General features: G+C 49.0%; 55 protein-coding genes and 2 pseudogenes (2 of these 57 only partly in view). 20 read left to right on the forward strand and 37 right to left on the reverse strand.

Features of this window, described 5'->3' with window-relative positions; translation table 11 throughout:
- The 3 genes from HLG76_RS04345 to HLG76_RS04355 all read right to left on the reverse strand — a co-directional run.
- A protein-coding gene (locus HLG76_RS04345; protein WP_175993134.1) for a proline/glycine betaine ABC transporter permease crosses the window boundary here: on the reverse strand, positions 1-295 show its 5' portion. Its footprint begins 602 nt before the window's first position; 295 of the gene's 897 nt are visible here — the first part of the coding sequence; the start codon lies at positions 293-295; the stop codon falls past the left edge of the window.
- Positions 296-359: 64 nt separating this feature from the next.
- Positions 360-1355, reverse strand: coding sequence for an ABC transporter substrate-binding protein (locus HLG76_RS04350; protein WP_175993135.1), 996 nt, complete (start codon positions 1353-1355; stop codon positions 360-362).
- A gap of 167 nt (positions 1356-1522) precedes the next feature.
- On the reverse strand, positions 1523-2062 hold the full coding sequence (locus HLG76_RS04355) for an isochorismatase family protein (RefSeq protein ID WP_025744899.1): 540 nt from the start codon (positions 2060-2062) through the stop codon (positions 1523-1525).
- A gap of 160 nt (positions 2063-2222) precedes the next feature.
- Here HLG76_RS04355 and HLG76_RS04360 point away from each other — a divergent pair, with 160 nt between their 5' ends.
- Entirely contained in the window at positions 2223-3092 is an 870-nt protein-coding gene (locus tag HLG76_RS04360; protein ID WP_025744900.1) for a DMT family transporter, read from the forward strand.
- Between the two features lie 32 nt (positions 3093-3124).
- Here HLG76_RS04360 and HLG76_RS04365 read toward each other — a convergent pair whose 3' ends face one another.
- Positions 3125-4108 (reverse strand): lipid A deacylase LpxR family protein, encoded by a 984-nt coding sequence (locus tag HLG76_RS04365; protein ID WP_077661410.1) that lies wholly within the window; start codon positions 4106-4108, stop codon positions 3125-3127.
- A 138-nt stretch (positions 4109-4246) separates the two neighbouring features.
- Here HLG76_RS04365 and HLG76_RS04370 point away from each other — a divergent pair, with 138 nt between their 5' ends.
- The 3 genes from HLG76_RS04370 to viaA all read left to right on the forward strand — a co-directional run bounded on the left by HLG76_RS04370 (position 4247) and on the right by viaA (position 8459).
- Positions 4247-5077 (forward strand): sulfurtransferase, encoded by an 831-nt coding sequence (locus tag HLG76_RS04370; protein WP_077461408.1) that lies wholly within the window; start codon positions 4247-4249, stop codon positions 5075-5077.
- Between the two features lie 258 nt (positions 5078-5335).
- The gene (locus HLG76_RS04375; RefSeq protein ID WP_175993136.1) at positions 5336-7003 is read left to right on the forward strand and encodes an ATPase RavA domain-containing protein; all 1668 of its coding nucleotides are present in this window, start codon (positions 5336-5338) and stop codon (positions 7001-7003) included.
- The gene (gene viaA, locus HLG76_RS04380) at positions 6990-8459 is read left to right on the forward strand and encodes an ATPase RavA stimulator ViaA (RefSeq protein WP_077576697.1); all 1470 of its coding nucleotides are present in this window, start codon (positions 6990-6992) and stop codon (positions 8457-8459) included. Before HLG76_RS04375 ends, viaA begins: the two co-directional genes overlap by 14 nt.
- Before the next feature lie 46 nt (positions 8460-8505).
- On the opposite strand, the gene HLG76_RS04385 is transcribed toward viaA, so the two are convergent.
- Genes HLG76_RS04385 through HLG76_RS04395 form a run of 3 tightly spaced genes read right to left on the reverse strand, consistent with a single transcriptional unit; the run spans position 8506 to position 11201 of the window.
- Complete coding sequence (locus tag HLG76_RS04385) at positions 8506-9300, reverse strand: ABC transporter ATP-binding protein (protein ID WP_077461405.1); 795 nt, start codon at positions 9298-9300, stop codon at positions 8506-8508.
- Complete coding sequence (locus HLG76_RS04390; RefSeq protein WP_025744904.1) at positions 9297-10208, reverse strand: ABC transporter permease; 912 nt, start codon at positions 10206-10208, stop codon at positions 9297-9299. The genes HLG76_RS04385 and HLG76_RS04390 overlap by 4 nt, the downstream gene beginning before the upstream one ends.
- A 24-nt stretch (positions 10209-10232) precedes the next feature.
- A complete protein-coding gene (locus HLG76_RS04395) occupies positions 10233-11201 on the reverse strand; it encodes an ABC transporter substrate binding protein (protein ID WP_175993137.1) in 969 nt (322 codons plus the stop codon).
- A 387-nt stretch (positions 11202-11588) separates the two neighbouring features.
- Between HLG76_RS04395 and nhaD the strand changes: the two genes are divergently transcribed.
- Positions 11589-13019 carry a sodium:proton antiporter NhaD gene (gene nhaD, locus HLG76_RS04400; protein WP_021024507.1) on the forward strand — a complete coding sequence of 477 codons (1431 nt, stop codon included), beginning with the start codon at positions 11589-11591 and terminating at the stop codon, positions 13017-13019.
- A gap of 159 nt (positions 13020-13178) precedes the next feature.
- Here nhaD and HLG76_RS04405 read toward each other — a convergent pair whose 3' ends face one another.
- The 4 genes from HLG76_RS04405 to dctP form a co-directional block, all read right to left on the reverse strand.
- Positions 13179-13619 carry a universal stress protein gene (locus HLG76_RS04405; RefSeq protein WP_077461402.1) on the reverse strand — a complete coding sequence of 147 codons (441 nt, stop codon included), beginning with the start codon at positions 13617-13619 and terminating at the stop codon, positions 13179-13181.
- Positions 13620-13639: 20 nt separating this feature from the next.
- A complete protein-coding gene (locus tag HLG76_RS04410; RefSeq protein ID WP_254877625.1) occupies positions 13640-14869 on the reverse strand; it encodes a TRAP transporter large permease in 1230 nt (409 codons plus the stop codon).
- A gap of 69 nt (positions 14870-14938) precedes the next feature.
- Positions 14939-15514, reverse strand: coding sequence for a TRAP transporter small permease (locus HLG76_RS04415; RefSeq protein WP_021024504.1), 576 nt, complete (start codon positions 15512-15514; stop codon positions 14939-14941).
- A gap of 56 nt (positions 15515-15570) precedes the next feature.
- A complete protein-coding gene (gene dctP, locus HLG76_RS04420; protein ID WP_198532339.1) occupies positions 15571-16596 on the reverse strand; it encodes a TRAP transporter substrate-binding protein DctP in 1026 nt (341 codons plus the stop codon).
- 587 nt (positions 16597-17183) lie between these two features.
- Between dctP and ppiC the strand changes: the two genes are divergently transcribed.
- From ppiC to HLG76_RS04440, 4 genes are all read left to right on the forward strand, one after another.
- The gene (gene ppiC / locus HLG76_RS04425) at positions 17184-17465 is read left to right on the forward strand and encodes a peptidylprolyl isomerase PpiC (protein WP_021024501.1); all 282 of its coding nucleotides are present in this window, start codon (positions 17184-17186) and stop codon (positions 17463-17465) included.
- Positions 17466-17622: 157 nt separating this feature from the next.
- The gene (locus HLG76_RS04430; protein WP_175993138.1) at positions 17623-18786 is read left to right on the forward strand and encodes a GGDEF domain-containing protein; all 1164 of its coding nucleotides are present in this window, start codon (positions 17623-17625) and stop codon (positions 18784-18786) included.
- 222 nt (positions 18787-19008) lie between these two features.
- The gene (locus HLG76_RS04435) at positions 19009-20358 is read left to right on the forward strand and encodes an alpha-amylase family protein (protein ID WP_077461398.1); all 1350 of its coding nucleotides are present in this window, start codon (positions 19009-19011) and stop codon (positions 20356-20358) included.
- A gap of 254 nt (positions 20359-20612) precedes the next feature.
- Positions 20613-22772 (forward strand): S9 family peptidase, encoded by a 2160-nt coding sequence (locus HLG76_RS04440; protein ID WP_175993139.1) that lies wholly within the window; start codon positions 20613-20615, stop codon positions 22770-22772.
- 108 nt (positions 22773-22880) lie between these two features.
- On the opposite strand, the gene HLG76_RS04445 is transcribed toward HLG76_RS04440, so the two are convergent.
- Complete coding sequence (locus tag HLG76_RS04445; RefSeq protein ID WP_175993140.1) at positions 22881-23648, reverse strand: siderophore-interacting protein; 768 nt, start codon at positions 23646-23648, stop codon at positions 22881-22883.
- Between the two features lie 166 nt (positions 23649-23814).
- Between HLG76_RS04445 and HLG76_RS04450 the strand changes: the two genes are divergently transcribed.
- The 3 genes from HLG76_RS04450 (at position 23815) to HLG76_RS04460 (ending at position 25782) form a co-directional block, all read left to right on the forward strand.
- Positions 23815-24198: a cytochrome b562 gene (locus HLG76_RS04450; protein WP_021024242.1), complete on the forward strand. Its 384-nt coding sequence runs from the start codon at positions 23815-23817 to the stop codon at positions 24196-24198.
- A gap of 37 nt (positions 24199-24235) precedes the next feature.
- Complete coding sequence (locus tag HLG76_RS04455) at positions 24236-24985, forward strand: lipoate--protein ligase (RefSeq protein ID WP_175993141.1); 750 nt, start codon at positions 24236-24238, stop codon at positions 24983-24985.
- A gap of 65 nt (positions 24986-25050) precedes the next feature.
- Positions 25051-25782 (forward strand): glutamine amidotransferase, encoded by a 732-nt coding sequence (locus HLG76_RS04460; RefSeq protein ID WP_175993142.1) that lies wholly within the window; start codon positions 25051-25053, stop codon positions 25780-25782.
- 92 nt (positions 25783-25874) lie between these two features.
- Here HLG76_RS04460 and pcp read toward each other — a convergent pair whose 3' ends face one another.
- The 4 genes from pcp to HLG76_RS04480 all read right to left on the reverse strand — a co-directional run bounded on the left by pcp (position 25875) and on the right by HLG76_RS04480 (position 29011).
- Positions 25875-26519, reverse strand: coding sequence for a pyroglutamyl-peptidase I (gene pcp / locus HLG76_RS04465; protein ID WP_077677150.1), 645 nt, complete (start codon positions 26517-26519; stop codon positions 25875-25877).
- Positions 26520-26593: 74 nt separating this feature from the next.
- Positions 26594-27733, reverse strand: a complete 1140-nt coding sequence (gene msrB, locus HLG76_RS04470) for a peptide-methionine (R)-S-oxide reductase MsrB (protein ID WP_175993143.1) — start codon at positions 27731-27733, stop codon at positions 26594-26596.
- A gap of 132 nt (positions 27734-27865) precedes the next feature.
- Positions 27866-28576 (reverse strand): LrgB family protein, encoded by a 711-nt coding sequence (locus tag HLG76_RS04475; RefSeq protein WP_028569767.1) that lies wholly within the window; start codon positions 28574-28576, stop codon positions 27866-27868.
- 6 nt (positions 28577-28582) lie between these two features.
- Positions 28583-29011 (reverse strand): CidA/LrgA family protein, encoded by a 429-nt coding sequence (locus tag HLG76_RS04480; RefSeq protein WP_077461392.1) that lies wholly within the window; start codon positions 29009-29011, stop codon positions 28583-28585.
- 129 nt (positions 29012-29140) lie between these two features.
- On the opposite strand from HLG76_RS04480, the gene HLG76_RS04485 reads away from it, so the two are divergent.
- Entirely contained in the window at positions 29141-30040 is a 900-nt protein-coding gene (locus tag HLG76_RS04485; RefSeq protein WP_175993144.1) for a LysR family transcriptional regulator, read from the forward strand.
- A gap of 140 nt (positions 30041-30180) precedes the next feature.
- Here the strand turns inward: HLG76_RS04485 and HLG76_RS04490 are convergent.
- Positions 30181-30443: pseudogene (locus tag HLG76_RS04490) on the reverse strand (type II toxin-antitoxin system RelE/ParE family toxin).
- A complete protein-coding gene (locus HLG76_RS04495; RefSeq protein WP_021024253.1) occupies positions 30440-30721 on the reverse strand; it encodes a type II toxin-antitoxin system Phd/YefM family antitoxin in 282 nt (93 codons plus the stop codon). Before HLG76_RS04495 ends, HLG76_RS04490 begins: the two are co-directional and overlap by 4 nt.
- Positions 30722-31292: 571 nt before the next feature.
- Here HLG76_RS04495 and HLG76_RS04500 point away from each other — a divergent pair.
- Positions 31293-31526 (forward strand): annotated as a pseudogene (locus HLG76_RS04500) (type II toxin-antitoxin system HipA family toxin); the annotation flags it as partial.
- Between the two features lie 124 nt (positions 31527-31650).
- Here the strand turns inward: HLG76_RS04500 and HLG76_RS04505 are convergent.
- From HLG76_RS04505 to folM, 9 genes are all read right to left on the reverse strand, one after another.
- Positions 31651-32532 carry a metal ABC transporter permease gene (locus HLG76_RS04505; protein WP_077461388.1) on the reverse strand — a complete coding sequence of 294 codons (882 nt, stop codon included), beginning with the start codon at positions 32530-32532 and terminating at the stop codon, positions 31651-31653.
- Positions 32529-33374 (reverse strand): metal ABC transporter permease, encoded by an 846-nt coding sequence (locus HLG76_RS04510; RefSeq protein WP_175993145.1) that lies wholly within the window; start codon positions 33372-33374, stop codon positions 32529-32531. The genes HLG76_RS04505 and HLG76_RS04510 overlap by 4 nt, the downstream gene beginning before the upstream one ends.
- Positions 33371-34252, reverse strand: coding sequence for an ATP-binding cassette domain-containing protein (locus tag HLG76_RS04515; protein WP_077669854.1), 882 nt, complete (start codon positions 34250-34252; stop codon positions 33371-33373). Before HLG76_RS04515 ends, HLG76_RS04510 begins: the two co-directional genes overlap by 4 nt.
- Positions 34239-35141 (reverse strand): metal ABC transporter substrate-binding protein, encoded by a 903-nt coding sequence (locus HLG76_RS04520; RefSeq protein ID WP_175993146.1) that lies wholly within the window; start codon positions 35139-35141, stop codon positions 34239-34241. The genes HLG76_RS04515 and HLG76_RS04520 overlap by 14 nt, the downstream gene beginning before the upstream one ends.
- A 154-nt stretch (positions 35142-35295) precedes the next feature.
- Positions 35296-35979, reverse strand: coding sequence for an HAD family phosphatase (locus HLG76_RS04525; RefSeq protein WP_077461384.1), 684 nt, complete (start codon positions 35977-35979; stop codon positions 35296-35298).
- A 131-nt stretch (positions 35980-36110) separates the two neighbouring features.
- Positions 36111-36680 carry a YceI family protein gene (locus HLG76_RS04530; RefSeq protein WP_077576931.1) on the reverse strand — a complete coding sequence of 190 codons (570 nt, stop codon included), beginning with the start codon at positions 36678-36680 and terminating at the stop codon, positions 36111-36113.
- Positions 36677-37216, reverse strand: coding sequence for a cytochrome b (locus tag HLG76_RS04535; protein ID WP_175993147.1), 540 nt, complete (start codon positions 37214-37216; stop codon positions 36677-36679). The genes HLG76_RS04530 and HLG76_RS04535 overlap by 4 nt, the downstream gene beginning before the upstream one ends.
- A 112-nt stretch (positions 37217-37328) precedes the next feature.
- Positions 37329-37694, reverse strand: a complete 366-nt coding sequence (gene folX / locus HLG76_RS04540) for a dihydroneopterin triphosphate 2'-epimerase (protein WP_175993148.1) — start codon at positions 37692-37694, stop codon at positions 37329-37331.
- Between the two features lie 22 nt (positions 37695-37716).
- Entirely contained in the window at positions 37717-38415 is a 699-nt protein-coding gene (gene folM, locus HLG76_RS04545) for a dihydromonapterin reductase (RefSeq protein ID WP_368656343.1), read from the reverse strand.
- A gap of 196 nt (positions 38416-38611) precedes the next feature.
- Between folM and HLG76_RS04550 the strand changes: the two genes are divergently transcribed.
- A complete protein-coding gene (locus HLG76_RS04550; RefSeq protein ID WP_175993150.1) occupies positions 38612-39208 on the forward strand; it encodes a DNA-3-methyladenine glycosylase I in 597 nt (198 codons plus the stop codon).
- Here HLG76_RS04550 and HLG76_RS04555 read toward each other — a convergent pair.
- The 3 genes from HLG76_RS04555 to HLG76_RS04565 form a co-directional block, all read right to left on the reverse strand.
- Entirely contained in the window at positions 39199-39681 is a 483-nt protein-coding gene (locus HLG76_RS04555; protein ID WP_175993151.1) for a C40 family peptidase, read from the reverse strand. The two genes, HLG76_RS04550 and HLG76_RS04555, sit on opposite strands and share 10 nt — an antisense overlap.
- Positions 39678-40907, reverse strand: a complete 1230-nt coding sequence (locus HLG76_RS04560; RefSeq protein WP_175993152.1) for a GGDEF domain-containing protein — start codon at positions 40905-40907, stop codon at positions 39678-39680. The genes HLG76_RS04555 and HLG76_RS04560 overlap by 4 nt, the downstream gene beginning before the upstream one ends.
- A 188-nt stretch (positions 40908-41095) precedes the next feature.
- Positions 41096-43075, reverse strand: coding sequence for an exoribonuclease II (locus HLG76_RS04565; RefSeq protein ID WP_175993153.1), 1980 nt, complete (start codon positions 43073-43075; stop codon positions 41096-41098).
- A 360-nt stretch (positions 43076-43435) separates the two neighbouring features.
- Between HLG76_RS04565 and HLG76_RS04570 the strand changes: the two genes are divergently transcribed.
- Together HLG76_RS04570 and HLG76_RS04575 are read left to right on the forward strand one after the other, a co-directional pair.
- Positions 43436-45247 (forward strand): DEAD/DEAH box helicase, encoded by a 1812-nt coding sequence (locus HLG76_RS04570; RefSeq protein ID WP_175993154.1) that lies wholly within the window; start codon positions 43436-43438, stop codon positions 45245-45247.
- Positions 45248-45478: 231 nt separating this feature from the next.
- A complete protein-coding gene (locus HLG76_RS04575) occupies positions 45479-46939 on the forward strand; it encodes a TrkH family potassium uptake protein (RefSeq protein WP_077461372.1) in 1461 nt (486 codons plus the stop codon).
- Between the two features lie 9 nt (positions 46940-46948).
- Here the strand turns inward: HLG76_RS04575 and HLG76_RS04580 are convergent, their stop codons facing one another.
- The 3 genes from HLG76_RS04580 to HLG76_RS04590 all read right to left on the reverse strand — a co-directional run bounded on the left by HLG76_RS04580 (position 46949) and on the right by HLG76_RS04590 (position 51333).
- Entirely contained in the window at positions 46949-48616 is a 1668-nt protein-coding gene (locus HLG76_RS04580; protein WP_175993155.1) for a pyridoxal-dependent decarboxylase, read from the reverse strand.
- 96 nt (positions 48617-48712) lie between these two features.
- Positions 48713-50623, reverse strand: a complete 1911-nt coding sequence (locus HLG76_RS04585; RefSeq protein WP_175993156.1) for a methyl-accepting chemotaxis protein — start codon at positions 50621-50623, stop codon at positions 48713-48715.
- A 467-nt stretch (positions 50624-51090) separates the two neighbouring features.
- Positions 51091-51333, reverse strand: a complete 243-nt coding sequence (locus HLG76_RS04590; RefSeq protein WP_021022993.1) for a DUF3283 family protein — start codon at positions 51331-51333, stop codon at positions 51091-51093.
- Between the two features lie 151 nt (positions 51334-51484).
- Between HLG76_RS04590 and HLG76_RS04595 the strand changes: the two genes are divergently transcribed.
- Positions 51485-51862, forward strand: a complete 378-nt coding sequence (locus tag HLG76_RS04595) for a hypothetical protein (protein WP_021022994.1) — start codon at positions 51485-51487, stop codon at positions 51860-51862.
- Here HLG76_RS04595 and HLG76_RS15165 read toward each other — a convergent pair.
- From HLG76_RS15165 to pdsR, 4 genes are all read right to left on the reverse strand, one after another.
- Positions 51830-52036, reverse strand: coding sequence for a DUF1289 domain-containing protein (locus HLG76_RS15165; protein ID WP_175993157.1), 207 nt, complete (start codon positions 52034-52036; stop codon positions 51830-51832). The two genes, HLG76_RS04595 and HLG76_RS15165, sit on opposite strands and share 33 nt — an antisense overlap.
- Before the next feature lie 95 nt (positions 52037-52131).
- Positions 52132-52800, reverse strand: coding sequence for a glutathione S-transferase family protein (locus HLG76_RS04605; protein WP_175993158.1), 669 nt, complete (start codon positions 52798-52800; stop codon positions 52132-52134).
- A gap of 113 nt (positions 52801-52913) precedes the next feature.
- Positions 52914-55118: a proteobacterial dedicated sortase system histidine kinase gene (gene pdsS, locus HLG76_RS04610; protein ID WP_254877626.1), complete on the reverse strand. Its 2205-nt coding sequence runs from the start codon at positions 55116-55118 to the stop codon at positions 52914-52916.
- 17 nt (positions 55119-55135) lie between these two features.
- The gene (pdsR, locus tag HLG76_RS04615; protein WP_175993160.1) at positions 55136-55834 is read right to left on the reverse strand and encodes a proteobacterial dedicated sortase system response regulator; all 699 of its coding nucleotides are present in this window, start codon (positions 55832-55834) and stop codon (positions 55136-55138) included.
- A gap of 204 nt (positions 55835-56038) precedes the next feature.
- On the opposite strand from pdsR, the gene pdsO reads away from it, so the two are divergent.
- Together pdsO and HLG76_RS04625 are read left to right on the forward strand one after the other, a co-directional pair.
- Positions 56039-56758 carry a sortase-associated OmpA-like protein PdsO gene (gene pdsO, locus HLG76_RS04620; RefSeq protein ID WP_175993161.1) on the forward strand — a complete coding sequence of 240 codons (720 nt, stop codon included), beginning with the start codon at positions 56039-56041 and terminating at the stop codon, positions 56756-56758.
- 110 nt (positions 56759-56868) lie between these two features.
- Positions 56869-57214, forward strand: partial view of a GNAT family N-acetyltransferase gene (locus HLG76_RS04625; protein ID WP_175993162.1) — the 5' portion only. Its footprint extends 83 nt past the window's final position; 346 of the gene's 429 nt are visible here — the first part of the coding sequence; it begins with the start codon at positions 56869-56871; its stop codon lies off the right edge, out of view.

Consider the following 57214-nt stretch of genomic DNA (forward strand, 5'->3'; position numbering starts at 1 on the left):
ACATCCCTAAGTAAGCAATTAGAGTGAAAGAAACAACCACAGCCGCAGGGAGCTTCCAAGAGCGACTGGCGAGATACGCGATACCGGCAAGTACTGCAATCACCAGCCACCAAGGTGTGGCAAGGAGTAAGTCTTCGAACCAAACAAGAAAGTGGAGGAGGGGGGCAAAAAAGGCTTCGATACCTTCGCCATATTCGCGAGAAAAATTCCGATAGGCACCATCCAGTGTTTGTCGGATGGTGAGCAGATCGCGTCTGCTCATTTCTGGCACATCCGTTAGCCATGAAGTCGCCATTGTTATTATTCCTATACTGCTAAAAGAAATCCCGCACAGTGGCAATACTGTGCGGGTTATTGAGTTACAACGCGTCTTTTACTTTGCTCGCCACATCATTTGGCACCCACTGGGTCCAAATGTCTTCATGATTAATTAAAAAATTGATCATCGCATATTCACCGTCAGCCTGGTTATCTTCCATCCATGCCAGTAATCCATTCATCTGGTCGTTGGTAAAACCACGATTTTCTATATAGGCCATGGCCTCGGGAGCTCGTTTAGCAAAGCGTTCTGTCACGACAGTCTCAACATCAGCGGCTGGATACATTGTTGCTTTCGACGTTATGCACTCGTCAGATGTAATACATGACTTATAGTGCTCGACATCCGTACCCGTTTCGAAATCGACTTTAACCATTTCATATTTGCCTAACACGGCCGTCGGTGCCCAGTAGTAACCAAACCAAGCTTCTTCGCGTTCATAAGCTTTGGCAATGGAGCCGGCTAAGCCAGCACCGGAGCCAGGGTCGACAATTTCAAAGCCACTGTCGGCGAGATTCAATGCTTTAAAATTATTTTCCGAGGTAATTTGGCAGCTCCATCCCGCGGGACATCCGTAAAAGGCTGCTTTTGACGGATCTTCGGGATGAGGGAAAAGATCGGCATTGGCTTTAACGCCCGAAATGGTTTTAAGTTCGGGGTGCTGATCGACCATGTATTTAGGGACCCAAAATCCCTCTTCGCCGCCTTCAACAAAGGCTTGTCCTGCATAGCGTATACGTCCTTCGTCAATACCTCGCTGAAGGCCTTCACGCATGGAGTTACTCCAAAACTCCGGTGCAATATCGGGCTCGCCTTTTTCTATCATGGATGTGCCGGTTGGCATGGTATCACCAGGTACGAGTTCAGCATCACAGCCGTAGCCATGCTCTAAAATAAACTGATCAATGTTGGCAATCAGGCTCGCTGAATTCCAGTTCATATCGGCAATCGTGACGTTGCCACACCCATGGTCATCGGCACTGGCCGGGACTGCAGACAGCGTTAATAGGGCTGCAGAGAGTAGTCGTTTGTACATAGTGCTTCCTTTCTCTTTTATACATTCGTCATGAATAATATTAGACCACTAATGAAAATGTTAGCGCCTACTGTGCGATCTATATCTCATAAATACTGGATATTTTAGGAGTATACGTATTCAACCCCTAGATCTTCACGCCCATTACTTAGAGATCTATTTTCTTTCTACTTGATTAACGTTAAAAAAGATCGAAAGTCTGAACCGCCGGCTGCTTGTTGCCACTCAAACAACAAGGCTTCGACCAAAGTGATCCAGGCGCCATGTTGCTGCATCATTGCAATTCCGGTGTGGTAATGAGACGCGTCACAGGATGAGGTTGCATCCGTGACTAGGTGAACGTGATAGTGGGCTCTGAGTAGATCGCAGGCTGTTTGATAAACACAAATATGGGTTTCGATGCCACATAGGATGACTTGTTTACGGTTAAGATCATCGAGTCGTTTTTTAACATCGGGGTTTGCGTAAGCACTAAATGTCTGCTTGGCAATGGGCGTATCCGTTGGGATTAACTCAGCCAAACTCTCAGTGGTCGCGCCGAGCTTATCGGGCAGTTGCTCGACCCACACCACGGGCACATCAAAGTACTGACAGGCACGCATTAGTTGGGCCAGCTTTTGGTGTAGTGCTTCGCTGCCTGTTACCTTTTGTGCCAGTTTGCCTTGTACATCAATCAACAAAACGACCGCATTCTCAGTATTGATCATTGTTTTATCCCCCTGTTTTATCACGCAAATAAGCATAGCACCTTCTCGCTATGGCGTTGTCTTTTTGAGCGCTAATACATTTTTCTTACTATTAAGATACTTGATGTCAACTAACATAACAGCTACTGTATCTTTACGTGAAGATACATAGAGAAAGGTTATGCATTATTTTATCGCTATTCTTGCCCCGATTTTTTGGGGCAGTACTTATTCAGCGGTTGCTCTGTTTCTGGGGGATCTTTCCCCTTATTGGATGGCAGTATGGCGAGCATTGCCAGCAGGCCTGTTAATGCTGATGATCAGTCGACGTGGTTTACCTTTAAGTTTGCCGAGAATGCTTGCTGTAAGCTTTTTTAATATCGCAGCTTTCTTTTTACTGCTTTTTATTGCCGCTTATCGGCTACCCGGTGCTATCGCTGGGACTTTAGGCGCGACCTTACCTTTGGTACTGATGCTGCTTCAGTGGTTAACAGAAGGGAAACGGCCTCAGCCTAAACTACTTGGGCTGGCGATTTTAGGGCTTTTCGGCGTGGTATTATTATTGAATCCATCTTCCAATATCGATTGGATAGGGGCCGGTGCCATGTTACTTGCCACATTTTTTGTTGCTCAGTCGACACTATGGATGAAGCGCTGGGAAGCGAAAGACATTTTTGGATTAACCGCTTGGCAGTTAGTCCTTGGTGGCATCATGCTTATTCCTTTTGCTTGGCTCTTTGCGGGGCCGCCAAAGGCGATAACCATGGAGGCCGTACCAGGACTTGCTTGGGTTATTTTACTCAATACTGCTGTCGGTTACTGGGCCTATATTCGCTCGATCACTGTACTTGGCCCAAATCGTCAATCTATCATTATGTTTCTTAACCCGCTTACGGCAGTAACCCTTGGTGTACTGTGGATCAATGAAACGTTACAGCCGTTACAGTGGTTAGGTATTGCGATGATTTTAGCGTCATTGGTGTTGATGAAACTCACGGATAAACGAAAGAGTCAGTCGCCTAAACAAGCCGTTGCCGCCACACCTCGATAGTGGCGACGGAAAGCGAAACGAGAGTATGGATGTTAATACCGATAATGCACGGTCCAAGATACGTAGCTATAGGTGTCATCGGTAGCTTGCTTATAGTCTTTCGTGTGTACAACAACACTGATATCTGTGCCCCAGCGAGGCTGGTAAAATGCTAGCCCGGTAGCGGCACTTGCTTGCCAGTGGGTCATATCGATGTCGGCATTCTCTGGCGGTTTATCGCCATTGATGGTGATGTCATTGGCCCGATATCGGCCTTGCATCGCGGCATAAAAGAACGCGCCCTGTTCGCTTGCGTCGAACAAACGGCTGTCTAAATGGCGGCCTGGCTCGAAGCTAATGCCGCCAAAGGTATTAGCCAGATCAAGACCAATACGATAACTCAATCCTGTAGAGAGTTCGCTGCGGAAGTTCCCGATATCGGCACGTCCAGTCACTCCCCATTCTTGGTTCTCGCTACGGTGCAGGAGCTGGTGGCGTTCATAAGCAAACTGCGCCACTGGCGTGTTTTCTACTTGGTAGTCCCATCCTTTTGGGTCGGGCGAGTCGATGAGGTCATGAACGTAAGATTGTCCTTCTTCAGTTTGCGATGCGGGACCAACCATTCCGAGCATAAATGACCACTTATCGACCCGCTCTGATGTCTGCTGATAAATGCCAGGCTCGATAAAAATCAAACCGGCATAGGGACGTTCATTGGGATGGGGCGTTTCCCATTCAATATCGTTGGGCGTCCACATCATTTGTCCAACATCGATGCTCCAGCTTTGGCGTGCTTGTTCGTTAAGCGGTAGCTGTTGAGCAAACCAACGAATGGGCGTGACAGCGGTGGTGGTGACATCATCGGACCAATCCGCATGCCAGTGCGCATAAACACCACTGGTGTATTGATTATCAACGCCTAACGGACTGTCGTTTTCAATTGTTACACCGACCCCCGCGCTAAAAGCCGCTGTAGGTGCCAGCAGTAGTGTGGGAAACAATAAAATAGCGCCTGAGATCACGCGAGATGGTGTCATTCATATCCTCATTGAGTTGCATCTTTAATGCGAGGCTTTCAGTATGAGTAAAAAATTAGGCTGATACTAGATAAGATAAGTCAATATCTTGTGAAAGTGTTGTCATCCGCCAATCAACGATGAAAAGGAACCGTCAAGATGTCAGTGTTTGTAACCCCTGAATGGCTCGCTCAGCGCCTCGATACCGTCGTTCCTGTCGATGCTAGCTGGTTTATGCCAGATGTATCCCGAGATAGCTTCCAAGAGTGGCGCCAACGGCGTATTCCGGGTGCCGTCTACTTTGATTTCGATAATACAGTCAAAGATCAATCCTCCTCTTTACCCCATATGTTACCGGATGAAACGAGTTTTGCGCGACATATGGGAACGCTAGGTATTGCCTCGCAAGACACGTTAGTAGTCTATGACACGCAAGGCTTATTCTCTGCCGCTCGCGTGTGGTGGATGTGTAAAGTGATGGGCCATCGGGATGTATTTATTCTTGATGGCGGATTACCTGCTTGGATGGCATCAGAGGGGCTGATAGATAATACACCGCCTCAGCCGCGTGTCGAGGCAACTTACCACGCCGATTTTAAAGCGTATCGTTACATTGATGGCGACACGCTGGCCGAAAAGCTGGCCGCAATCAATGTGATTGATGTCCGTCCTGAAACACGATTTTATGCACAGGTGCCAGAGCCTCGAGAAGGTATACGAAGTGGTCATATGCCCGGCGCTATTAACCTACCTTTTAGCGAATTGACGGATCCGCGCGGTTTTGTGATCAGTTCAGACATCGCACGTAACATCGTTTTACCTCACCTCAGTGATACACGTTTGAACGTAGCAAGCTGTGGTTCAGGCGTGACGGCTTGTATCTTAGCCGCGGTGGCCGAGCACTATTTTGCTTATCCGCTTGCGGTGTATGACGGCTCTTGGACGGAGTGGGGTGGCCATCAATCTTGGCCTGTTGTCCGGGAAGATTAAAATCTATGCAAACGCGAAGGCGGTAAGTGGCAAGATTGACTTGATAGTGATCTATGTCACTATCTAGCCGGTGGGCTAATGATATATCGATACATATAGTAATATTAAGTTACACATTAGGCGGTTTTTGCGCATAAAAACCGCTAGCGAATGGCAAAGTATTGGAATCTTGCCATGGTTAAAGAGCAGTGAAGCTTTTTACCGATTTTAATCAAATGCGTTAACGATGACACCTAGCCACAAATAGCGGAGTGCCACTTGTCTCAAAATCTTGCCACCGTCAGCCGTCGCGCGCTATTACCCGAGCGTATTGCAAGCCTTATTGATGCACTATCTAGTGGGGTGTACGAACGCGAGCACACTATCAAAATGTGTCTATTGGCCGCACTCGCGGGTGAAAGTGTGTTTTTACTCGGCCCGCCAGGCATTGCCAAAAGCTATATTGCGAAACGTTTGATCGAGGCGTTTGATAACAGCCAATTTTTTGAATATTTAATGACGCGCTTTTCGACACCGGAAGAAGTGTTTGGCCCGCTTTCGATTCAAGCGCTAAAAGATGAAGGCAAATACGTACGCCTAACCGACGGCTATCTACCCAATGCTGATGTGGTATTTTTGGATGAAATATGGAAAGCCGGACCTGCCATTCTTAACACTCTTTTAACCGTTGTGAATGAACGCACTTTTAAAAACGGTGAGCATGTTTATCCTGTCCCTATGCGCTTGTTGGTTACCGCGTCCAATGAACTGCCTGATCCCGATAGTGGCCTTGATGCGCTCTATGATCGCATGTTACTCCGCGTTTTCGTCAATCGTATCCAAGAGAAGAAAAACTTCAAACTGATGCTTACCGAGCCCAGCCAGGACGAAGTGGCGGTGGCCGATAAGTTGAAAATTAGCCATCAAGAATATCAGGATTGGCAGACCATTATTCCCACCTTGGGTCTGCCGGATGCGATATTCGAAAAACTCTACACACTAAAACAGCGGGTAGAAAATGCCGGCAGTGAACAATCACAATTCGACCCAGGTGAACTTTATGTGTCCGATCGCCGGTGGAAAAAGGCGGTGCGTTTGCTAAAAGCGGCCGCTTTTTTCAATGGTCGTGATGAAGTCGCCCCATTGGACTTATTGTTACTGGAAGACTGCCTATGGCATAGCCCAGAATCGCGTGATGTGGTGAAAAACGTGATGCAGGCATTTGCCAAAGAAGTTCTGTTCGATCAACAAGAAGTGCTTGCCTTGCTCGATGACGTCAAAGTGGCGTTAGAAGATATTGAGCAAGACACAGCTGAAGCGCTGACCTATCGACAAGACACGGCCAACGCTGGGCTCACGCGCAAAGCGATGATTGACTTGAGCCAGTCGCCTCGCTTCACGGTCAACCAAAGTCGAGATTTGGTTCGTTTTGTTCTACTTCGAGCCAACCCATCGGTTTCAGAGCAAGAAAAAGGTGACAGTCGTTGGGTGTATCTTGATGCGGCTGACATTGAGAAAAAGTTGAAAACAGGCAGCACAGACTTGTATGGCTATGTGAATAAAAATAATCACCTGTGTCGGCTCACTTTGGAGTGGGATGCGCAGCACGCCTTAGTCATCAAAGACATTGCTAATCGGCCGGTGCCTATGGCCCTGGTGGGCGTGAACGATCCGAGCGAGGAACAGCTGACCACGTGGACACAACAAACAGATAATGCGCTTGAACAATTGCAGCATGCGCAGTTTTTAATTCGTCGCGCGCGCAGTCAGCTCAATGCTGGGTTGCCCCATTTATTTGCGCAACCGGATCTGCTTGAAACCGCGTCAGCGAGTTTGGTCGACGTCGAACATGAGGTCAAAACGCAGATTAATAACCTAGAGCGCCAAGTTAATCGTTTAGCGCGCTTAGGTGAGTTCTTCTCAGGAGCCAGTGATGCTGAGCGCTGAGAGCCTGAACATGGGGTTGATGCTCGCCGAGTCTGGGTTACTGGATGCGGCGATGACAGAGTTGATGTCTCACCCCCAGTTACTTGTGTTGACAGAACGAAGCCCAGCGATTAAGCGAGCAGTAAAAAAACAGCTTCACCGCTGGCGGGGGCAAACAAAGCGCAAACTGGTTCAACAAGGGTTGTCAGCCTCTCTGAAGCAAGAAATTCAATACTACGAGCAGGCCACCGAAAAAACCGCGCGCGCGTTTGAAAAAGACATTGATACTTTACTAAGCCACTTAAAATCTGTTTCTTCTTTCTATCCGCAGGCAGAAAGGCTCGCAGCCCATCAAGCTCAACATGCTGATCCTATGTTTCAGTCGTACTTTTGCAACAAATGGCACGCGCATTTAAAAGCGGAAATACAAAAAAACCAGTCCGACAGTGTTGAATCACAAAAACAAAAATTACTCGACGATCTCTATCGCCGTATCTCGACCTATCAAAAAATGAATGGCGTGGATCAATCGGGTGATATCAGCAAAGTGGGGCGGCTATGGGATATGGCGGCCAGCTCGCTTTCCCAGCAAGACGTCACCTTACTTAAACGGTTTATTACTTTTTTAGAGAAGAACCCAGAGCTTCAGGCGATTGCCGAACAGTTAGGGCGAATGGCAAACCATGTTGATGCGCAAGGGCCCAGCGAGCAGCCGACGGAAACGCTAAAAACCGTGCCGGAAAAGCAAGTTGATGTCCCTGATGACATCACCGGCATCTGCCAAAGTGATCGTGTTGACCGTCTCTTACCCAATGAGGCGGTATTGCTGGCTGATCCTGCGCTCGAGGTTGTTTTTTATAAACAGCTTGTCGATAAACAACTGCTAAATTATCAAATGACGGGCCAAGCCCATCGCCGGAAAAAAGTAGAGACGTATGCCCCCAGTCAATCCAAGCCAGAGCAAAAAAAGGGACCCTTTATCATAGCCGTCGATGCCTCAGGCTCGATGAGTGGATTCCCAGAGCAATGCGCCAAAGCACTCGCCTATGTATTGATGCGGATTGCCGCGACCGAGCATCGTGATTGCTATGTCATGCTCTTTTCCACTGACCATATCAGCTACGAGTTAACCGGTGAGCGCGGTTTGCAAGAAGCGATGAGCTTTCTTTCATATCGGTTCCACGGCGGGACAGATATGGCACCTGTGATCGAAAAAGCGCTTAATCTGATGGCCGGTGAACGCTATCAAAACGCCGATCTAGTGGTGGTGTCGGACTTTATTGCTCCTAAGCAGTCCGAGACGATGATCGAAAAGATCGATGCATTGAAGTTAAAGCAAAACCGTTTCCATGCGGTAAGCTTATCCAAATATGGCAACCCTGAATTAATGGCCATGTTCGATCACTGTTGGCGTTACCAGCCCTCATTAGGAGGACGCCTGATTAATCAGTGGTGGCCGAGCAAAAATAAGTCATAGAAAATAGATGACTAGGCGCTTATATAACAGCAAGCGCCGTAGCAAGTTAACCGAGTAGCAAGCTGTCGTCGGCGAGGGTTTCGCCGCGCACTTTGTTGAACATGTCTAAAAGATGTGGCACGTCCATATTTTTGCGCTCATCACCATGGACATCTAGCACAATGTTACCTTGGTGTAGCATTACGGTTCGATCACCGCATGCCAGTGCGTCTTTCATCGAGTGCGTGACCATCATGGCAGTGAGGTTAAACTCATTGACGATAGTTTTGGTTAAATCAATCACGAACGCGGCCATGCGTGGATCCAGAGCGGCGGTGTGTTCATCGAGCAATAAAAGCTTGCTGTCTGACAGGGTGGCCATCACCAAACTTACGGCCTGACGCTGACCTCCAGACAGCAGACCAATGCTATCCCCTAGTCTATCTTCTAAACCTAACCCCAAAATCGCAATGCGCTCTTGGAACAATTTACGACGTTTACTCCCAAGCGCACGTGACCAACCGCGCCCTTTACCTCGCCGATAAGCCAGCGCCAAGTTTTCTTCGATGGTTAACGACGCGCAGGTACCCGCAAGTGGATCTTGAAATACGCGTGCGGCAAGGGTGGCGCGCTGATGCACAGCCTTCTTGGTCACATTAATATCGTCAATCATAACTTGGCCGCCAATCATCGGCGTTTCACCGGTGACGGCGCCCAGTAAGGTTGATTTGCCTGCGCCATTGGAACCAATGATGGTGACAAACTCGTTTTCGGGAATGGTTAAGCTTACGCCGCGCAGAGCACGGTTTTCGAGGACGGTCCCTGGATTAAACGTGACCTGAATATTGTTCAACGAGATCATCCTGACACCTCCGCCTGTTTTGCGCGTTTGGACTTTTGATACTGTTGGCGCATTTTGGGAGCGATCAATGCCACGGCAACCAGTACCGCGGTAACCAAGTTGAGATCAGAGGCTTGAAGACCAAACATGCCACTCGATAGTGCAAAGCCGACGGCGAGGCGATATAAAATGGAACCCAGAATCACCGCCACAACGGCGACCCAGACTTTACGTCCAGGCAGTAATGTTTGTCCGAGGATCACGGCGGCGAGACCGACAACAATGGTCCCTACGCCAGAGGTCACATCGGCAAAACTATTGGTTTGCGCAAATAATGCACCGGCAAAGCCAACAAAGGCATTTGAAAGGGCGAGACCAAAATAGGTGTACATCGCCGTGCTGCCGCCTTGTGCTTGAACCATTCGCGCATTAACGCCCGTTGCGCGTAACCCCAAGCCAAAATCACTGGCTAATAAGCGGATCACGAGTAGCCCACTGATAATCACTAATACGCCCACGACTAAGGGACGCAAATAGACGGGTGCAATACCGAGTGATTCAAATGGCGTTAGGATGGTTTCCTCGCCGAGTAAGGCAATATTGGGTCGCCCCATAATACGAATGTTTACCGAAAATGCGGCAATCATGGTCAAAATACTGGCGAGCAAGTTGAGGATGCCGCACTTTACAGTGAGAAAAGCAGTGACTAATCCGGTGATGCCGCCAGCCAAAATCGCCATTGCGGTCGCAAACCATGGGTTATAACCCGCCACGATCATAGTAGCGGCAACGGCGGCGCCCATCGGGAAACTGCCGTCAACCGTTAAATCGGGAAAATCGAGTACACGAAAAGTGAGATAGACACCTAGCGCAACCAAGCCATAAACTAGGCCGACTTCTAGGGTGCCGAAAAACGCAATTGCCGTCATTTACTACTCCTAGATTGAGCCTAACTACTCTACGATTCGTGAGGCGCGATCCAAGATAGAAGCTGGCACGTCGATCCCCAACTTGTCTGCAGCCGAACGGTTCACGGCTAAGTCAGACCCTTCCGCAACTTTGGCAGGTAGAGATGAAATCGGCTCGCCGTCTAAGATGGCCGCAACATAGTCCGCTGTTTGCACCCCGACGGAGTAATAATCAAAGCCAAGTGCAACGACCGCGCCATTGGGGATATAGGACGTCGATCCACCTAGGACAGGGGTATCTGCTGAGTTTGCAGCGGCCACTAAACCATCAATCGCACTGGCAACAGTATTGTCTGTTGGCGCATAGATAATATCGGATTGGGTGGCAACAACTTGCGCAGCAGATTGCACATCTGCGCTTTTCAATGCCGTGCCTTCGATCACTTTTATCCCGTGCTCTGCTGCCGCGTCTTTTAACAGATCAACCAATGTCACTGCGTTCGCTTCACCGGGGTTATAAACCACTCCAATCGTCGACAGGTTGGGAAGCAGCTCTTTGGCCAGCCCCACATGCTGGGCAACAGGAGAAAGATCAGATAAGCCGGTGACGTTACCCGTTGGCGCAGCCATATCTTTCACTAATTTGGCGCCGATAGGATCTGTTACCGCCGTAAAAATGACGGGTACGTCGCGTGTTGCAGCCGCGAGCGCTTGCGCTGATGGTGTCGCGATACCGACTAAGACGTCAGGTTGTTCTCCAACATATTGACGCGCAATCTGCACCGCAATTGCTGGATTACCTTGCGCAGTTTGATATTTAAACGACAAGTTGTCACCTTGGATATATCCTTTCTTCTCCAAGCCATCAAGCAGACCGTTGCGGGTCGCGTCAAGAGCGGGGTGCTCAACGATTTGGGATACGGCGACGCGAGCGGTCTCGGAAAATGCGAATGGTGCATGCCCCAGTGATAGGACCGCTGCACATATAACGGCAGCAATTTTCAGTGTTTTCATGGTGACTCCCTTCTTGTTACTCACACATCCTTGCGCAACCGCGGCGATGCAGTTGCGATGTTGTCTATTTGTTATTGTTAGTCGAACAGCGTGCGATGGCACATTTCGTACACTTTTTTAAACCTAGTCGATTTTTGCCAGAGATAACAGCGAACATCGACTAGTAAATTGATATTATTAATCTTGACAGTAGAGAATGTCACTTCTTTTTTGTGATTTCATCATGGTTATCAATAGACGTTATCGCCATATTTGTTAATATTATGTTCGTTTTTGTTCTGTGGTGACCTAAGACGACAAAATAAACAATTATCGTTCGGAGTGAATGCCACAGAGCGCGCTGTTTGTTATATCAAAAATAAGGAAATAAAATTTGGAGGCTCAAGGATGAAGCGTTTGGTTGCGGCGTTGGCGGTAGTGTCGCCAACGGCTTTTGCCGCTACAACAGGCGAAGGACTGGATCTCACCCAGTCATGGGTAGGGTATGTGTCTTTGGCAATCTTTGCGGTTGCTTACAGCCTAGTCATGTTGGAAGAAAAGCTCCACTTAAGAAAATCAAAGCCTGTATTGTTAGCCGCGGGGCTGATTTGGTTACTGATCGGGTTTGCATATTCACAATGGGGAAATATGGCACCGGCGCATGCCGCGCTTGAGCACAACTTGCTGGAGTACGCAGAGTTGTTGCTTTTCTTGCTGGTGGCAATGACCTATATCTCGGCGATGGAAGAGAGGCGCCTGTTCGATGGATTAAAGGCATGGATCTTAAGTAAAGGCTATGACCTAAGAACCTTGTTTTGGATTACTGGGGTACTTTCTTTCTTCATCTCGCCGATTGCTGATAACCTCACAACCGCACTGCTGATGTGTACCATTGTGTTGAAAATTGGGGGCGACAATCCACGTTTTGTAAACCTCGCGTGTATCAATATTGTGGTTGCAGCGAACGCCGGCGGAGCGTTTAGTCCCTTTGGTGATATCACCACCTTAATGGTTTGGCAGGCGGGCAAGGTTACTTTCACCGAGTTTGGTGCTTTGTTTATTCCATCTGTTGTGAACTACGTGATCCCAGCTTTTATCATGTCACGCTTTATTCCACGCACTCAGCCGGACGTGATGCAAGAATATGTCGAGTTAAAGCGTGGCGCTCGACGAATTATGGTTCTGTTTTTGCTCACGATTGCAACGGCAGTTGCCTTCCACGGCTTGATTCATTTCCCGCCGGTCATGGGCATGATGATGGGCCTCGCGTATTTGCAGTTCTTTGGTTTTTACCTGCGCCGAACGTTACCACGTTCTTTGGCGCGGAAACGGGCGATTGCTGAAGCCAAAAATGATGAAGCCGCGCTGAGTCGTCTCGGTTCAGTGGTCCCGTTTGATGTCTTTCGCCGTATTTCCCATGCAGAGTGGGACACACTGCTGTTCTTTTATGGTGTCGTGATGTGCGTGGGTGGCTTGAGTTTGATTGGTTATCTGTCGCTGGTGTCGAATGTGATGTATTTAGAATGGGATCCGATCTGGGCCAATACACTTGTCGGTGTGCTATCGGCGGTGGTGGACAACATTCCTGTTATGTTTGCGGTATTAACCATGAGCCCTGAGATGTCACACGGTAACTGGCTGTTAGTTACGTTAACAGCGGGTGTGGGGGGGAGCTTGTTGTCTCTTGGCTCTGCGGCCGGTGTCGCGCTGATGGGGCAAGCGCACGGTAAATATACCTTCTTTGGGCACTTAAAATGGGCGCCGGTGATCATGTTGGGCTATATCGCAGCGATTGGTGTGCATTTAGTGCTCAATAGCCACTATTTCCATATTCAATAAGCCCGCGTTCTGTTCTAGAAAAACCTCGTTGTAAGCAAAAAACGCCGGTCTTAAACGACCGGCGTTTTTATCGTCGATAGCATGGGTGATTGAATGGCCGATACTACGCCGTCAATACAGGGACGCCGTTAATACAGGTACCAGGCCATCAATACAGAGTTAAACCACCATCGTGGGGCAATGTGCCCGCCCTGCCACACGGTGAGACACACTGCCAAGAAACATCCCGTCTTTATCGGAGTGCGTGCCATGTGCGCCCATGACAATCAAATCCACTTCTTTGCTTTTCGCAAACTTGATAATGGTTTTGGAAGGACGCCCGCCTTTGACAAACCCGCGCACACCTTCGCCGCCATTTTCAAGTGCGTGTTGCTTGGCTTGCTCGACAATGTTGCGGGCGTATTCGCTTAAGGTTTGATCTGGGATTTGTAATCGATCGGGGCGAACCATCGACAATGACGCCTCGAACAAGCTGTGATGTTTAAACACGCACAATAAGTAGAGTTCAGCATGGGTGAGTTGCTGCAGCTCAATCGCTTTATCTAACGCATTTAATGCAGAATATGAGCCATCGACGGCTACCAGTATTCGTTTAAACATCAATTACTCCTGTTGTTTAGTTACCCAAACGCGATATCACGTAGGAATAACGCAATCTGCGGGAACATCACCAACAGCGCGGCTGATAGAAGCAGCATCGCGATAAAAGGCCCCGTTCCGCGGATAACTTCCCAATAGGGTTTTTTGAAAATGGCAATGGCCGTGAAAATATCACAACCAAATGGCGGAGTGGCTGAGCCAATCGCTACTTGCAAGGTGATCACAATCCCAACATGGACAGGATCAAGACTAGTCGCTTCTATCGCAGGTGCAAATATGGGCGTTAATACCAAAATCACTACAATCGGATCAACGAACATACAAGCAACGAAAAAGGCGATAGAGATAGATGCCAAGACACCCATCGGCCCCATTTGGCTGATCCCCACGGCCTCGAGAATGGTCTGCGGAATTTGCGCGAATGAAATAATCCAAGAAAATCCATTACCGACGCCGACAAGAATAAAGACCACCGCGGTGATTAAGCCCGTTGACCGTGCAATGATAAACACGTCTTTACGGCTCAATGATCGGAATACGCCAAACTCAAGAATCATGGCATAAAGCACACATACGGCCGCTGCTTCGGTTGGACTAAAGACGCCGCCATAAATACCCCCAACAATGATGAGTGGGAACATCAGTGGCCATAATGCTTTGCGTGTCGCCGTGAGACGTTCGCTCCAACTGGCTTTGGGTTCCGTTGGTACTTTATTGACAGTGGCGTAATACAAACAATAAAGCGAGAAAAAGGTGAGGATCATTAGGCCTGGGCCTATCCCGGCGATAAAGAGTTCAGCAATCGATGTTTCCGAGATCACGCCATAAATAATCATGCCGATACTGGGTGGGATCAAAAAGGCGATATCACTGGCATTGATGATTAAGGCAAGCGAAAACGAATCACTGTAGCCAGCGCGAAGCAATTTAGGGCGTAGGGCAGAGCCTACTGCGACAACGGTGGCTTGGGTAGAACCTGATACCGCACCAAATAAGGTACAAGAGGTCGCGGTGCTGATCGCTAAGCCACCACGAATATGGCCGATAAAGGTCATGACCATATCAATTAAGCGATTCGCTGATTGCCCCCGAGTCATGATATCAGCAGCAAGAATAAACATGGGGACAGCAATTAACGAGGCAGGCCGAATGCCGCCTAACACTTGCTGAATAAAGGTATCCATTTGACCGACACCGCCAAACATCATGTAAAAACCGGTTAAGGCGGCAGCCGTAAGTGGAATCATCATGGAAAGCCGAGCACGAGCAAGACAATCATGATGAGCATTAAAGTCATGGCCATAGTGGTTGGTGCCTATTTAAACTTCACTTTCAGTCTCAGCGTAACCGTCAAGCACGCCAGCGGAGAGATAAACATCGGGTGATGTGAGATTTTTATAAACGGTGAGTCCGTATTGAATACCGGTGATAGCAAACCCAAGCGGCACCCAAATATAGATCCACCAAATTTCAAAGCCGAGGGCAGGTAAAATACGACCACGATCATAGACAGAGGCAATGTATTGATAAGAAAAATAGGCCAATACCAGCATGATCAGGCCGGTCACGAGCGCGATCGTAGTCATTAGAATTTTTCTGCCTGTGAATGGCAAGGTGTCATAAAGGGCAGACATCCGTATATGGCGGCCATGACGAGCGGCATAACCGATCCCTGCAAAGGTGATCAATATAATTAAAATGCGATTAATTTCGCCTGAAAAAAATAACCCTTGTCCAAAGCCAAAGCGTGCAATGACGTTGACACAGGTATTTAGGGCCATTAAGAGCACACCGGCAGCCAACATAAAGGATTCGATTTTACAAATCAGGGTATCCAGTTTGCCAAGGAGGCCAGGTAGCTCGGAGTGATACTTGAGAGAGTCGGAATCGGTCATTGCGTATTCCTCAAATAAACAGGCACCGCGTGGGGCGGTGCCTGTACGACTGACAACTAGTTAGTAACGGCTTCCAAGTCTTTCTTAAACTGGTTAAGAAGTGCTTTACCGCTTTCACCGGTCATTTCATAGAAGGTTTCTTCCACTTGTGGTGCACGTGCTTTAAATTTCTCGATCTGTGCATCGGTCAAGCGTGTCACGGTCACCTCGTCACTTGCCGACTGAATTTTATCGAGCGATTTCTCTGCAAGACCACGGATGTGTTGAACCGTTTCGTTAAACGCATAATCAGCGGCATCACGGATCATTGCTTGATCATCAGAAGACAAACCATCAAAGAACTCTTTGTTCGCCATTGATGCAGTGGTGAACCAACCATGGTGTGTGAAGATTAAGTTAGGTGATACTTCGTACAAACCGCCTGATTCAATCCAGAAAATCGGGTTTTCTTGGCCTTGAATCATGTTGGTTTGTAGCGCGCCGTATACCTCACCCCACGGTAATGGCGTTGGCGTTGCACCAAACGCTTCGTAGGTAGATGACAGCAGTGGATTAGTCATCACACGAATTTTCTTCCCTTCCAGGTCTGCAGGTTCGGTGACAGGCTCGTCTGCCGTCATCACCATTTCACCCTCTGGATACATCTTGAGCAGTTCTAGGCCTTGCTCTTCGTACAGCTCAGGGAAGTTTTCATTGACCGCTTTACTCTGGCGGAAGAACTCTACCACAGTGTCCATTTCCGTTGGCATCAGATAAGGGATAAAGAAGATTTGTGCTTCAGGGATTAACGAACCAGTAAAGCCGGGTGATTGGTTAACAAATTGCAAGATGCCCGCTTGGGTTTGCTCCATGATATCGTCAGACTCGCCGAGCTCGCCAAAGCGATAAATTTGCAATGAATGTTCTGAGTTATCTTCAATGTACTCCTTAAATTTGTGTGCATAGACGTCCTGCACGTCACCTTCGTACTCCTCGTGGGCATAACGCCAAGTGTCGGCATTGGCCATGGCTGAGAAGCCTAATGCGGCGGCAACGCATGAAATTGCAGTCAATTGCTTAAGGTGGCTATAAATGGACATCATGTCCCTCCGATATGTGGATTAGCTTTCAATCGTGGTGAACGAGAGTGTGATTAAGATCCTTTTCTCAGTGAGTGAGGTGGCAGTTCTCGCCTCTCTCTCCTATACCCGTAAAAGCATCTGCCAATGTTTTTACACAAATAACAGACAATACAAACAGCTTAACCATCAGAGGTATAATTATTAAAGTCAGATGAATATCAACGTGTCAGCAGTGTGATACAGATCTCTTTTTATGCTTTTTATGACGATAAACGCTGCTTTCTCTAATATGTTTTTTCCACCAAAATGCGATCAAATCAGCGTTTTAAGGGGTGTTAGTGCGATAGCGATAGATAGCAATCAAAAGCAGTCGGGAATGACGAAATTGGATAGAGCTGGCATTAAAAAGGCCGGGGGAGGGAGTTTTTTTCTAGTTTATGTTTCCACCTCTAATGAATATGTGCTGATTTTTGTGCTAATCCTCATCTTCGCCGATATCATTGCCTGGGTTCCCTCCGTGTAAGTCGGCTCTGGTCGCCTTACAATTTTTGTTATCCAGCGGAAGAAATCCGATATACTAAGCGGCTTTAATTTTACGAGACGTCCTGATGGCCAAAAAAGCAGCAGCCCTTCATATATTGGTGAAAGACAAATCGCAAGCAACTTCTTTGCTAGACCAGCTTAGAAAAGGTGCAAACTTCCAAACGCTCGCGAAGAAGTACTCGCAATGCCCCTCGGGTAAGCGAGGCGGTGATCTAGGCGAATTTCGTCGCGGTGACATGGCACCACCTTTTGATAAAGCCGTATTCAGTGGTGAGTTATTGCGTCCGCTTGGGCCGATAAAAACCAAATTCGGCTGGCACATTATCAAAGTCTTGTATCGCAACTAATCCTATCGCTCACGATCTATGGATAGCATCGGCGCGAAGACGCTGAAACTGTCATAAAGATTAACCGCCAGAAATTGAAGCCGCGCACATTGATTGCCGGTAAACGGCCACGGATTAAGTGGTAAAGTTAAAGCACGCCCTAATTAACGTATCTCTGATGTTCAAACTTGATGCTCCGACACTGCTCATTACTCTGACTGCAATCCAATGGCTGCTAGCGGGTTTTCTATTGGTACAAAACCGCAAAGAACCAGGGATTAACGGATGGGCACTCTCGCTTTTTATTCATGGCTTTAGCAACCTATTCTTGTTTACCCGTCCTCACCTTCACCCTTATTTAGGGATCGTTTTTTACAATGCCTGTGTGATGGTGTCATTTTCGTTCAGCCACTGGGCGTTGGGGCAAATTTTTGCGCGCGACGTACCGCGTTGGCAGTTGGTGCTACCTGTTATTCTGTCTGTTGTATCGATGTCGTCATACCTTGATGACATCGGGAGTCGTGTGGTTTACGCGAGTTTGATCGTCAGTATGCAGTTAGGGCTGATGACACACACCATCGTGAGTGGTACGAACATAGGGGGCCAGCGTTTAAAGCGTTGGCTCATCATGGTGATGGGTGGATTCAGTGTTGCCTATGTAGGCAGGGCGACATTTGCACATCTCTATCCTGATCTATTTACGCAACTACTGGGCACCTCGCTATTACAAGCAGGGCTGATTTTGTCGGGCATCGCCTATAGCGTGATCAATACCCTGATTATCTTTCTTTATAAGCTGGAGCGCGTGCACGAGAAACTCCACCGCGAAGCGACCCGAGACAGTTTAACGGGACTGTTAAATCGCCGTGCTTTTCTGACTAAAGCAAAAAAGCGCGTGGATGACAGCGCGTTTCCCATTAGTGTGCTGATGATTGATCTGGACGATTTTAAAGCGATTAATGACTCATTCGGCCACTCGGTGGGAGACAAAGTACTGATGCACTGCGCAGATGTTTTCGAGCAAGTGATTGATGAGCAAGGTGTGGTTGGGCGTTTGGGGGGAGAGGAGTTCGCGGTCGTGCTGCCTTACTGTGACAGTGCTAGAGCGCAGCAGCTGTCTGATGAATTACTGCAAACGATTCGAAGTAATCGTTTGGCGCTTGAGATAGCCCTTTCGGCGAGCATAGGCGTCACCACCACCGATGAGGCGCTTGATATTGATAGCTTGTTGGCGCAAGCCGATGATGCGCTTTATCGTGCCAAGTATGAAGGTAAAAACACCTATAAAGTCTATAATTCCACGGTTTATCGTTTGGCAAATGTCGGTTGCGAACCGGCTTGAAGAACCATCCAATTTCTCTCCTCACTGCGATGACATCCGTATATAGACTAACGAGGGTTGCTTAATCCTTAGCTAAACACTGACTACGCCTCGCTTATCATCCTCATAGATGCGGCCAAAGGAGGAGGGCGGCGTGTGTATAGCGTTTATAATTTTGACTATTGAATTCGCCCATCAACAACAGGGTCACGGTCGATGCCTAAACGCGATGAAAAGAGAAACATGAATGGCTTACAAGGCTCCCAATCATCAGGAGCCAATGTTATCTTGCATGCTTTTGATTGGAAGTACGCAGATATTGCCCAACGCGCGGCAGAGATCAGCGCGCTAGGATATGGCTCGGTGCTGGTGTCCCCTCCGATGAAAAGCGAGCAAGATGAACGCTGGTGGCTAAGGTACCAGCCGCAAGATTATCGTGTAATTGAAAATGCGCTCGGAAACACCACGGACTTTAAAGCGATGGTTGCAGCGTTAAACCGTGTTGGTGTGTTTACGTACGTCGATGTGGTTTTCAATCATATGGCCAATGAGGCGCATGCTCGCACTGACTTGAATTATCCAAGCCAAACGGTGATGGTAACCTATCAAACCCATGAAGAACGCTATCGCGAACTGACATTATTTGGCGACTTATCTCAGCCACTGTTTACTGAGCAGGACTTCGTCGATGCGTTTGGCATACAAGATTGGAAAGACACCTGGCAAGTACAAAACGGGCGCATTAGTGGCGGACCTAGCGATCCGGGGTTGCCGACACTGCGGGTGTGTGATCATGTGATCGCGCAGCAACGTGCCTATCTTAAGGCGTTAAAAGCAATTGGCGTGAAAGGTTTTCGGATTGATGCGGCCAAGCACATGACCTTAGAGCACCTCAAACGCGTGTGGACCGATGATATTACCCATGATGCGCATATTTTTGGCGAAATCATCACAGACGGTGGCGCAAGCAAAGAAGAGTATGAACTCTTTCTGGCTCCCTATTTACAAGAAACATGTTTAGGTGCCTACGACTTTCCGCTGTTCTCAACGCTTTATCAGGCTTTTTCCAACGCAGGCAGCCTCAAATCTTTGATTGACCCTTACTGCTTTGGCCAAGCGTTATCACGAGGGCGTGCAATTACTTTTGCCATTACCCATGACATTCCCAACAATGATGTTTTCTTGGATTTGGTGATGGACGAAGCGAGCGAGTGGTTGGCTTATGCATATATCTTGGGGCGCGATGGTGGCGTGCCACTGATTTATACCGATCTTGATACCAGTGGTATCAAAGGGGGAGACGGCCAACCACGTTGGCAAAATGCGTGGAAAGATCCAAAGATGGTGCAAATGATCGCCTTCCATAATTTGACCCATGGTGAGCCCATGCGTGTCTTGGAAGCGACCGATGATCGGTTGGTGATAAAGCGGGGAGACGCAGGAATATTGGTGTTAAATAAATCACTCAATCCTCAATCACTCTCAGTGACGCTGGAAAATGATTGGACTGATCTGCTGACGGGCGTCACGGTCTCGAGCGAGCAACATATTGATGTTGCAGCCCAATCGGCGATGATGCTCGTGCCGGCATAATGCTGTTGCTAGCTGTTGTTCTTTGCACCTACGGTGGGTGTCGATGATTAAACCCCACACGGCTAAAACGCGGTAATTTGCTGTTTAAAGCTAAAAACAATGATGTTTGCACTCAGGACGCATTAGACTGTGAGTCATTTGGCGAACGATAAAAAGAAGATTGTTTATTGGAACTTGCTTGATGCCCTCAGGTCATTAATAGGATGCTTGTTTGTTAAATTACTGTTATGGCTAAATAAACCTGAAGGAAAAGTATGTCCCGACACATTTTACTCACCGGAGCACTGGCGGTATCCTTGCTCTCAGGGTGCAGTTTTCAAGGAGAGTCACACGTGAAAGCTTCCAGCCCAGGCGAACTGAGTGCGCCTGTCGCGAAAAAAATCCCTCATGAAATGACCATTCACGGCGACACGCGCGTGGATAACTACTATTGGATGCGTGATGATGCACGCCAAGATCCTGATGTGATCGCCCATCTTAATCAAGAAAACGCCTACGCCGATCAGGTGCTCGCACACACTGAGCCAATGCAGGCCAAGCTATTCGATGAAATCAAAGGGCGTATCGTCAAAGACGATGCCTCGGTTCCCGTCAAAAAAGGCAGTTATTTCTATTCCAGTGAAGTGGAAGGCGACGATGAATATCGCACCTATGTGCGTGCCAAAGACTTTGCGGGCACCGATAAAACGGTGATTTTGGATGTCAACGCGCTCGCGAAAGGGCATGAGTTTTACAGCATTGGCCAACTGAGCGTCAGTCCAAACGAAAACCTATTAGCGTATGGAGAAGATACCCTCAGCCGCCGCGTTTATACCATTCAAGTTAAAGACCTCACTACCGGTGAGTACCTCGATGATAAGGTTGAAGGCGCCTCGAGCAGTATTGTGTGGCAGAACGACAACCAAGCCTTTTACTACATCAAAAAAGATCCGCAAACCTTGCTAGGGTTTCAGGTGTATCGCCACCGTTTGGGGACCCCGCAATCCGCTGATGATTTAATTTACGAAGAAACCGATACCAGCTACTACACCGGCTTGAGCAAAAGCAAAGACGGTGAGCAAATTTTTATTTGGCACGCCAGCACCGAAACCAGCGGCGTATCGCTCGTGGATGCCAATGATCCGAATGCTACTGCCCAAGCGTTTTATCCGCGAGAAACCGGCATAGAATATGAAGTGGCGAAGCGTGGCGAGTGGTATTACATCTATACCAACTACCAAGCGGTCAACTTCCGCTTGATGAAGGTACACCAAAGCGAGCGTGACGATCGCAGCCAATGGCAAGATGTGATCGCGCCAAATGATAAGGTGCAGTTGGTTGATTTCACCCTGTTCGACAACCATCTAGTGTACGAGCAGCGCGAAAATGGCTTGCCGCGTACCACGGTGCAAAACCTGATTAACGGTGATGAATATCCGTTGCAGTTTGATGATTCGGCTTATGCGGCTTATCTGACGGGCAACGCAGAAATGGATAATACCGCTGTGCGTGTGTACTACACCAGCTTGACCACACCGGGCACCTACTACGAGTTTGATTTGGCGTCGGGTGAGCGTGAAATGCTCAAACAAAACCAAGTGCTGGGTGAGTTTAATCCGGACAACTACCAGTCAGAGCGGGTGATGATCACCGCGCGTGATGGTGCGCAGGTGCCTGTGTCTTTGGTGTATCGTAAAGACCGCTTCAAAAAAGACGGCACTAATCCGATTTATCAATACGGTTACGGCTCATACGGCGCCACCATGGAGCCCACGTTCTCCACCACGCGTTTAAGCCTGTTGGATCGCGGCTTTGTGTTTGCGATTGCGCATATTCGCGGTTCTGAAATGCTAGGACGCCCTTGGTATGACGACGGTAAAAAGCTGACCAAAAAGAACACTTTTAACGACTTTATTGATGTGACCCAAGCGCTCACCGCGCAAGGCTATGGCGATAAAGACAAGGTGTTTGCCGTCGGCGGCTCAGCAGGTGGCTTGCTAATGGGGGCAATCATCAACCAAGCGCCAGAGTTGTATTTAGGGGTGGCCGCGCATGTGCCGTTTGTGGATATTGTCACCACCATGCTGGATGAGTCGATTCCACTGACCACTAACGAGTATGATGAGTGGGGCAACCCGAATGACAAAACCTACTATGAATATATGCTCAGCTATTCACCGTACGACAATGTCAGCGCGCAAGACTACCCCAACTTGTTGGTCACCACAGGCTTGCATGACTCACAAGTGCAGTACTTTGAGCCGATGAAATGGGTCGCGAAACTGCGTGAGCTGAAAACCGACAACCATACGCTGGTGTTTAAAACCGACATGGAAGCCGGTCACGGCGGCGCATCGGGGCGCTTTAAGCGGATTAAAGAAGATGCATTGGAATATGCCTTCTTCTTCGACTTGCTCGATAAGCAAGCAAAATAATCAAAGGGTAACCCCCTTAAACGAGAAAAGCGCCGATATCGGCGCTTTTTTTATGCGGGTAGAGACGCGATAAGCACGCTCACTGCAGGTGAAAAAAGGTGTTTAGGCCTACTGATTATTCTCCGCATCTTCGCGCTTGATCACTTTGTGGCCTTCTTCGGTTACGCCATTTTTCCAATAGCTGCTGATGTAGATAAACTCGCGCTCAACATCACGATCGTTGCGGAAGTATTGGCGCAGTGCGCGCATGCTTTCAAATTCACAGGCACACCATACCGACACTTGCCCGGCTAACCAAGGTTGTGCTTTTACCGTCTCGGCCAACGTCGGGGTAGTTAGCCAAATAATCTCCATGCTTGCGGGGGCGTCGAGTGGTTGAGCATCCTCTGCGGTATCGAGTTGGATCACCGCATAGCCTTTGGCATCGCGAGGTAGGGTTTTGATCTTGGCTGATAGTGCCGGCAACGCGGTCATATCGGCCGCCATAAAGAACCAATCCGCATCGCGATTAATCGGCGCAATTGTCCCAGGGCCGGCAATGTTAATGGTATCACCCACTTGGGCATTCAGTGCCCAGCGCGCGGCAAAGCCACAGTCGGTTCGTTCGATTTGGTGGCGAACCATATCCACTTCAATTTGCTGCTGGCCAGGCATAAAGCGGCGAACGGTGTAGGTGCGCATCACGGGGCGCTCGCCTTCAGCTACTCCGCTCAGATCCGTGCTGCCCGCTTTATCAAACAGTAACTTGATGTAGCCGCCTTCACAGTCAGCGGGGAACGCCGCGAAAGCGTCGCTTTGTAAGGTCAAACGTTGCATATTGGGTGTGACGGTTTGGGTATCAATAACGTGCGTGAGGTGATAGTTCGGCTGTTTCATGTTTTCTGACTTAAAATAATTATCATTTACAATTAATCATACCATCTGGATGCGAGATGTGTAAGTGCTTTACATTGTTTTACGCTTCTTAGCTAGGCAATGCCGTGAGAAGTGAGTAATATAATGGCGCATTATTATTACTAAAAAACAATTACATGGAGCAAAAATGAAGAAAGTCATACTTATGGGCGCGGTGGCGGTGTTGCTGTCGCTGAATGTCTCAGCCTCTGAGCTCAAGCCGATCATGAAAGAAATGAAAATGACCTTCAAAGAGGCGGCGAGCGCACAAAGCATCGAAGCGATGCAAGCACCGGTCGCCAAACTGGAAACCCTGATCGCGCAAGCCAAAGCGGGCAGCTATCCACCGGAAAAAGCAGAGACCTTCATGGAAGGGTTCGATAAACTGGCGGTGACGGTAGAGGGAATTGATGCCGCGCTGAGCGAAGGCGACCTCGATAAGGCACAACAAGGCATGCGCCAAATCGATGCCTTGCGTGAAGAGTACCACGACAAACGCAACCCAAGCATTTGGCAGCGTTTATTCGGTTAATGGCGCAATCACTGAGTGTCGCGATAGCGAGTGTATGATGGCAACTCAAAAAACGATTTTGCGTTATCCCTCGCTGTCGGTGGCGTCTGCATTTGAGAAAGAGCAGGCGCTGATCCGTCGGATAGAGCAGGGCGAGCTCAACGAGGCATTACTGCTTTGGCAGCCAGATGCGCAAACCTTGGTACTGCCGGCGGGCCAAAAATGGCTACAAACGCCTGAATTACGCCGCGCATTATCGTCGTTAGGGTGGCACGTGCAAAGCCGACGGACTGGCGGCGCGCCGGTGCCGCAACTGCCCGGCGTGATTAACGTGTCTTATCTGACGGTGTGGCCGAATAACACCCCTTATCATATCCAGACGGCTTACCAGTATTTTTGCACCATTTTACAGTCTTTTTTCCATCAGTTAGGCATTGCGACCACGGTGGGTGATACGCCCGGATCGTATTGTGATGGTGACTACAACCTCAATATTGATGGCAAAAAAGTGGTGGGAACCGCCCAGCGTATCCTGCGTTTAAGCGCGGGTGCAGGAATGGGCGCAGACGATGCCAAACAAACGGTGATGCTGGCGCAAGCGTGTCTGCTGATTGATGCCGATTGCCAACATATTGTTGCCCCTGTATCGCTGTGTAATCGGCTTTGTGGTCACTCCGATCGCATTGAGGCCGAGGTGCATACCCCTTTAGCTGCGCACCTAGATGAATTGCCGACAATCGAACAGTTGTTTCAGTTGTTGACTCAAGCGTTTATGGCGCGACCACCGCTTGTCGTGGGCAAGGCTTGAGGCCGCGGCTCAATATAGTATGCTTTAGCACTGTCATGCCTAAAATAAATCCCAAGGAGTGAGGAATGCGCGTCCATCTTGTTATTCACGAGGCGTTTGAAGGCCCGGGAGCCATTTTAGATTGGTGTGACGAGCGTGCCTATCATGTGACCACCAGTCATTTGTATCGGGGCGAGCCGTTGCCGGAAACCGGTGAAGGAATTGATCTGCTGGTGGTACTCGGCGGGCCGCAAAGTCCAGATACGCCACAGTCTGAATGCCCACATTTTGATAGCCCGCACGAGCAAGCACTTATAAACCAGTGCATTGAACAAGGCAGTGCGGTATTAGGAATTTGCCTCGGCGCGCAACTGATTGGTGAGGCATTGGGCGCGTCGTATCAGAAAAGTCCTGAGCCCGAGATTGGTTATTTCCCCATCCAGTTAACCGAAGATGGCCACATTGATGAGCATATGCCGCATTTTGCCCCACAAGAAATTGTGGGCCATTGGCACCATGATATGCCGGGGCTGACACCCAATAGTCGTGTACTGGCTAGCAGCGAAGGTTGTCCGCGCCAGATCGTGAAGTACGGACCACGGGTATATGGCTTTCAATGCCACCTTGAATTGACACCTCTGGCGGTTGAAGGCTTATTGCACGCCGCCTATCCAGAGGGCGAGGTCGCTAACAAGCGCTTTATTCAAGACCCTGCCTCCATTCGCGCCTTTGATACGGCACCGATGAATGCGCATTTGTTTGCCTTTCTCGATAGCGTGCTGACCGACAACGATCTCGTCACTGAGTGGCTGTTTTAAGCGATTAGGTTAGGAGCACGGTAACCGTAACTGTGCTCCGCTGCTAGGCGTCATTGTTTGAGCTTCATCGTCTGAGCGCCATCTAACGCGTGTTAGTGCAACATGCCTTCACACACGGTAGTGGCATCATCATCCAATAAACTCAACTCAATAGCTACCTTCATCGCTGCTACCACATCACCCACCGGCATGCTCGGGGCGCGGTGTTTGCACGCTTGTGCTGGGCTGTAGGGAATATGAATAAAGCCGGCGCGTACCTCGGTGTGATGAGCCAGAGCATGCATCAAGCCATAAAACACGTGGTTACACACAAAGGTGCCCGCGGTGTAAGAAATACTGGCAGGATGATGGGCTTCGTTTAATGCGTTCGCTAAACGGTTGAGGGGTAAGGTAGAAAAATAGGCGTTGGGCCCAGATGGCACCACCGACGTGCCATGCGGCTGCTTACCGGCGTTGTCCGGGATGGGCGCGTTCTGATAATTGATCGCTACCTTCTCTAAGCTTATCTCGGCGCGGCCACCGGCTTGGCCAAGGGCGATCACCATCACCGGACTGAGTGATTCTAGCGCGCTGTGTAACGTCGGTAAGCTATCGTCAAAGGTGCAGGGCAGGCGCACGGCTTTAACGATGCACTCCTCATTGGGCTGCCAGCCTTCTAATGCTTGTGCCACTTGCCAAGATGGGTTTTCACTCTCGCCGCCGAACGGTTCAAATCCGGTTATCAATATCGTGTGCATCCAATGCCTCGCGTAAAAAAGCGGTAGAGCTGTACTCTACCGCAGGTTTACCAGCCAATCACGCAAAGGAAGATTTATTCAAACAGATAGAGATAATCCTCATAACCGGCATCGGCCATTTTATCGACGGACACAAAGCGCATTGCGGCTGAGTTCATGCAATAACGCAAGCCGGTGGGTGCGGGACCATCCTCAAACACATGGCCAAGGTGCGAATCCGCCACCTTACTACGCACCTCGGTGCGACTGAAAAACAGCGAGTTGTCCGGTTTGGTAACCACATACTGCTTGTCGATGGGCTGCGTAAAGCTTGGCCAGCCGGTACCGGATTTGTATTTATGGGTGGAGGAGAACAGCGGCTCGCCCGAAACGATATCCACATAAATACCAGCTTGCTTGTTGTCCCAATACGGGTTTTGGAACGCGGGTTCAGTGCCGTCTTCTTGTGTGACCTCGTATTCCATGTCTGACAACATCGTGCGTATTGTTTCATCCGAGGGGCGCGAGTAGCGGATATTCGTTGATGTCTTATCCTCCGCTTTTTGCGCATCGATCATTTCTCGCAAGGTGACCGGGTTGTCTTTGCGATCGTCACCAAAAATCTCGTCCAGATACTGATCACGACCCGATGCGTAGCGATAATAGCTGTAACGCACGCTGTGGTTTTTATAATAATCCTGATGATAACTTTCTGCTGGCCAGAATTTCTCGAACGGGATCAACTCGGTTTTGAGCGGCTTTTTGAACACGCCTAACGCCTCAATCTCCGCCATAAAATCGGCGGCAATTTGCTTTTGCGTTTCAGAGTGATAAAAGATCGCGGGGCGATACTGCGGGCCACGGTCAACGAATGAGCCTTGATCATCGGTGGGGTCAATATGACGGAAAAACTGGTCTAACACCTGTTCATAGCTGACCACGTTTGGATCATAGGTGACATCAATTACCTCGATATGCCCGCTGGTGCCGGACGAGACTTCTTTATAGGTTGGGTTTTCAAGCTCACCGCCTGAGTAGCCAGACACCACATCAATCACGCCGTCGAGCTTTTCAAGATCAGATTCTGTACACCAAAAGCAGCCGCCAGCAAGGGTCGCCTTTTGATAGCCTTGGGCTGTGGTGGCGGTATCTTTCACCGCCGCATAACTTGCTATCGATAGCAAACTGAATACTGTGAACGCGATGACTCGCCAAATTGACTTACGCTGTTTCATTATTGCCTCGTTATCAGAGTTTGTCCGTGTAAGACCTGCTTACTGCGCAGAAACTTTCATCAACTCACTCATTTTTATTTATAGCAATAGATAGCGTACAAAGTCATACAAGGATCAATAAAGCGGTTAGGATCACCAAAGCAACTGGCCTAACACAGGTGCAAGTAACACAGTGACCATGCCGGCAATCATCATCACCACGCTAGATACTACTCCTTCTTCGTGACCAATTTGATACGCTTTAGCGGTACCGGCACCGTGAGCCGATGCACCCAAACTGGCGCCGCGTCCCAAGCGTGATCGAATCGCAATCACGGTCAAAATACTTTCACCGATTGCCATCCCAATTACGCCAGTGAGAACCACAAACAGCGCGGTGAGATCGCTTTGCCCGCCAATCGCTTTGGTGGCTTCCACGGCAAAAGGGGTAGTAATTGAGCGCATCGCCAAACTGCGTTGCAGCAGTTCAGACAGCTCAAACACCCGCGCTAACACTACAGTACTGGTAATCGCGACCAGCACCGACACAGTGACACCGATTGACAGGGATAACCAATGGCGGCGGATGAGCGCGCGGTTATCATACACAGGGATCGCAAACGCCACGGTCGCTGGGCCCAGAAGCCAAAGCAGCCAGTAAGATTGCGCCATGTAGTCTTGATACGGGATCTTAAACCCAACCACCACCGCGACAATCAGCAAGGGCGCGAGCAACAATGGCATCACCAGAATGGAGGGGTGGCGGCGATACAGCCATTTGCTCATGTAATAAAAGCCAAGGGTCATTAAAAAGCAGGTGACGCTCAATAACGAGGCATGAAGCCAAGTAGGTAAAGCAGACATCATGGCTTAGCACTCCGGTTTTAGATCAGGGTGGTGCGCGTGGTGGTTACTGCGGCGGCGTGCCATTTTAACCTCAAAACGATACACTTTATCGACCACCCAAGCGGTTGACGCAATCACCATCGCGGTACTTAGAATCAGGACAACCATGATCTTACCGCCTTCTTGCAGCAATAAATCTTGGTAGTTGACCACCGCCACCACCGCCGGCACAAAAAACAGCAACATCTCGGCTAACAGCCACGCCGCCCCGCGGCGCAACCAATCGGCACGGACAATTTTCAACATTAATGCGCCTAATAACAGCAACATACCGGTGAGGTTGGCCGGTAGTGGAATAGCAAAGGTGGTGACCAACCAATCAGACAAGAACCAAATGCCAGCAAGGACAAAGACTTGTAGTAGGGTAAGTAAGGCGTTTTTAATCAATTGCATCGAAGGCGTGCCAAGAATCTGTGAGATGGCTCATAGTTTACGTCTTGGTAGAGAGTGAATAAAGTGACTTTTTTTTATTTAAACTATGCCAAAATGGCATAGTTTACGATTAGTTTTTAAGGGCCGTTTATGGATATTCGTGCGTTGCGCTATTTTATTGCTTTGGTGGAAAAGCAGAGCTTTACTGCCGCATCGGCGTCATTGCATGTGACGCAACCGACAATCAGCAAAATGGTGCGTAACCTTGAGCAAGATGTGGGTCAGCCATTGTTGCACCGAGAGGGAAGGCGGTTTTGGTTAACCGATGCTGGTGAGGTAGTGTATCAGCGTGCGCAGAGCATTATTGCTGAGTTCGAGCAGCTAAATACCGAACTCGACGATCTCAACCAACTTGCACGCGGCCAGCTTAGATTGGGGATGCCACCGATGATAGGGCCGCTGTATGCCAATGTGTTACGTGAATACCGTCAACGTTACCCAAATGTCGCGCTCAGTATTGTTGAATACGGGGGGCGGCGCACCGAACAAGCGCTGATCAATGGTGAGATTGATGTGGCAATCACCATGCTCACTGACACCCAGCCTGAGTGCTTGCAAAGCTTACCCTTACAGACTCACCCCATTTATGCAGTGCTGCCTAACCAAGCCGCGTGGCGTGCGCAAAAAAGCCTGACATGGCAGGCAGTGAAAGATGAGCCTTTTTATCTGTATAGCGCTGAATTTACCTTAAGCGATCGGATTATTGCCCGCTGTAAAGAGCATGGTTATCAACCCACCATTGCCGCGCGTAGCAGTCAGTGGGATTTTTTAGCCGCCTTAGTGAAAAGTGGTGCAGGGGTGGCGTTTTTACCCGCGCCCCTATGCCAGCGCCTTAGTGCCAGTTTGGAAGACAGTGAGTTATTGCTGGTGAAACCAATAAGCCCAGCGATTGAATGGCAACTGGGGTTAGTCTGGCACGGCGAGCGTTATGTCTCACGCACCGCCGAGGCCTGGATGCAGTTGTGTCAGTCGACAGAGGTGCATCGATAGACTCAGTGCTTTGATCCACAACGCCTTTTAGTACGCAATATGGTGGGGATATTAAATTCGATACTCAGAGACAGCGTGATGTGGGATGAAAAAACTCGCTAGAATTTAGTGATTGAGGACATACTCGTTATAACACAGTTTTACACGTCATCTTCCGACAACATTTGACGACAATTACGAACTGTTAGTACGCGGATCTCATGGCTTAAGCTATAGATAATACGATATTAGTATTGGGCATTTCAGGAACAAAGCGCCCCATTTCAGGCATACTTCCAAGTAGTTCAGTTTTGTCAAAAACTTCGTTTACCCACTTTTCCGCCGCAGGTGGATTATCTAAAGAAATAAATTCCGCTGCATCGCCTAATTTCTGAAGCGCTAATGGAGACCAAACTACTTTCATTTCTTAATGCGCCCCAGTACTTGAGCACGAGCATCATCATTTGAAACACCAAGGCCTGAAGCTAATTGAGCTTCAGCTGTACGCATTTCTTCCAGTAACTCGATCTTCTCTTGCATTGCTTCATACTCTGCAACATCGAGAACAACAGCTACACCTTTGCCATGCTGTGTGATGACCAATGGACGGCGAGTCTCATTGATTTGTTTGATGTAAGAAGCTACACCTGCACGAAATTCAGATAACGGCTGAATATCTTGATCGAAATGAATACGACTCATATTGAACTCCAAAAATGGTACAAAATAACGTACAAATTATAGTTCAGTTAACCGTTTTGAGCAAGGAGTTGGAGTTGTTCCTGTGTTATAACATCGTATATTGCGCATACGCGATTTCCAAAACCGTCATACGCACTATCATTCATATAAACAACTGAAATATATAGGTTTATAGCTTATCATGAATATCTCTTTCCGTGAAAGTGTGCACGCCGTATATCTTTACTAAGGTATTCACACTATCCCCAAGCGTTAAGCTGTAACCGATTGACTAATCGACACTTTTAATTATCCATTTTGGGATAGTGTGCATATTTCACAGATAAACGCGCACGCTTTTGCGTGTATCTGGCCGATAAACAGGTTAACCATCCCGTGTTTGCCATGCGACCGCCAGTCAGTTGTCGGCATCTAACACGCCATTGAGTTGGCAGGTTTGGGATTAGTCTATCAAGGGCTGTTTTGGTTTTCGTGCGCTATTGTCCAAAGTATTAGATAAGCTATGTTTATTAACTCTTTCCCACGCGGTAGCGTGGAAACGAGAAAAACCTCTGTCTTGTTATATGTAATTGATAGTGCGTCGCTTAAGGTTAGCCGTAGCAAGAAATTCAGTGATTTTACGCTGGATGAGCTATCACACTTAGCTGCTAAAGCCATGTTGCCAGAAAAATTGGTGTTAGATACCGCAAAGCAAACTGTAGCAGGCTTCCATGAAGTATGGGCGAAAGAAAAAGCGCATTTACCACTTACTAAGTCGATGATTAAGGCCATCGAAGAGCACTTACGAAGCATACCACTAGGCTGAAATTTGACGTGCGTGAAGGCAAGATGACGGCTATGGGCGATAAAACCTATTCGACGAGCAATGTGCGCGAGCTCTATCTCGCGCACTGCTCTGGTTGGGATGCGGCTGTGCCTGTCGATGCCGATCAGTGCGATTGCGCTGAATGGGTGGTGGCAGAGCGCGTTGCTTTTGTGGTTTGGCGCGTCGGTTGCGGGCGCTTTTGGTTGCGGTGGATTTGATATTGTTGCCATGCAAAGGTCACCACAAAACAGCCTGTGAGTAGCAATACAATGGTCGGGCCTGGTGCGCTGTCGAGGTAAAACGACAGAGTGACGCCGCCCACGGCGGTGACTAAGGCGATGGCACAGGCAATCCATAACATGCGGCTAAATTGTTTGCTGAGCATAAAGGCGGTGACACCCGGTGCAATCAACATCGCCACCACTAAGATGATCCCCACCGCATGTAACCCCGCCACAATGGTGGCAATCATCACCGAGAGCAGGAGCCAGTGAAGCTTTTGCACTGGTAGCCCGAGCACGCTGGCTTGTGCAGGGTCGAACGAAAGCAGCATTAAATCTCGCCCTTTAAGCAGCACAAGCGCAAGCACGACTAAGCCTGTGATAGCGGCGGTGAGCAGCTGTTGGTGGTTAATCCCCAACAGGTTGCCAAATAGAATATGATCAAGGTGCAAATCAGACGGGAATTGGCCTTGCAAAATCAGCCCCAGCGCGAAAAAGCCAGAAAACACAATCCCCAGTAAGGTGTCTTCTTTCACACGGCTATTTTGTTTTAGCCAATGCACACTGGTGGCGCATGCGGAGCCCGCGGCAAAAGCGCCAACAATCAGCGGCAGGCCAAACAAGTTTGCCAACACCAATCCCGGCAGCACCGCGTGTGCCACGGCATCGCCAATCAATGACCAGCCTTTTAACACCAAATAGCATGAAAGCAGCGCACAAGGCAGCGCCACTAAGACGGCCATCAGCAAGGCATCTTGCATAAAAGTCAGTTGATACGGATTCATTGCAGTGCCTCCTGACGTTTGGCGCGCCGCGCGAGGATCCCGTGTTTGGGGCCAAACACAAAGGCGGCTAAGAAGAGTCCCACTTGGGCCAACACAATCAGTGCGCCGGCGTTAAGGTTAGCGAAATAGCTGATATACACCCCAAACAGTGAGGTGAGTGTGCCGATGACACCGCTCAGTACCAACACGGGCCCGAAGCGATCGCTCAATAAATAGGCGGTGGCGCCGGGGGCGATCACTAAGCAAATCACCAAAAAGGCACCGACACTTTTAAGTGCCGCCATGGTGCAAGCACTGAGCAGCGCAAAAAACAGCACCTTAAGCCCCACCACAGGTAAACCAATGCAGCGGGCGTGGCTTTCATCGAAAAAGGTCAGCATAAAATCACGCCATTTCACTGCCAGTACGGTGAGGCTTACCAAGGCAATGATCAGCATTTGCACCGCATCGAGTGGGGCAATGGCGAGCAAGTTGCCTAGCATTATTTGTTGAATATCGACCGCGACGGGCGAAATCGAGACCAAAAAGAGGCCGAAGGCGAAAAAGCTCGAGAAGATTAAACCGATGATCGCATCTTGTTTTATCTGGCTACGTTGGTGCAAAAACAGCATCACACTCGCGGCCATGCCGCCGGCAACAAAGGCGCCGAGTGAAAAGGGCAAGCCCAGCATATAAGCGCCGGCGACGCCTGGTACGATCGCATGGGAGAGGGCATCGCCCATCAGCGACCAACCTTTGAGCATCAAAAAAGCCGAGAGCAAGCCGCACACGCCGCCAATCAAGGTGGTGACCAGCAATGCTTTTTGCATGTATTGATAGGCGAGAGGATCGAGTAAGCTCATTCGCGCCGCTCCTGCGCGCTTTGTTCGCGCTTGCCATACACCACCAGGGGTCGTTCATCGTCGGAAATGACCGACAGCTCGCGCGGATCGGCGTCTTGGTGGAGTTTCTCACTGGGCATCACATACTGGCGCAGTTTGCCGCCAAAAATGGCACTCAGGTTCTCAGTAGTAAATACATGCTCTGTGTGTCCGCCTGCCACCACCGCGCGATTGACCAGCACGGTGCGATCGCAAAAGTCGGGCACGGTGCCAAGGTTATGGGTGGCAATTAAAATGGTTTTGCCTTCGTCTTTGAGCTCGAGCAGCAAACGCATAATCGACTCTTCACTGGTGACATCTACGCCAGTAAAGGGCTCATCCAGTAAAATCAGCGGGCTGTGCTGAGCCAGAGCGCGGGCAAGAAAGACGCGCTTTTTCTGTCCGCCGGACAGTTCACCAATTTGGCGCTGGCGAAAGGCTGTCATACCAACCCGGGCTAAAGCTTCATCCACCGCTTGATGATCCGCCGCTTTGGGGCGACGCATAAATGACATCTTGCCGTAGCGGCCCATCATCACCACGTCTTCCACTAACACCGGGAACGACCAATCGATTTCTTCGGATTGAGGCACATAAGCGACCAAGCCTGCTTTTTGCGCTTGCTTAATGGGAGTGCCGTTCACCGCAATGCTGCCACTGCCGGGATTCACAAACCCCATGATCGCTTTAAACAAGGTGGATTTGCCGCTGCCATTGGCACCCACCAAGGCAGTGATGGTTTGCGCTGGCAGCGAGAAGCTGGCGTGCTCAAGGGCACACAGGCCGTTTCGATAGACGACACGTACCTCGTTGACATCTAACACACTGGGCGTGCCATCGGTTAAATCATAGTGCGTCATGGCGCAACCCCGCTAACACGGTTTCTGTGGTCACTGTCAGTAAGGATAGATAATCAGGCACCGGTCCGTCAGCTTGACTGAGCGAATCGACATATAAAATGCCGCCATAGCGCGCGTCGGTTTCGGCGGCGACTTGTTTGGCGGGCGCATCAGACACGGTGCTTTCGGAGAACACGGCACGCACTTGGTGTTCTCGTACGGTATCAATCAGCGCGCGAACTTGTTGTGGTGTGCCCTGACGCTCAGCGTTAATAGGCCATAAATAGGCTTCGTTGAGGTTCAAATCTCGCGCCAGATAGGAAAAAGCGCCTTCACTGCTTACTAGCCAACGCTGGGATTCGGGGACAGCGGATAGCGCGTCTTGCGCACGAGCGAACACAGCTTGAATTTTTGCCTTGTAGGCCTTGGCATTGGCTTGATAATGAGCTTGATTGGTAGGGTCGTATTTAATCAGGGCTTGCGCAATGTTATCAACGTATTGCATTGCATCAGAAGGGGACATCCACGCGTGCGGGTTGGGTTTGCCACGATACGGGCCTGAGGCAATCACAATTGGCGCCACTCCGTCAGATAGGATCACATTCGGTACCTTATCAATGTGCTGGAAAAAACGTTCGAACCAGCGCTCTAAGCCTAATCCGTTCCACATCACCACATCCGCATCTTGCGCGCGCAGAATATCTCCTGGAGTGGGTTGGTAATTGTGGATCTCAGCGCCGGGTTTAGTGAGCGACACTACCTCGGCATGCTCGCCCGCTACGTTGCCAGCCATATCCGCGAGAATGGTAAAGCTGGTCACCACTTTTAACTTGTCCGCGTGTTTTAATTGGTCGGCGTGCGCCATCGGAGAGAGCAAGAGCGCCGCAATAATTAGCAGGTGTTTTCTCATAAGCGTTAATCTCGTTCATTATGCATGTGACTACGGCGCGATATCGCCAGCCGATCATACTTTAAAGATAACGGTTATGATAATCATTCTCAAGTGGGTGTTGGTAAAAAGGGCACACGAGGCGCCCTGTCGTCACGTTTCCTGTGATCTTTTACTAATCACGAATGGTGTCGTAGCGAGCCCATTCCATAATGGTCCAATCTTTCTTCTGCGCGTGCAGGCTTAAGTGCGGGTCGGGATTGACGGCAAAGGCGCTGTCGACTTGCTCAAGCAAGGGGACATCCCAGTGCGAGTCACTGTAACCATATGTGTGGCCGACAGTGTCATGACGGTCAGATAGCCATGCCTGCATGTAGTCGTGCTTGCCACGATAATCACGCACGCAATGCGATATGCTGCCCGTATATACGCCATTTAATGTTTCAAGCTCAATCGCAATCACGGTATCGAGTTTGAGCAGTTTGCCAATCGGACGCGCTAGGTGGGCGGCGGTGTTGGAAACTAACACACAGTGATCGCCGCGGTTGCGATGCCACTCGATACGCGCTAATGCTTGTGGTACCACCACGGGAGCGACGTGCTGATCGATAAAGTCGGTGGCCCAAGCAGCCACGGTTTGAATCGATTTTCCTTTGACCGGGATCAGCTGCACTTGCATATATTGCTCAAGGTTGATGCGGCCTTTTTTAAAATCCAAATACGCCCGCTTCTCTTGCTCGACCACGTTTTGCGGGGCGAGATTGCACTGGCAAAGGTATTCCAGCCACGCTTGTTTGGTGTCGGTAGCGACCAAGGTTTCGTCTAAGTCGAAGAATGCAATGTTAATAGGTAATGTCATAGCTAAACTAATTTTTCTGTATTATTGCCGCCATCGTAACTAGAGACTATGACGAAAAGGTTTCAGTGTTGATGCGACAAAAAAGCCTTGGCATGTGGCCAAGGCTTTTTTAGTTTACTGAGTCTAGCAAGTTACTGGCGAATGCCTTCTACGTGCAGCTCCATATCAACGTATGTGGCAGGGCCCATAGTGGGAATACCAAAGTCTTCTAGCTCCAGGCGGGTGTTACCCATAAAGCCAGCGCGGTAGTTGCCCCAAGGATCTTCACCGTGACCGACGAGTTCAGCGTCGATTTCAATTGGCTTAGTTTGGCCATGCAAAGTGAGATCGCCTGTAATGGTCATCGAGCCGTCGCCGTTGTCGGTTACGTTGGTGCTTTCAAAGGACGCTTGGCCATATTCGCCTACATCCAAGAAGTCACCGCTACGAATGTGCTTATCACGCTCAGCATGGTTAGAATCAATACTGGTTGTATCAATCGTCACCGACACACTTGATGCGCCAATGTTATCTGGGTCGAATTCAAATTGGCCGTCAAACGTATTAAAACGACCTTTGGTAAAGCTGTAACCTAGGTGTGGCACTTTGAAGTTGACCGAGGCATGTGCGCCTTTGGTGTCAATCATATAAGTGTCTGCCAGTGCAGGCCCAGATAAGAGTGTCGCGGCGCTCATTCCCATGGCTAACATGAGTTTTTTCATTTCGGGTTTCCTCCGATCATCTTCCGTAACGTATTGTCTTTATCTTTAAAATGGTGTTTAAGTGCCATAATGGCATGGCCTGCTGCTAACACAATCAAGGTGATGGCGACGTAGTAGTGTATATCGCCAGCAATGTCTGATTGATTGGGAAACAGCTCCCCTGCGCTCGGCACGGTAAACCAGGTGAATACATCAATCCCTCGCCCATCTGATGTTGAGATCAGATAACCGGAGACAAACAAAGTGATTAGCAACAGATAGATTGTATGATGCCCAGCCGTTGCTGCTTTACGTTCCCAAGCCTTACCTTCAACGGTGGGCATGGTGTGTGTTGCTTTCCACACAAGTCGACCAACTGTCGTTATCGCCAATAATATGCCTATCGATTTGTGCCAGTGTGGCGCAGTTTGATACCAGCTGCTGTAGTAGCTCAAGTCGACCATCCACAATCCGACAGCGAAAAGGCCAACGATAACGAGACTCGATAGCCAGTGTAGCGTACGCATAACGCGATCGTAGCTATTTTTCGGTGTCATTTGTTCCCGCTCCCAATTACTAATCCAACACAGTATATAAGGTGAATAGCAATATAGAAGCTATTCACCTTGAACAAGATGTTCGAATAATTCTAACGAACTCTGGACAGTGTTACGACTCGTTGGCGGTCCAGCTAAGGCTTAATGAGACAGAGTCGGCAAATCTGAGTGCATGTGGCTTATCAATGGTGACTTGTGCGTAGCGCACCCAGTGATGGTCACGTGCAATGTCTAATACACCGGCCACCAGCTTTTCGAGTAAGAGAAAACGTCCGTTCTCAACATAGTCAATGATCGCCTTAGTAATATCTTTGTAGTTGAGAGCATCATTTACATTATCTTCTTCACAAGCCTTGTGGCCGGGATAATGAATCTCGACATTGATCACCACATCTTGTTTTTTCTCTTGTTCGTCAGGATTAAAACCGATGTAAGTGCGCAGGCGCAGGTTAGTTACTTTAATCACAGCGTCGTTCATAGTCGTTTCCTGGTCACGAAAGTTAGACAAGATGGCGTCCGCCATCGAGTTTGATGGATTGGCCAGTCATATGTTGACTCGCAAGGATAAATTCACAGGCATTCACGATTTCTTGCTCGCCAGGGACTGAGCCCAATATGGACTTATGGCGTGCTTTTTCACGATAGGCTTCATCATCGCCATCATTAAACATGATTAATGCCGGTGAAATACTGTTCACTTTGATGGAGGGTGCCAGTTGTTGAGCAAACGAGAGAGTGAGGTTTTCGAGTGCCGCTTTGCTGGTGGCGTACGCGGTATGCTTGGCGCTGCCTTTTTGCGCAACATAATCGGTGAGATGGATAATGTCACCCTGTTGCATCCAGCGAGGAGCGGCCATATTGATGAGATAAGGGGTTTTTGCATGGATTTGCATCATATTATCAAACAGCGATGCAATATCTTGACTGTGTTTCTCACTGTCCCAAGATGACGCATTGTGGATCAACGTATCGAAAGTGGGATTTAAGGCATCAATATAGTCAATGAAGGTATAAACGCCCTCATCCGTTGAGAAGTCTGCGTGCAAGCAGCGCGCGCCCTGCGATCTTAAATCGGCCACTTGAGGGCGTTCAGTACGATAAGATATCGTTACCTGATGACCCTGATTAAGAAAATGGCAAGCGAGTGCGTAGCCAATGCGCTGTCCGGCGCCAGTAATCAATATATGCTTTTTTGTCACGCGTGTTCCTTTGCATTTATGTATGGATGGCATCAATAACAAGGATTAACGGTTCTATTACGTTTCATGCACTTATCGCGATCAAAGATAGCGTTATATTGCACATAACGATAGCATTTACCCAGTTAACTCGCTGATTTCGTGCCATAAGCAACAAAACGGACATACGATGTCGAGCTTTAAGAGGGAAAGTAAGATGAAAATTTGCCAATGGGCGCAGCAAAGTGAATCTGAGCGTGTGTATCACGATAGTGAGTGGGGCGTACCGACATTTGATGATCAAGCGATCTTTGAGTTCATTTGTTTAGAGGGCGCACAAGCAGGGCTGAGTTGGCGCCTGATCCTACAAAAGCGCGCGGCGTATCGTACGGCTTTCTTCGATTTCGACTTTTACCAACTCGCGAACGTGGCCGAACCGAATATCGCTGAGATCATGGCCAACCATGAAATTGTCCGTAATCGTTTGAAGGTGGCCTCTGTATTTACCAATGCCAAGGCGGCGGTGACGCTGGTGGAGGAGTACGGTTCATTGGCTAAAGCCCTTTGGCAGTTTACCGGCGGCGTGCCCATTGTAAACCATCACCAATCGGATGCCGATGTCGCCACGGCGACGGACGAGTCACGCGCCATGAGCCGTTTTTTGAAAAAGCGCGGCTTTAAATTTGTGGGTGAGACGATTTGTTATTCGCTGATGCAGGCACTCGGTATGGTGAATGATCATGTCGTCACGTGTCCGCGCTATCAAACTTGTTGCGAGCTTGCCGACGCGGTCAAAGCGCAAACTCAGAAATAACGGCGGAATTGCCAGAAGCGCGCTTGCCAATAGGGATTATCTAAACGTGACACTGTCACCCCTTTCGATGCCGACGCGTGCATAAAACGCTGCTCACCCAGGTAAACACCCACATGACGCAAGCCCGGGCGGATATGGAAAAACACCAGGTCACCTTGCATTGCGGCCTCATAGGCAATTTGGTTGCCTATTTTTGCTTGGCCGTGGGTAGTGCGCGGTAATGGAGTGGCAAGCGCTGATTGATACACGTGTTGCGTATACGCTGAACAATCAATACCTTGCCGCGTGGTTCCTCCCCAACGATAGGGCGTGCCTTGCCACTGACGATAAAGTTGGGTAAGTGCCCGGTCTAGTGCTTGATCGCTGATGGTGTTTGTGGATGGCGACAAAGGCGACACTGAAGGTGGATCGGGTTGGGTCGTGCAACTGGTTAGCAACACGCTAAGAACACTGATCAATAAAAGTCTCTTCATGCACTGCCCTTAATACAATTCCGTCCTGCCGCTTTGGCTTTATACAAGGCTTTGTCTGCCAACTGTAATACCTCATCGGGCGTGTCGGCTTGCGAGGCATCGGCATAGCCAATACTGACAGTAATGTTGACGGGCTTTTTATCGGTCGTGCGTCCGCGCTTTTGTCGGCCTTGCTTGTCATAATGAGGACGAGATTCATCGCGCAGCACCAAGGGATAATTGGCGATATCTTCGCGCAGCGCATCGAGAAACGGTAAGCAATACTCGGTGGTTTTTCCCTTGAATAATAAGGTGAATTCCTCGCCGCCATAGCGAAAAGCACTGGCGCCTCCTTCACAGCGCGCCATTTGCTTAGCCACAAGCTTAAGCACATCGTCACCGATTTCGTGCCCGTAGGTATCATTGAATTGTTTGAAATGGTCAACATCCAGCATAGCCAGGGTGTAACGGCGGCCAAGGTGTTTAAGTTCATCTTCGAGTGCGCGCCGTCCAGCGATTTCGGTGAGCCCATCCACGAAAGCCAATTGATGACTGAATGATACTTGGTTGGCAATCAATAGCAGACCTGCGAGTGAAAATATCAGTGACGAAATGAATGGCACATTAAAAAATATCAAGGTGGTGATACTACACAATACGCTGACAAAAGCAGCGTGATCCTGAATACTATTGTTGCGCAAAAGACGAATGATACTCACACAAATCAAAATAGAGAGCAGCACAATCAGCAGCAGTGGCATGGGGCTAATCGATATCGCCCTGACTAAAATAGGGTGCTGTTGAAAATATAAGGATAATTCACCGAATTGCTGCACCAGTAGCGCACACCAACCGATTTCCATCCCAATAACGAAAAAAAATAATAGGCCGAAGCGAGAGGTCAGCTTTTGATCGCGGACGATGATCATATAGAGCAGATTAATCGGTAGCGCGACTGCTAAAAGTAAGTACTCAAGATAGGTGGTGCCTTGATCAAGCGGCGATTGAAGCCGAGTAAGAATAATTGTGTATCCCACCAATAAGATGATAACCATCATGCCCACGCGGGCGCTTTTAAACAAGTGGCTTAAAAGTAGGGCATTGAGCAAGAGAAAATAGGGGGCTGCATATACTAGGTTATAGTAGGGCGCGAGCGAGGTAACCAAAGGCTGATAACCTGCCGCGAAGAGTAACAATAAAGCAATTGGAGTCCCCATACGGACCGCAGAAGAACGTAAAAGCCCCATGAAACCTCTTAAACGGGTTGAGGTAACACCATCAACCTATCACTTTTGAACGACTCGTCAGACACGCAGGCTGTGATAATTGCGATGGTTTAATAATAAACGTTATTTAATGATTAGATTATCACTTTTCGGAAAAAAAGAAAGCCAAGCAACAATGGCTTGGCTTTCTATCAGGTCATGAACAATAACTAGCTTTCAGATGTGTCCGAGAGCGTGAATACCTGTGTTGGTTTGGCAACAATCGAACGGGTGGTCTCTTTAATATCGGCAATAACCACTTCTAAGCTATCGCCAAGCTTGAACTCAACGTTACCGTCGATAGTCACTGTGCCTGTCTCTTTATCACAGGCAATCCGGGTTTTGTTGTCCAAGATCAGTGAGCCAGGGATAAACGCCGGTGCACCATTTTCGAGTAGGCGGACACGCATACCCGCGCGGTTAATATCAAAGATCTCTGCGGTATACCGAGTCTGTGCTTCAACTTCTGGTTTGAGCAAACGGGTATAAAGCCAATCAGCCACGTCACGCTCGGCCATACGGTGATGTTTACGGTGGCCGGCAAGCTCTTCACCCACGGTATCGGCCGGGGCATTGGCTTCGGTTTCGCCGCGAATAATTGCTTTAAGCAAGCGGTGGTTGATCATATCACCGTATTTACGGATAGGTGATGTCCACGTGGCATAGACATCTAAGCCCATTGCGTAGTGTGGCGCTGGCTCATGACCAATCTCGCTGTATGCTTGGAAGCGGCGCAAGCGGTTATCAAGATAGGTGGTGTCTAGGCTGTTTAACCAGCGACGGAGTGCACTGAAGCCTTCGACGGTTGCTAGGCTTTCGCTGTCCGCCTCGCCGTCGTGCGCTTTTACCAGCTCGACCACATCGTCGAGCTTTTCACTGTTAAAGCCAGCATGGGTATTAAAAATACCGAACCCAAACGATTCGCTTAGCTTACGACCCGCGCAAATGTTAGCGCTGATCATCGACTCTTCCACAATGCGATTCGCAATACGACGCTGATCCGTGTGAATAGCAATCACATCGTTATCTTCACTGAGTTCAAAACGGTAATCAGGGCGATCTGGGAAGGTCACTGCATGGGTTTCACGCCATTGAATGCGTGCTAACGCAAATTGGTGAAGCTGATGAATCTGGTCAGCGATCGCCGGTGTTTGCGGTTGCCACTGAGCTTGCTCGCCTTGCTCGATGTAATCCGACACCTTGTCGTAGGCTAGCTGGCCATGTGATTGGATCCATGCGGAGAAAAACTCTGCGTCATCGGCAATGGTGCCATCCGCGGCAATATTGAAGGTACAACAAAGTGCAGGGCGCTGTTCGTTTTCACGGAGGGAGCACAAATCATCACTGAGATCACGCGGTAGCATCGGGATATTGCGCCCAGGTAGATAAATGGTGAATCCGCGATTACGTGCAACCTGGTCGAGTTCATCATCCGCATCTATATAGGCGGTAGGATCGGCAATTGCCACTGTCATGCTAAAGCCACCTTGTGGGTTGGCTTCCACATACAGAGCATCGTCCATATCTTTGGTCGATTCACCATCAATGGTCACAAAGGGAAGATCGGTGAGGTCACGACGCGTAAGCCCCTGCTCTAACATTGGCCATGCGTCTTTAGGCGCAGGCTCTTGGTTAGGTAGGTTGTGCTTGGCTAAGGTGACCCACCAAGGGGCAATTTTGTCTTCTGCGTCGGTGATCTTTTCACTGATTTCGCACAAAAAGTGGTCATCCCCTTTAAGAGGATGACGCGTCAGCGATGCAACGACCCAATCACCTTCTTTTAAACCGTCTTGTGACAGGCCGCGCTTTGTTTTCGCGCGTAAGGCGTCTTTCATTTGTGGATTATCAGGCACGACATTCAGACGGTTACGAACCCACTGCACGCGACCGATAAAGCGATCCAAACTTGGTTCAACCAGTGTTTCTGGCTCTGCCACTTCCCGATCTTTTTCAGTACGAACAATGGCTTCTACGCGGTCGCCATGTAGTACCTTTTTCATATACGGTGGTGGGATAAAAAAGCTGGTTTTGTCGTCAACTTCGAGAAAGCCGAAGCCTTTCTCGGTGGCTTTTACCTGTCCTTCTTTTTTGGGCAGGGTTTCCTGGATCTGTTGCTTTAACTGCGCGAGCAGGGGATTGTCTTGAAACATAACTTGGGTCTCGATTAACGGATCGCCACACTATACGTATTCACTGTTTCAAAACCAACCCGTGGCAATAAAATCCTGTGAACCACACCAGGCTCCTCGTGCTCTGTTTTGTTTGTATTTTTTTTGTCCACTATTTGTTGGCTTCATCGACAAGCTGCGAGATATATGTCCATGAGGTCTGTTTTTTGTGAACTTGTTCAACTTTTTCTGGCTTTTTTGGTGTAAATAGCGCAGTATATTCACCCTTAATGACTGAGGCCCGTAGCGCTGGTGACTAACACTGTATAAAAGACAGTGTTTCATGGTTGAGCAGAACGCTGAAGGGGCCCCGTTTCGCTACACTCATAGATTGGGATCCCAATGCAAGAATCTGTAACCAAATTTCGCCAGTTAGATCTGGCCGACACCCTTTTGTCTGCGCTTGACTCAATGGGCTTTGAAACACCAACACCTATCCAAGCCGCCTCCATTCCTGCACTCCTCGAAGGTCGTGACGCACTCGGTAAAGCGCAAACCGGTACCGGTAAAACCGCTGCTTTTTCACTACCGTTGTTGAACAAAGTTGACCTAAACCAACACAAACCACAAGCGATTGTGATGGCACCAACGCGTGAGTTGGCGATTCAGGTTGCTGCAGAGATGAAAACGCTGGCACAAAACATCAAAGGCCTCAAAATTCTTGAGATCTATGGTGGTGCGTCGATTGTTGATCAAATGAAAGCGCTAAAAAGCGGCGCGCACATCGTGGTGGGAACACCGGGTCGTGTAAAAGATTTGATTAACCGTGACCGTCTTAAGCTTGACGAAGTTCATACCTTTATTCTTGATGAAGCCGACGAAATGCTCAAAATGGGCTTTGTCGACGACGTCACTTGGATCATGGAGCAGGCACCAGAAAGCGCACAGCGTGTTCTTTTCTCTGCGACCATGCCGCCAATCGTAAAACAAATTGTTGATCGCTTTTTGCGTGATCCCGCTCGTGTTGACGTGGCCGGTAGCAACCGCACTGTTGAAAAAGTAGAGCAACAATTCTGGGTGGTTAAAGGTGTCGAAAAAGACGAAGCGATGAGCCGTCTACTCGAAACCCAAGACACGGATGCATCGATCGTCTTTGTACGTACTCGCCAAGACACTGAGCGCCTGGCCGACTGGCTATCAGCTCGCGGCTTTAAAGCGGCAGCTTTGCATGGTGATATTCCGCAATCATTGCGCGAACGCACGGTTGATCATTTGAAACGTGGTGTGATTGATATTTTAGTGGCAACCGACGTGGTTGCGCGTGGTCTCGATGTAGCCCGCATCACCCACGTATTTAACTATGATATCCCGTTTGATGCTGAATCGTATATTCACCGTATTGGTCGTACTGGCCGTGCAGGTCGTGCGGGTAAAGCAATTTTGTTGGTCCGCACCAACCAAATGCGGATGCTGCGTACCGTCGAGCGTGTTACTCAGACTAAAATGGAAGAAATCCAACTGCCGAATCGCGATAAGGTCGCTGAGGCACGTGTCGCTCAACTGGCCAGTGAACTGGCTGAGAAAAAAGATGGCGATGCGATGGGTCCATTCGTTGAACTGATTGAGCAACTACAAAACGATATTGACGTTGATGCAACCACACTGGCTGCTATGTTACTCCAGCGCCAGCAAGGTAAACGTCCTTTGTTCTATAAAGGCCCAGACCCAATGATCGCGGCAATGGATCGTGAAAAGCAGCGTCGTGAACGTCGCCGTGATGAACGTCCAAGTGGTACTGATCGCCGTGATACCAACCCAGCTGACTGGGATACGTATCAGTTAGATGTTGGCCGAGAGCAAGGCGTACAAGTAAAAGACATCGTAGGTGCGATTGCTAACGAACTTGGCTTGAACAAGCATAATATTGGTGCAATCAAACTCGCACCTGCTCATACGTTTGTGCAGCTGCCAAAAACCATGCCGAAAGAAGTCTTTGCGCAATTGCAAAAACTGCGTATTCGCCAAAAAGAGACCAACGCACAACGTGTTGAAGGTCAGATCATGCGTGAACGTCGTGGTGGTGACCGTAACGGCGGTGGCCGAGGCCGTAGTGACCGTGATAGCCGCGGTGGCCGTGGTGAACGTCGCTTTAACCGCGATCGTGGTAATGAGCGTCGCGCGCCTGCACGCGGTGAGCGTCGTCAAGCACAATAAATAGTTTAAAGCCGAGCAGTGATGCTCGGCTTTTTTGTTTGTGTCTGCGATGTAATGCCTTGTTCGCAGGGTATTAACGACGTGGATATAGGGCTTTTCATTGATATTGCTATGATGAAACAAGGCCGATAGAGTTAGACGGCGAGGTGGACTCGCCATGCCACTGTTGTTACGCGTGGTAGGTAATGGAGCCTACACACCACGGCGTGTTAATGATGAGTTGCCCCTGTCATGATTAACTTTCAAAATACACTGCGTCTTCTTGGCATGCCTGTTTTATGGATGGGCATCGTGCAATTTGTTTTCGGGCTTTTGTCGTTGTTTATTTTTCGCGACGGTGTCTCGACACTCTTTTTCTATCCCTCCTTACTCATGATGCTGGCATCATTAGTGATTTCTTGGTTATTTCGTAAAAGTAAGCTCAATCAGGTCACCTTTCGCGATGCCTTGTTGTTTTCAACGCTGACTTGGGTGTTGGTGGGGCTACTTGGCGGAATACCAATAAAGCTAGTGACAGGCGTTAACTTTGCCGATGCAACGTTTGAATCTATTAGCGCACTGAGCACCGCCGGAGCAACTATTCTCAGTGGTCTCGATGACATGCCAGCGGCATTTCTGCTGTATCGCCAATTTCTCCAGTGGATGGGAGGTTTAGGCGTTGTTATCTTTGTGGTTGCGGTGTTACCCATGCTCAACGTGGGGGGCATGCGGTTGCTTAAAGCAGAGACGCCAGGCCCGATCAAAGATGAAAAGCTATCGCCACGTATCGCTAAGACCGCGCACTATTTGTGGGGGGTTTATCTGGTGATTACCTTGGCCTGCGCACTGGCGTATTACCTTGCGGGAATGAGCGCATATGATGCGATTGCACATAGCTTTTCTACGGTATCAACGGGTGGATTTTCAACTCATGACGCGAGTATGTGGTATTTTCAAAGTCATACGCTGCTTATGATTGCGAATGTCTTTATGCTATTGGGCGCGATTAACTTTGCGCTACATTTTCGTATTTTTCGCATCGGTTGGCGTGGTTTGAGACTCTACATCGACGACGAGGAATCACGTGTATTTCTCATTGTCGTGACGTGCATGTCGGCAATACTTGGCTTGTATCTTTATAGTGAAGCACGCTACGACTCGCTGTGGGCCTCTCTTAGCTTTGCTGCATTTCACGTGGTGTCGTTTATTACCAGTACCGGCTTCGGTGCTGCTGACTTAAGTACTTGGCCGGCGGCTACGGCGTTGTTTTTGGTGTTTTGTGCCTATCTCGGTGGCTGTTCTGGCTCAACCGCGGGCGGGAATAAAATTATTCGAGACATTATTACGTTTAAAATTATTCGTCGCCAACTTCATCAATTGGTTCATCCGTCGGCAGTATTACCGATTCGGTATCAAGATAAAGTGGTGTCGAACGATGTGACCCAAGCGGTCATGGCGTTTATGTCGCTTGCCTCGCTGACGACCGGTGTCTTCACACTATTAATGATGACAACCGGTCTCGATTTTTGGTCCTCTTTTACCGCTGTTGTGGCATGTATTAATGTCCTTGGCCCTGGGTTTGGCGAAGTGGGCAGCAACTTCCAGCCGGTCACAGACACCGGGATTTGGATACTCAATGTTGCCATGATCCTTGGGCGTTTGGAGTATTTCACCGTCCTTGCACTGTTTATGCCTCACTTTTGGCGTTGGTGAACCTGGCGTTTAAACAAGCTGTGTCGAGGATTCGGGTTGCAATGAAGCAACAAATTGCTCGATATGGTGATAGCGTGTATAGGGGTTTAAAAATACAGCTTTTTCTCCAGGAATAAACAAACATTGCCCGTGATGATCAAACTCTGTATGGGCAATGGATTCTACCCAATTTGTTTGTAGCTGTTTGCCTTTGCGGTTGAGGAAGTGTTGACGGTGAAACAAGCTATGTTGAGTGATGCTATCCACTTTATCACCAACGTGGTGAAGTGACTGCTCTTGTTGAAAAACGGCATCGACGTTTAGGGTTGCTGAAGGCTGATATAGACGAAAGGCGACTGTTGGCCCGAGATTATCTTTCGCAACAACTTTGCAGTGAGGAAGTGACGATAAGTGTGCTTTCAGGTATTCGGCATTTTGTAAGCCGTGTCCTACCATTGTTTGATAGCCGCGCTTGCCAAGCATATTCAACGCGCAATAACTCCCATAGACACCCGCGGCACCACGAGAACATTCTATGGTCGACTGCAAATGCGTTTGCGCTGTTTTGTTTGACTCGAAATAAGAGAAGTAGTGCGGATCTTGTTTTAGGTACTCCATATCGGCTTGGTGCTTAAACATCACCAAGCTTGCGGTATAGGGGACATATCCCCACTTTTGAAAGTCGATGGTCACAGAATCCGCAAAACGGAGTCCACGAATTTTTGGCGCTAATGCGTGAAGCTTCTCTAATAGATTGTTGTTCAAACCAATAGGGTTGTTGTCGAACGCGTAGTCATTAAACATGATCAGTGGCCAGCCGACGGCGGCATCAACATGAATATGTGGTTTCACCGTGACATTAAAGCGTTGGCAAGCTTGCTCATTAATGCGACAGACACGCTCAACATCGTCAATCGCAAATGTATCTGTCGTACCAAAGGTGAGTAAGACAGTAGGGACGGGAATGCCCTCGGCAAAACAGTGATTGAGGGTGCGAGAAAAGTCATCCAGATCGAGCCGATTATTGCTATCGACTTCGATTCGGAGCGCTTGTCTGGGGATATCGGTGCCCAATAGACCTAAGTTCGTCATATTGGAGTAGTGACCCGCAAGTGAGTTAATCATGCGGAAGTCTTGCCCTTGCAACCCGCGTTGCCCGGAATGGGGGAACTGTTTTCTCAATCCCATTAAATATCCATACAAATTACCAAAGGTACCACCTTGCGTGAATATACCGGTAGATTGATCAGGTTCGTAGCCAATGAGATTGGCCATTTGCCGGACTAACGTCTTTTCTAACTCGACCGATAAACCCGCATATTCACTGTAGACTAGGTTAGGATTGGCCATTGTGGCCAGTAATGCACCGTGTATAGCAGGATCGCACGGTGCGGTAATCACATTTTCGACCGATCGAGGTGACGTCCAGTCTTTCGAATGGGTTGCCGCTTGTAATGCAAGCTTGGGAAAGGTGGTGGCGCCTAAGTCACTTTGTGTGGGGATCTCGGTTTGTTGCTTCAGTAACACATCACTGCTTTCAAACGCAGGCTGCATGCCATTCGCAAGCCAGTGCGCTAATTCTGGTGTGTGATAAATAGGCCAACGCTTAGGATCACGATTAAAAAAATGTTGGCGGATTGTTTGATACTGACTTAAAAAAACGGGCGTTAACGCGTGGGATATCAGTGAATGGGACATAACAACAACCTTTAACGATGATGATCAGGCAGCGGTAGTGCCGCCTGATCACGATGCTTAACGCAATAGGGAGTGATGGCTTTTGGCCAGTGACACTTAGCGCAATTTAAAGTTATTAACCATCCGATCCAACTCTTCGTTAGAGTGGGTGAGTGACTTGGTGGCGGCAGAGGTTTGATTCCCGCTATCCACGAGTTTGCTCACCATATCGCGGATCGACAACATGTTCTTACTGAGCTCTTCAGCAACTGAACTTTGCTGCTCGGTAGCCGTTGCAATCTGTGTACTCACATCGTCAATTTCAGTGACCGACGCGCTCATAATCGTCAAGCTATTTGAGACTTCCGAGGTTTTATCAGCTGTGGTTTGACATTGCTCTTTGGTTTTTTCCATCGCTTCAACCACGCTGGACGTGCCATCGAGTAATGCAGTGAGCATGTCAGAGATTTCGGTTGTGCTGCTTTGTGTACGCGCCGCTAACGCGCGGACTTCATCGGCGACAACCGCAAAACCACGGCCCTGTTCACCAGCGCGTGCTGCCTCAATCGCCGCGTTTAACGCAAGGAGGTTGGTCTGTTCTGAAATATCGCCAATGACAGTTAAGACGTCACTAATCCGGTTTGCATCTGTATTCATGCTGGTAATACGGCCCGACATTTCTTCCACTTCATCAACCAGCGCACTGACCGTGATGACAGCGTTATCAACTACTTTTAGTGACTGATTGGCTTCTTTGCTGGCCGCTGCAGTAATGTTGTTAGATTGAGATACGTTCTCAGCAATACTCCGTGCGCTCTCGCTCATTTGAGTGATTGCGGTGACCACTTGCTCGGTTTCTGCTGAGTGAGCATCTAATACAGCTTCATTTTCACTGGTCGTTTGTGATAACTGGCTGATATTGGCCGAAATCGCCTGGCTGGACTCTGCCACGCTTAACATCATATTTTGTAAGTTTTCGACGAACCGGTTGAAGCCATCACTGATCTGGGCTAGGTCATCATTACCGTTAACGTCGAGGCGTGTTGTTAGGTCGCCCTCGCCGCGAGAGAGATCAAGGACCGCTTCTTTAAGCTTAAGGAGGGGTCGATAAGAGACCTGAATAATGCCATAAATGGCGCCCAGGCTGACGATCAAGAGTAATATCCCTGTGCCTACCGATTCGATTTGAGCATCGGTGACTTCAGCCAGTGCTGTTTTTTGATCGACAAAGACCATCAAGGTCCAGTATCTCCCCTCGGTCAAATTTACCCGTTGAAAGTAGCCATCAAATTGGATGCCGCTATAGGGAAACGTGAGGTGACCTTTTTCATTGCTGCGGAACATACTCTCCATTTCAGAGAAGTTTGCACTGACTTGCGACGGTGTTTTACCAATATCATTCGGATCATCACTGGCAAAAAAGACCGCGTTCTGATCGGTGAGTGTGGCTGCGCCGCCCGCAAAGCGCATTTGGCTTACCTGAGTGATCACATTTTGTAGCGGAATGTCCCCCAGTAAGGCACCAATAAACCGTCCATTCTCAAACACGGGTGCGACGGCACTGATCACTTTCTCACCTGTTACTTTGTCTGTATAAATTTCAGACAAATGAATGTCTTGGCTGGATTTAACTGCACGGTACCAATCACGATCGCGAAAATCGTATTCATTGGTGGTAATCCCGTCGCTTGAGTGATTTGACATATACGAACGGCCACTCTCGTAAGTCATAATCACATTAGCGATACCTGCCGTATCGGCAAGCATCCGTACTTGGGCAACATTCTCTGATTCGGTCAAATTTCTGGCAAAGTGCCCGGCGCCTTTTTCAACCGCGTTGAGTTGGGATTGAACTAATTGCTCTAATTCAAGCACATGGTGATCGACCTTATTTTGCGTTTGTTTCACCAGGGCACTGACCATGTTGTCACGTAATGACATCGCATTCAGCGAACCGAGGACGACCAGAGAGAGGGTCACAAGCAAACCCACTCCCAAAATAATGCGAGATTTAAACCCTAAGGTCATAGCGATTACCCCTTACTGAGCGTGCAGTAAACTGTCTAAAAAGTAAGGGTGAATTCCTTGCAAGGTAGGAACCTATTGCCCGCTTTTTTATGCGGTTATGATAAGACCACCAAGGAGTCACCCAGCCAACACTTTCTTTTACAAGATTGTCATTTTCTTTTAAAAGACTGTCAGTACAAGTTGCTTCATAAACAAAGAAGATTTCTTGATAAGAATAACACTAGAGTGGGTTCTACGATTTTGCCAACTTAAAAAACAAAAAATGTATGACAATCTAGCGTCATTTTAGCCTTGAGTGAGTCATGAAAATAAGACAGAAGAAGATGGTTTAAAACGGTACGTGTGGTAGAGAGGGAGGACAAACGTTATCGTATTTGCAGGCTGAGTGCGGTTCGGCACCAACTCACCGTGTTTGGTGCCTGAGTGTGTAAAACGTTGATCACGGTAAGTGTGAGTGAAGTACGGTTTCAGCGCTCGGTCGTATCGGTCGCTGTTTCAGGGATAATAAAGGCCTCAGGTTGAGCGCGATACTTGTTAACAGATGATAAATAGACATCACGTTGCCAATCCACCAAAACATTGGCTTCTTGTTCGTAAAGGCTTTGTGGCGCTTGGTTATTCACCACTTTCCAGACGGCATACGCAGCTTGTTTATCAAGCTCTATTTTTTGTTTTTCGTCAGCTGGAAGGTTGGCTAAGTTGATATCCATTAGTACGTTCTCATGGTAATCGGAATGAATCGATCCTAACCGAGCAGGGTGTGCTCGGCAAGATTTACCCGCGATTAACGAGGTACTGACATTATAATCTATGTGTCTGTTACGCTGGTCGCCATGTATTGTATACCGACTGGAAAACAGAATGACGTTTGACGAGCAAGACAGACAAGCTCTGCACCAAACTTGGATGTCTTACAAAGCCAAAGCACGGATCACACAAAGCGAAATGGCAAAAAAGTTGGAAGTGAGCCACCTAACGTTTTCTCGCAGTATCCATGGTGATGGCGTACTAGAGAGCCGGTTTGTATTCGCCTTTTGTCATGTCATGGGCGTTGAACCAAACAAAATTTTGCCCAGCTTACGTAATCGTGAGCAAGTTAGCCAAGACGTATTAGTTACCAACAAAGTCGTTGTTGATGGTGATATTGAAGCGGTTTACTACGAGGGCCATACGGTGATTATCGAATACCGTAAGCCGCTGGCGCCATCAGATGATACGACGCTTGAACGGGTTTCTTGATGGACGAGAGGCGGCTGGCCGTTGTGGCTCAGGCCTTTGTGAAAGCTGTGCAATAATTGTTGCGCGTTCGTCGTCAGTCATTTTACCCCAGTTGATGATTTCATCGAGTGTGCGCTTACAGCCGACACAGACATCGTCTTCACGACGGCAATGACCTATACACGGGGTTAACACAGACGCTCCTTAACCTATCACGGGAAGGTAACGGACAGTCCGGCTGGCTACCCGTTACCTTGTTATGGCTCTTTGTTTTGAGTATATCGCGTTGTTTAACGTGTCACCATGCCTCTGGCTTGCTGGGCACGCTCTTCATCACTGGCTTCGGCGGACGCTGGGGTGACTAACGCGGTTTGGCACGCCGGGCGTTCAGCCAGTTTATCGACCCAGGCTTTTAACGCGTCCAGTCCAGTGACATCAATACCACTCCATGCATGAATTCTTGCCCAAGGCCACGTGGCCATATCAGCGATCGTATAGCTATCACCGGCAAGGTAAGAGTGACGTTGCAACTGATGGTCAACAACCTCAAGCAGGCGGCGTCCTTCCTTTTGATACCGCTCAATCGCTGCAGGGATTTTTTCAGGGAAGTAACGATAAAAAACATTCGCTTGCCCCATCATGGGGCCGATGCCGCCCATCTGAAACATCAGCCACTGTATCGCTTGTGAACGCGCTTTAGGATCATCCGGTAAGAACTGCCCTGTTTTTTCCGCGAGATAAAGCAAAATTGCCCCAGACTCAAAGACTGGAAAATCGCCATTACTTTTATCGACAATCGCAGGAATACGCCCATTGGGATTAATGGCGAGAAAGTCAGGTTGTTTTTGTTCGTTAGCCATTAAATCAATGGGATGGAGCTGATAGGCCAATCCCATTTCTTCCAGTGCAATTGCGACCTTTTGACCGTTCGGGGTTGCAGCAGAATAGAATTCAATCATCGTTGCTCCTTGCTTTATCGGTAGGAGATTTATTCGCCACCAGGCTAATGAATTGGCTCTGATCGCGATGAGGTTGTTCGGTTCAGTATTGGGGCCAATGCGTTTTAGATCAATCAATGGATTGTTATCTGTGCGATTGACCATGTGAGTGACAGTGTCACGCCGTCTTGTTGCGGACGGTGAGCCGCGGTGAGTTGAGCTTGATGAAAATCGGCAATAAGACGCGCAATATAGAGTCCTAAACCGAGATGAGGTTTATCGGCGCCGTGATGAGCGGGCCGAACACTCACCATAGAGTGAAAGAGCTGTGTGCGCATATCACTCGGAAGCAGTGGCCCGGTATTAGTGACGGTCATGGTCACTTTGTTAGCATGCACGCTAAGCGCAAGCGTAATGGGCGCCACACCGTCGTCAAATTCCACCGCGTTGGCGATCAATTTGTCGAGCAACTGCGCCAAATAATCGGGGACACCTTCAAGCGTGATGATCTGTTCAGGGAGCGTCAGCGCGAACGTCTTTTCTGGATACGCCAGTCGATACCCTTGCGTGCATCCATCTAGCAGTGCATTGAGGTTAACAGGCTCTTTATCGGCGTTGTCAAAGCTTTGTTCTAGACGCGTCGCTTCGGTCAAGGTGGATAAAATGCCCGCAAGGCGTTGAACCCCATCTTGAGCGCGATTGATATAAGTAAGCTGGTTGGGATCGGTTTGAGTGTACGCCATATTTTCAAGCGAAGAACGTACGACGGCAATGGGCGTGCGCAACTCATGGGACAGGCGCGAGGCCATTTTTTCTAGATACTGATTATAGCCAGCAATGCGTCCGACCATATCGGCAATGGTGCTTGACAGGCGACCAATCTCATCTTGGCTGTCTGTGGTAGTAATGGTGCCTGTGACGCGTCCTTGGCTATCAATGGCGTGATCCGCTTCATGTTGTAGTCGACGTAAACGTTTAGCAATGTGTGAGCCAAACAACAGCAGCAATAAAACGCCCGTGCAGATCACCGCGAGCATGACCGAGAAAAGCGTTTCGAGCGCGTCATTACGTAAACTGCGAATGCCATTGGTGGTTTCTTCAACAATCACCGCACCTGCGACGTCATTGTTGAGCCAAATGGGGTAGGCGGCGGAGAGAATCATGGCTTGGCCATCATCCGAACTGCGCCATCCTGCATAAGGGCGTCCTTGTAGTGCCTGTTGTGCTTGCACCCCTTTGTAAATTGAGGCTTGTTGCATCGCATCGATAAAATGATCAGGCGGTGTCACCAGCAAGCGATCGTACCAAGGGCGGAGCAGCGTATCGGTCAGCCAACCAATCAACCCGTGACGTGTTTGTGGCGCCGATGACGACTGCCAAACACCGTTTGAGGTTTGGATATCGCCATCTTTAGCAAGGACTCGGCTATGTTTATCTACGACCCAAACGCGCGACGCGTTATTATTCATACGCTCAATCAGGGTTTGAATCGCGGCAGAGGGCGTCATAAAACTGCCAAGTGACGCCGGTGTACGTGTGGAGGCGGTGCCAATAATGGCACGCAATGGGCGCTCGAAACTATCGTCCAGATCGTAGTAGGCCAGCCCGAGTTGTTGACCCACGCAGTCTGACGGGAGTTTGATCTCAACCTGATAGCCAGTGTCAGTCGTACGCCATTTGGCAGCAATGGGTAAAGGCTGCGGCGGCCCCTCTGTCTCATGTTGGTTAGATTTTTCAGGTAATCCACTGGCTAAATGTGTCACATGGGCATCGCGTGCGCGCGGATCTTGGCTGAGGGCCACGCGGTAAAACGCGCCTTGGGGAGATGTCAGCGCGACAATGAGGTGATCCTGACTGGTGAGATCGCTCTTATCTTGCGAAGGGGTCGGGGTGGCATCGACAATATCTAGCGCTACGTAGACGGCGTGGTCATTGCTCCCCGTCAGTACAGACAAAGATAACTGATCACTGTGATAGGGGCGTTGATTGAAAATGAGACCGTCACGCTGATAGTGGCGCTGATGGTGCTTATCACGTTGCCACTCGCTGAGATCACCATCCAGGGTAATGGGGTGGGTAAGCCGAAAAGCATGCAAATCTTTACCGGGTTCGAGGCGAGTTGGCGACTGACGATGAGTGAAAAGTGCGGGGCGATCGTTCATTCCCATTGCAAACGCGCGCGCTGTACCCATTAGCGTCTGCTCTTGGCCCTGACGTAAGACGCTTTCCATCTCCCAGACATATTGATAACCGAGGTAAGGCAAGAGCAATAAAAAGCTAGAAAGTATGACAATTTTAGTCCGGATCCCGGCCAAATAAGGCCATAAACCGTGAGTCAACCGACGCCACCTTGCCATTATGCTTGCGCCTCATCCCAGCGATAACCCATGCCATAGACCGTTCGAATACAATCAAACTGGCTATCAATGACCATGAACTTTTTCCGAATCCGCTTGATGTGCGAGGTAATGGTACTGTCATCCACAACCGCATGCGCTTCATCCATTAAGGCTTGTCGGCTCTTCACGTGTCCCGGCCGTTTGACCAAGGCGTGGACCATCCAAAACTCAGTCACCGTGAGGTCAATCAGTTGGTCAAGCCAGTAGACACGCATGCGATCAAGATCGAGATAGAGCGGTCCAGATTGTAAGCATTTGTCTTCGGTCGACGGTGTTTGTGCCAAAAGATCACTGCGGCGAAATAACGCAGCAATGCGTGCCATTAAATGCGGGAGCGACACATCTTTGGTTAAATAGTCATCCGCTCCCATCCGCAGGCCCACCACGGTATCGATATCACTGTCACGCGCGGTCAGAAAAATAATGGGCACAGTCGCCGATAGGGCGCGCAGTGCTTGGCATAGCGCAAAGCCGCCATCAATTTCATTGCCCAAACCAATATCAATAATGGCCAAATCAGGTAAACGTTGCTCAAAAGCCGTTTGTGCGCTGGGTCGGTCCTGATACGTGTGGACTTGATAGCCTTGGCGGCGAATAACATCGGCGTAGTTTTCCCGGATCGCCGCCTCGTCTTCCACAATCGCGATGTGTTTCATAAAAGCATCTTATTACTGGTGTTGTGGTGACTATACCCAAACTGAGCGCAGAGAAAACCCTCTTTCGGCCTGAAAAACCAATTGCCATATTTTTGCCATTATTGGTCGTCACATTGCCATTTTTATACCCGTAAATTGCCTGATCGGCTTGTTTTAATGTCCTTATCGCCAGCACGGCACAACAACCACTCTTTCGAGGACATTATGGATATCAAAAAAGCACTCACACATTCTGTATTCGCGGTTTCTATGTTTGTCGTAGCAACCCCACAAGGCATGGCCGCCACACACGTTGAACGAGACAAAAAGCCAGAATTGATCGGTATGGGCAGCGGCGCCATTGCGGGTGCGGTGGTCGCAGGGCCGGTCGGCGCAGTGGCTGGCGCCATCATAGGCACAGTGATGGGGCAAAATGCCAGTTTTGAAACCCTTGCGACGGAGCAGCAAGACACGATTGAAACCATGAATGCGAAAAATACGCAACTGAGCCTTGTCACGCAAAAATATAACGAGGCTCAGTTAGAGCTTGCCCGCCTGCGTGCAGAGCAACATTCTATTGAGGACATAGACTTAGCGATGAATATTCAGTTTCGAACCAGCTCGGCCGAGATTGAACCCCACTTTATGATTCAGCTGGATGAATTAGCGAATTTTATCCAACAAATGCCCGAGGCACAGTGGCAGTTAGCCGGTTACGCGGATCCGCGTGGACGTCAATCTTACAATCAAGATCTGTCTGAGCGCCGTGTACAGGCGGTAAGAGATTACTTGGTGTCAGTTGGGGTTAGCGCGGATCAGTTAGAGACGATTGCCTATGGCGACAGTCAGCCACTGGCCGATCAAGCCGGCAATGAAGACTTTTTCTTTGACCGTCGTGTCACCCTTTCACGCGTCAAAGGCGGCCAAGTGGCACAGGCACAATAGGCGTCGCTTTATCGCTTTGTCACTTTATCGATCTGGGGCTAGGTCGCGATGCAGCCGCCTAGCCTGTATCAAACGTTGCAGATTTATCTTCGGCAACTAAGGAAGACACCATGATTCGACAGGCAACCCTTCACGATATTGATGCTATTTGCGCCTTGTGTGTGCGCTGTCAGCCTAATCCACTTCCGTTGAGCCAAATGAAGAAAACGCTCACCGACTTGATTCACGCAGAAGATGCTAATGTATTGGTCATAGAACTATGTGGATTGGTGGCAGGCGTGGTGGCATTCAACCTGATTTTACAACTGGATAAATCCAACCATTTAGGGCGCATCAGCACCATTATGGTGGATGAGCACTTTCGGGATATGACCCTCGGCCGACAATTGCTCAGTGCCGCGGAGACCTATTTATTGGCAAGAGGGTGCGGTCACATTGAAGTGGTCCCGAGTTATC

Source organism: Salinivibrio sp. EAGSL (genome assembly GCF_013366455.1).
Lineage (GTDB): Bacteria > Pseudomonadota > Gammaproteobacteria > Enterobacterales > Vibrionaceae > Salinivibrio > Salinivibrio costicola.

Excerpts from the sequence above, each read along its gene's own strand:
- pdsO (WP_175993161.1), top strand. The coding sequence starts at position 56,039 with ATGGATATCAAAAAAGCACTCACACATTCTGTATTCGCGGTTTCTATG.
- HLG76_RS04595 (WP_021022994.1), top strand. The coding sequence starts at position 51,485 with ATGACGTTTGACGAGCAAGACAGACAAGCTCTGCACCAAACTTGGATG.
- HLG76_RS04370 (WP_077461408.1), top strand. The coding sequence starts at position 4,247 with ATGTCAGTGTTTGTAACCCCTGAATGGCTCGCTCAGCGCCTCGATACC.
- HLG76_RS04510 (WP_175993145.1), bottom strand. The coding sequence starts at position 33,374 with ATGAGCTTACTCGATCCTCTCGCCTATCAATACATGCAAAAAGCATTG.
- HLG76_RS04480 (WP_077461392.1), bottom strand. The coding sequence starts at position 29,011 with ATGCAATTGATTAAAAACGCCTTACTTACCCTACTACAAGTCTTTGTC.
- msrB (WP_175993143.1), bottom strand. The coding sequence starts at position 27,733 with ATGAAACAGCGTAAGTCAATTTGGCGAGTCATCGCGTTCACAGTATTC.
- pdsR (WP_175993160.1), bottom strand. The coding sequence starts at position 55,834 with ATGAAACACATCGCGATTGTGGAAGACGAGGCGGCGATCCGGGAAAAC.
- HLG76_RS04385 (WP_077461405.1), bottom strand. The coding sequence starts at position 9,300 with ATGATCTCGTTGAACAATATTCAGGTCACGTTTAATCCAGGGACCGTC.
- HLG76_RS04535 (WP_175993147.1), bottom strand. The coding sequence starts at position 37,216 with ATGACACCGAAAAATAGCTACGATCGCGTTATGCGTACGCTACACTGG.
- HLG76_RS04525 (WP_077461384.1), bottom strand. The coding sequence starts at position 35,979 with ATGACATTACCTATTAACATTGCATTCTTCGACTTAGACGAAACCTTG.
- HLG76_RS04520 (WP_175993146.1), bottom strand. The coding sequence starts at position 35,141 with ATGAGAAAACACCTGCTAATTATTGCGGCGCTCTTGCTCTCTCCGATG.
- HLG76_RS04445 (WP_175993140.1), bottom strand. The coding sequence starts at position 23,648 with ATGAAACAGCCGAACTATCACCTCACGCACGTTATTGATACCCAAACC.
- HLG76_RS04605 (WP_175993158.1), bottom strand. The coding sequence starts at position 52,800 with ATGATTGAATTCTATTCTGCTGCAACCCCGAACGGTCAAAAGGTCGCA.
- HLG76_RS04450 (WP_021024242.1), top strand. The coding sequence starts at position 23,815 with ATGAAGAAAGTCATACTTATGGGCGCGGTGGCGGTGTTGCTGTCGCTG.
- ppiC (WP_021024501.1), top strand. The coding sequence starts at position 17,184 with ATGGCCAAAAAAGCAGCAGCCCTTCATATATTGGTGAAAGACAAATCG.
- HLG76_RS04455 (WP_175993141.1), top strand. The coding sequence starts at position 24,236 with ATGGCAACTCAAAAAACGATTTTGCGTTATCCCTCGCTGTCGGTGGCG.
- HLG76_RS04430 (WP_175993138.1), top strand. The coding sequence starts at position 17,623 with ATGTTCAAACTTGATGCTCCGACACTGCTCATTACTCTGACTGCAATC.
- HLG76_RS04350 (WP_175993135.1), bottom strand. The coding sequence starts at position 1,355 with ATGTACAAACGACTACTCTCTGCAGCCCTATTAACGCTGTCTGCAGTC.
- HLG76_RS04395 (WP_175993137.1), bottom strand. The coding sequence starts at position 11,201 with ATGAAAACACTGAAAATTGCTGCCGTTATATGTGCAGCGGTCCTATCA.
- HLG76_RS04505 (WP_077461388.1), bottom strand. The coding sequence starts at position 32,532 with ATGAATCCGTATCAACTGACTTTTATGCAAGATGCCTTGCTGATGGCC.
- HLG76_RS04390 (WP_025744904.1), bottom strand. The coding sequence starts at position 10,208 with ATGACGGCAATTGCGTTTTTCGGCACCCTAGAAGTCGGCCTAGTTTAT.
- HLG76_RS04565 (WP_175993153.1), bottom strand. The coding sequence starts at position 43,075 with ATGTTTCAAGACAATCCCCTGCTCGCGCAGTTAAAGCAACAGATCCAG.
- HLG76_RS04410 (WP_254877625.1), bottom strand. The coding sequence starts at position 14,869 with ATGATGATTCCACTTACGGCTGCCGCCTTAACCGGTTTTTACATGATG.
- HLG76_RS04460 (WP_175993142.1), top strand. The coding sequence starts at position 25,051 with ATGCGCGTCCATCTTGTTATTCACGAGGCGTTTGAAGGCCCGGGAGCC.
- HLG76_RS04440 (WP_175993139.1), top strand. The coding sequence starts at position 20,613 with ATGTCCCGACACATTTTACTCACCGGAGCACTGGCGGTATCCTTGCTC.
- HLG76_RS04560 (WP_175993152.1), bottom strand. The coding sequence starts at position 40,907 with ATGGGGCTTTTACGTTCTTCTGCGGTCCGTATGGGGACTCCAATTGCT.
- HLG76_RS04555 (WP_175993151.1), bottom strand. The coding sequence starts at position 39,681 with ATGAAGAGACTTTTATTGATCAGTGTTCTTAGCGTGTTGCTAACCAGT.
- HLG76_RS04585 (WP_175993156.1), bottom strand. The coding sequence starts at position 50,623 with ATGACCTTAGGGTTTAAATCTCGCATTATTTTGGGAGTGGGTTTGCTT.
- HLG76_RS04550 (WP_175993150.1), top strand. The coding sequence starts at position 38,612 with ATGAAAATTTGCCAATGGGCGCAGCAAAGTGAATCTGAGCGTGTGTAT.
- HLG76_RS04530 (WP_077576931.1), bottom strand. The coding sequence starts at position 36,680 with ATGAAAAAACTCATGTTAGCCATGGGAATGAGCGCCGCGACACTCTTA.
- HLG76_RS04515 (WP_077669854.1), bottom strand. The coding sequence starts at position 34,252 with ATGACGCACTATGATTTAACCGATGGCACGCCCAGTGTGTTAGATGTC.
- HLG76_RS04415 (WP_021024504.1), bottom strand. The coding sequence starts at position 15,514 with ATGACCGATTCCGACTCTCTCAAGTATCACTCCGAGCTACCTGGCCTC.
- HLG76_RS04495 (WP_021024253.1), bottom strand. The coding sequence starts at position 30,721 with ATGAGTCGTATTCATTTCGATCAAGATATTCAGCCGTTATCTGAATTT.
- viaA (WP_077576697.1), top strand. The coding sequence starts at position 6,990 with ATGCTGAGCGCTGAGAGCCTGAACATGGGGTTGATGCTCGCCGAGTCT.
- pcp (WP_077677150.1), bottom strand. The coding sequence starts at position 26,519 with ATGCACACGATATTGATAACCGGATTTGAACCGTTCGGCGGCGAGAGT.
- HLG76_RS04435 (WP_077461398.1), top strand. The coding sequence starts at position 19,009 with ATGAATGGCTTACAAGGCTCCCAATCATCAGGAGCCAATGTTATCTTG.
- nhaD (WP_021024507.1), top strand. The coding sequence starts at position 11,589 with ATGAAGCGTTTGGTTGCGGCGTTGGCGGTAGTGTCGCCAACGGCTTTT.
- HLG76_RS04580 (WP_175993155.1), bottom strand. The coding sequence starts at position 48,616 with ATGTCCCATTCACTGATATCCCACGCGTTAACGCCCGTTTTTTTAAGT.
- HLG76_RS04405 (WP_077461402.1), bottom strand. The coding sequence starts at position 13,619 with ATGTTTAAACGAATACTGGTAGCCGTCGATGGCTCATATTCTGCATTA.
- HLG76_RS04575 (WP_077461372.1), top strand. The coding sequence starts at position 45,479 with ATGATTAACTTTCAAAATACACTGCGTCTTCTTGGCATGCCTGTTTTA.
- HLG76_RS04475 (WP_028569767.1), bottom strand. The coding sequence starts at position 28,576 with ATGTCTGCTTTACCTACTTGGCTTCATGCCTCGTTATTGAGCGTCACC.
- HLG76_RS04355 (WP_025744899.1), bottom strand. The coding sequence starts at position 2,062 with ATGATCAATACTGAGAATGCGGTCGTTTTGTTGATTGATGTACAAGGC.
- HLG76_RS04570 (WP_175993154.1), top strand. The coding sequence starts at position 43,436 with ATGCAAGAATCTGTAACCAAATTTCGCCAGTTAGATCTGGCCGACACC.
- dctP (WP_198532339.1), bottom strand. The coding sequence starts at position 16,596 with ATGATGTCCATTTATAGCCACCTTAAGCAATTGACTGCAATTTCATGC.
- HLG76_RS04590 (WP_021022993.1), bottom strand. The coding sequence starts at position 51,333 with ATGGATATCAACTTAGCCAACCTTCCAGCTGACGAAAAACAAAAAATA.
- HLG76_RS04485 (WP_175993144.1), top strand. The coding sequence starts at position 29,141 with ATGGATATTCGTGCGTTGCGCTATTTTATTGCTTTGGTGGAAAAGCAG.
- HLG76_RS04360 (WP_025744900.1), top strand. The coding sequence starts at position 2,223 with ATGCATTATTTTATCGCTATTCTTGCCCCGATTTTTTGGGGCAGTACT.
- HLG76_RS04365 (WP_077661410.1), bottom strand. The coding sequence starts at position 4,108 with ATGACACCATCTCGCGTGATCTCAGGCGCTATTTTATTGTTTCCCACA.
- folX (WP_175993148.1), bottom strand. The coding sequence starts at position 37,694 with ATGAACGACGCTGTGATTAAAGTAACTAACCTGCGCCTGCGCACTTAC.